Here is a 57268-nt window from a genome sequence, read left to right on the forward strand (position 1 = left end):
TTGGTGTTTGTGTTTTATCATTATAACTAATCATATTAATGATCTACATAAGTAGATCATTTTTTTAATGCTTTGATTTATCATAACAAGTTAAGTTCCGAGGCCTATTATAAAGCGGCTGTATAGCTAGTCTTTCAACACTTTTATTTTTATTTCCAAAAAAACTTTTTTGAAATACGTTGACACTTTATGAGATCCGTGATATAGTTATATTCGTCGGTTAGATACGACGTAAAACTTGCCGGTGTGGCGGAATTGGCAGACGCGCACGACTCAAAATCGTGTTCCTTCTGGAGTGTCGGTTCGACCCCGACCACCGGTATACTGAAAAACCCGTTTCTTAATGGGACTGACCCCCGTTTTTGAGACAGGGATCAAAACACCTTTTAAACAGCCAATTGCCGATAATTTATCGGTGATTGGTTGTTTAGTTTCGTTTGAATACGAATATTGTTATAATAATGAATGTATTCTATGACAGTGCGTTCTACGATGGCGGTCGTGGTTCGATCAATGCTGTTAAGATAGAACGTTTCAGACTTTAGTGAGGAATGAAACGATTCGATGGAGGCATTATCAGCGGGTGTCCCTTTGCGGGACATGCTCATGGTAATGCCTTTTGTTTTAACAGCTTTCTGATACTCGTAAGATGTATACACAGATCCTTGGTCACTATGTAACACGCAGTTCTCAGGCAGTGTTGGCAGTTGATCAAGTGTGTGTAAGACAAAGTCTGTGTCCTGCTTATCTCCAATCGTAAAAGCAATCACTTCTCCATTATATACATCCAATATACTGGAAAGGTACAATTGTTTCTGTCCATAAGGCAAATACGTGATGTCTGTTACTAGTTTTTCAAGAGGATGATCAGACTGAAAGTTCCTATCTAATATATTGTCGACCACGGCATATGGCTGCCCATTCTTCTTGCGCTTTTTCACCTTAACCCGGCACTGCCACTGATTTTTCTGCATAATACGCTGAACCGTTTTATGGTTAATACACATTCTCTTTTTTAATATAGCTGTGATTTTTCGATATCCATATCGATACTGGTGCTCTCGGCACAACGTGCCGATTTGTTTTTCTAAATGGCGCTTGGGATGATCTTTCTTCAGATTCTTCTTCCAACGATAATAAGACGAGCGAGAGATACCTAAATGAATACAGATATCCTGCACGGTCATTGTGCTGTGCAATTCTTCTACAAGTTCGACTGACGTTTGGCTATCAACTTCCTTTCCAATTCGTTGTACTTTTTTAACACTTCATTCTGTTGTCTCAGATATCGATTCTCTGCCTGCAGTTTCTCTAATTCGGAAGAATACTCCGGACCTTTTCCATAAGTGTATTGCTTACCAACAGGCTGTTCAAATCGATGTGTATCACCAGCCTTATACCATCTGACCCATGTCTTAATCTGCGTATTATTTTTGATATTCAACTCCTGCATGATCTCTTTCATAGGTACGCCTGCCAATCTCATTTCTACAGCCTTCTGTTTCACTTCAACCGGATAACTCACTCTTGTCCCCATAGAAAAAACACCTCCAAGTCTAATTTCGGATAACAATCATCCGTATTCAAACTTGAAGGTGTTTTTATTTGTCTCATCTTATGGGGTCAGTCCCTAATAGACACGGGTTTTTATTTTTTATTAAAGAAAAGGAGCCGAGGCTCCTTTTTATACTTACTCAGCGTATTGGTCTAAGATCTCTTCTAACACCTCTTCAAGCTCTTCTGCATCTTCAAGCTCTGATTGGCTGAAACGGACGCGTACAAGCTGTTCTCCGTCATTATACATCTCTTCCAGCCATCCTCGCAGTCCTCTTGCCCTGCGGTCGACTTCGAAAATGATTTCCAAACCGTCTTCGTCTAAAAGGAAAATGAGCTCTAATTCATCAAGCATCTGACGATAATATCCGGAAGTCGGAACGAATTCGAATTCTTGAACGAACGGAAGGCGGCGTCGGAAGTAGGGCGCTTGTTCACAGTCTGCTTCGTTAAGACGGAAGCCCAGGTTTTCGATTGCTTCCAGCACATTTTCAATCCAAGGGTGCGCTTCAACGAAAATGCGGTCATGATCGGATTTATCGATACCGCCTTGAATGTCAAGGTCTGTCACCACGGTAACCTCTACTTTCCCTACAGTCATCGGCGTATCTAGAGGCAGAGTGAATGTAAACGGAAATTGATGCTCTTCACCAGGCTGTATGGTAAATGAACCAGTGACCCGGAAAGAATGAATTGTAGCGTATTTCCGGTGCTCTTCATCGTCTTTTACAATGACATACCGTGTGCTAAGCTGTAAATCGATATAACGGATGTCCTGAGCGATTTTTCCGCCTTTGACATGTACCGTTCCCTGTACTTCTTCTCCTGGAAAATATGCGTCTTTTTCTAAAATTGTATCTACTTTTGCAGCTCCAATTCCGGCACTTGCCGCAAGTTTCTTAAAAAATGACATGTTAGATCTTCCCCTTTTTCTTTTTTCTCAACAGATATACGCAAGAAGGAGGAAAAAAGATTCGTTTGATTCATACTTTTTTCCTATTATTCGTCTCGGCCTAGGGACAGACTAAGAATAATATTGAAAATAAAGGAGTGGATGGAAGTGAATAAAGAAAGTTTGGTTGCAGATGAATTACACAGAATGTTTTTGGCTGGTGAGCTGCAAATCACAGTAGAGGAGGATATAAACAATATTTCCGAAAGGCTGAGAAACGGCGATCTCAGTTTAGACCGATTAAGCGGTGAAGACGCGTTTATAAAAGAAACCGTAAATGAGGCTTTAAGAAGAGTGGAGCAATAAAAAAGAGACGGCATCTCATCTTTGAGATCCCGTCTCTTTTTGTGGTCTTTGCTGTAAGATAAATCTAATCGATTTGATTTGGAATTGCTCACCCGAGCCATCCCTTTTCTAACAGAAGATCTGACAGTTCATCATGGAGATAAACAGTTGTATCTAATTGATCATGCAATGCTATTCTGATGTGGGGATTTTCGGCTTCTGTTATTGCGACAGTGTATTTGTTAATGCTGGTTTTTATTGTTGTTAACAAATCAAGAATATCTTTGGGACAAAGACTTTGTTCAATGGGAAACCACCCCCTTTGTTTTTTTAGCAGCTCCTGATAAGAAAGTATTTGGCTTTGTTTCTTGCTTCTATACAAAATGCTATAATAAGCAACAAATTTTGTTGGGGGGTGTGATGATGAAGCAGATTATTGCGATGGGGGGCGGGGGTTTTTCGATGGAGCCGGATAATTTGTCCCTCGATCAATATATCCTCAATCAATCAAAACGAGAGCAGCCTCGTATTTGTTTTTTGCCGACGGCGAGCGGAGATTCCCAAAACTATATTCAGCGGTTTTATCATGCATTTCAAACACTGGATTGTGTGCCGTCTCACTTATCTTTGTTTAAGCCGCCATCAACAGATTTAACTTCTTTTGTTATGGAAATGGACGTGATTTATGTTGGCGGGGGAAATACGCGGAATTTACTTGTGTTATGGAAAGAGTGGGGGCTTGACCAGATTCTTAGGGAAGCATGGAAGAACGGTGTGGTTTTAGCTGGATTAAGTGCCGGTGCGATCTGCTGGTTTGAAGAAGGGGTGACGGATTCAGCCGGACCGCTGACAAGTTTGAAAAGTTTAGGTTTTTTGCAAGGGAGCTTTTGTCCCCATTATGACGGGGAAAAGGATCGGAGACCGGCATACCACCAGCTGATATCTAACAAGTTCTTATGCAGTGGCTATGCAGCGGATGATGGGGCTGCTCTCCATTTCATAAATGATCAGCTGTTTCAGACTGTGAGTTCAAGGTCGGGTGCAAAGGCATATCGGGTGATGATGGCTGAACATGAAATAGCTGAAATCCCGTTGCCGGTCAAATATTTAGGGTGAAATTGGCTGAATATTATCTATATTCCTCTTTTTTTCAGATTGATTTTATGATAAGATGAGTGCGAAATCAATAGTTACTGGGGGTGCCCGCTTTCGGGCTGAGAGAGAAGGTAAGCTTCTTAACCCTTTGGACCTGATCTGGTTCGTACCAGCGTGGGGAAGTAGAGGAATTGTTTTTGTTATTGTCGTGCTGGGCAATAATATGTTTCTTTCTGACTGTAACCGGGTTCATTTATATGAATCCGGTTTTTTGTGCTGGTTATGGGCTTGATTTTGTCCTTTCAAACGTAGAAAGGGGAAGGAAAAGTAATGCAAAACAATTCAGTGCAGCAAGCCAACATTTCCATTATGTCAAGTTTTTCAGGCAGCAAGAAGGTATACGTGGAGGGCTCTTCTTCGGACATCCAAGTGCCGATGAGGGAGATTCTATTGAGTCCGACGACGGGATCGTTCGGCGAAGAGGAAAACGCGCCTGTGCGTGTCTATGATACAAGCGGACCGTATACGGACCCTGAAGTAACCATTAATATTCAAGAAGGATTAAAGCCGCTCCGCCAAAAATGGATCACAGAGCGCGGTGACGTGGAAGAGTATGAAGGTCGGGCTATAAAACCAGAAGATAACGGTTATAAAAAAGCAAATCCAAACGTAAGCTACCCAGGATTAAAGCGGAAACCGCTGAGGGCGAAGGCAGGTCAAAATGTCACTCAAATGCACTATGCAAAAAAGGGGATCATTACACCTGAGATGGAATTTATCGCCATTCGTGAGCATGTGTCTCCTGAATTCGTCAGAGACGAGGTAGCCAGCGGCCGGGCGATTATTCCTTCAAACATTAATCACCCTGAAAGTGAGCCAATGATTATCGGCCGGAATTTTCATGTGAAGATTAATGCAAATATCGGGAATTCAGCGGTTACGTCATCCATTGAAGAAGAAGTGGAAAAAATGACGTGGGCCATCCGCTGGGGAGCGGATACGATGATGGATCTCTCTACCGGAAAAGATATTCATACGACGCGTGAATGGATTATCCGCAATTGCCCCGTGCCTGTGGGAACTGTTCCGATTTATCAGGCGCTTGAAAAAGTAAACGGCGTAGCGGAGGATTTAACGTGGGAGATTTATCGTGATACGCTAATCGAGCAGGCAGAACAGGGAGTGGATTATTTTACGATTCACGCGGGTGTTTTGCTTAGGTATGTACCGCTGACTGCCAAACGGACAACTGGTATTGTGTCACGCGGGGGAGCGATTATGGCGCAGTGGTGTCTGGCTCATCATCAAGAAAGCTTTTTATACACACATTTTGAAGAAATATGTGAGATTATGAAAATGTATGATATTGCTTTCTCTCTTGGGGATGGTTTGCGTCCCGGATCAATTGCTGATGCCAATGACGAAGCGCAGTTTGCTGAATTAGAGACGCTTGGAGAGCTGACGCAAATTGCCTGGAAGCATGATGTTCAGGTGATGATTGAGGGTCCTGGACATGTTCCGATGCATAAAATCAAAGAGAACGTCGATAAACAAATGGACATTTGTAAAGAAGCGCCTTTTTACACATTGGGGCCGTTGACAACGGATATTGCTCCGGGATATGACCATATTACTTCAGCGATCGGAGCGGCGATGATCGGTTGGTACGGGACAGCAATGCTTTGTTATGTAACGCCGAAGGAGCATTTGGGGCTGCCAAACCGTGATGATGTTCGTGAAGGAGTCATTACATATAAGATCGCTGCGCACGCTGCGGACCTTGCAAAAGGGCATCCCGGAGCGCAAATCCGGGATGATGCGTTATCGAAAGCCCGTTTTGAATTCCGCTGGCGGGATCAGTTTAATTTATCTCTTGATCCGGAGAGAGCCCTTGAATACCATGATGAAACCCTGCCTGCTGAAGGAGCAAAAACTGCTCACTTTTGTTCCATGTGCGGTCCGAAATTTTGCAGCATGAGAATTTCACAGGATATTCGGGATTATGCGAAGAAAAACGATCTCAGTGAAGCAGAAGCCATAAATAAAGGATTAAAAGAAAAAGCAAAAGAGTTTGTCGATACGGGAAGCAATTTATATCAATAAAAAAAATGAAGATGGAGAATGCTCCATCTTCATTTTTTTTAGAAAAACAGAGAGCGTCGAAGCGGAGGAATACTCTGTTCAAAGCGGAAAACATTTTCGGGATCATATTTCGTTTTGACACGGCGGAGTCGTTCAACGTTTTCGCCGTAATATGTTCTTGGCCAGTTTCTGATTTCGATATCTGGCCAATTTACGTAGTCTCCCATCGTTTCTCTCGAAAGGGACGTTCTCAGCCCCTCAATCCAGCGGACATTTTGTCTTTTTTCTTCAGGAGATGTCCAGTTTGTTAAGTATTCCTGGGCAATGATTGCATCACGATAATAAAATGCCGTTTGGTCGGGAGCGATCCGTCCGGCTGCCCCGCCGAGTGCTTGCTGCCAGACACTGGCGTTTTGATTCGGAGCGTGCTCTAAAAAGTGTTTTATTGTTGAAATCGCACGTTCTGATAATGGCTTTTCAATGAAAGAGCCGGAGCGTTTCATTTTTTGAGGCTGATTGCCTCCCGGGCTGTTAAAAAAGGTTACCGCTTCGATGAACGGCATTGTTTTTACCATTCCGCTTGTTGGGCTTCCTGCTTTCAATAAAGGCTTTAACAGTTTTTTTAACTCTGTTTTTGGCCCGACAAATTGGCCGAGGGCTTCTATGCGGTTTACTTCTTTAGGCCAAAACTCTATTGATGATGTAAGCCGGTCATCTGTATACGGGGCCCAGTGCTGCCACGTGTTAAATACTTCCTCAAAATCATCCCATCCCCATGTTATAGAAAAAATCGACACTTGAGAGATGGGCACTGCTTTAAATGTCATGGAGGTGACTATGCCGAAATTGCCTCCTCCGCCTCCCTGAGACGCCCAAAATAAGTCTGGATGATTTGAACAGCTGACTGTAATCAGATCAGCGCCCTCTTTTTCGTCTGCTACGATCATCTCAAGCTGCACGAGGCTGTCGCAAGTAAGGCCGGCAGCCCTTGTTAAAAGTCCAATTCCCCCTCCGAGAGTTAAACCTGTGAGCCCTACATTAGCAATGGTGCCTGCGGGAAGCGTCAGGCCGTATTGCCAGAGTGTCCGATAGACTTCTCCCAATTCAGCCCCCGCTTCAATATAGGCCAGCTTTTTATCCTGATTCACAGTTATTTTTTTCATCTCGCTTAAATCAATAACAAGACCGTTATTTAAAAGGGAAAAGTTCTCATAGCTGTGTCTGCCGCCTCTAATACGGAAAGGCACACGGTTTTCACGCGCCCATTTCAGCGCATTGAGTGCATCCTGTTTGTTTTGGCAAAACACAATGATGTCAGGATACCTTTCTAAGCTTAGGTTAATATTGGTTCTTGCTTCGTTATAGTCCGGATCATCCCGTGTCACGATACGTCCGGTCAATTTTGTCTTTTCCACACTCCCACATCTCTTTCTCTCGTATTCTAGTTTCTCTAGCTTATGCGTCAAGGGAAAAGAGTGTATAAGGAAAAAGCGGGGATGCAATCTGATACAGTGTCAACTCCCTTAAAAAATAGTTGACAGGTAGGTATTGTATGAATTAACATGGTCAGTACAAATTTTTCAAATTTATCGCGCTGATCGGAACACCGAAGGCTCTTATCGTTTAGATAAGGGCCTTTTTTGTATGAAAAAGGAGGGATTATTGATGGAAGTCAAAAAAGAAAAGGGGAGAAAACGATTCAGAAAGCGAAAAACCTACGGGAATCAGATTTTGCCGCTTGAGCTGCTGATTGAAAAAAACAAACGAGAGATTATAAACAGTGCGGAGCTCATGGAAGAAATTTATATGAAGATTGATGAGAAGCATACGCAATGTGTAACTAAATAGAAAAAAACCCGCTGATTACAGCGGGTTTTTGCATTTCTACATTAAGCATCTTTTTTAATCGGCAATCCAAGGCCTTCTGCCACGCGTTTTCCGTATTCAGGATCCGCTTTGTAGAAGTGCTCGATTTGGCGCAGTTTGATTTCTTCTTTTTCTACCGGCTTCATAGCATTAACGATATTTTCAACAAGGCGGGTACGTTCATCTTCACTCATTAAACGATACAGATCACCGGCTTGAGTGTAGTGATCGTTGTGATCGTAGCTTACGCTGTCAGCGATGCCTTGTACCGGATATGCTGCTTGCTTATCCTCAGGTGACTCTTTTGGACCGCCGAAGCTGTTAGGCTCGTAATACACAGATCCGCCGCCGTTATCATCAAAGCGCATTTGTCCATCACGCTGATAATTGTTTACTTTGTTGCGTGCGCGGTTGATTGGCAGCGCTTGATGGTTTGCACCGACACGGTAGCGGTGTGCATCATGATAAGCAAACAGTCGGCCTTGAAGCATTTTATCCGGTGAAACATCAATACCAGGCACGAGTGTTCCAGGTGAAAATGTCGCTTGTTCTACCTCTGCAAAGTAGTTTTCCGGATTTCTGTCTAGAACCATGCGTCCGACCTCGATTAACGGGTAGTCTTTTTGAGACCAAACTTTTGTGACATCAAACGGATCGAAACGGTACGTGTTTGCATCTTCTAAAGGCATGATTTGCACATATAGTTTCCATGCAGGATAATCACCGTTTTCGATTGCATTGAAAAGGTCTTCTGTATGGTAATCAGGGTTTTCACCGGCAATTTTTGCTGCCGTATTGACATCAAGGTTTTTCACGCCTTGTTCCGTTTTAAAGTGATATTTAATCCATACGCCTTCGCCTTCGGCATTTGTCCATTTGAATGTATGGCTTCCGAAGCCGTGCATGTGGCGAAGTGTTGCAGGAATTCCGCGGTCAGACATCAGGATTGTCACTTGGTGAAGTGACTCTGGTGAAAGTGACCAGAAATCCCATACAGCCGTAGGGTTTTTCAGGTGTGTTTTTGGATCTCTTTTTTGTGTATGGATAAAATCAGGGAACTTAATCGCATCGCGGATAAAGAATACAGGCGTATTGTTGCCGACGATGTCGTAGTTTCCTTCTTCAGTATAAAATTTAACAGCAAATCCGCGCGGATCGCGAACTGTGTCAGCAGAGCCAAGTTCACCGGCAACTGTTGAGAAACGGATGAACAGCGGTGTGCGTTTGCCGACTTCAGAAAGGAAAGCGGCTTTCGTGTATTTTGTTACGTCGTTTGTCACTTCAAAATATCCGTGTGCGCCTGCTCCTTTGGCGTGAACAACACGTTCAGGAACACGTTCTCGGTTGAAATGGGCCAATTTTTCGAGTAAATGTACATCTTGAATTAAAGTTGGTCCGCGAGAACCGGCAGTCATTGAGTTTTGATTATCTCCAACCGGAGCGCCCCAGCTAGTTGTCAGTTTATTTGAACTCATGTTATCACCTCTTGGAATTTATAAGAACATAATATCATCTCTAAGTAAAAAGTCAATATTATTTTATAATTATTATAAAATAGTTATCTATATTAATCGATATCTAGTATCGAAAGTGTTGAAAAACCTTGTTGTAACAGCTTTTTATGACACTTAATAATTTTTGGAGAAATAATTTTTCCTTCTCTATTTGCGAAACAAGCAGAGTAAGTGATAAACAAGGATATCAAAAATCGTATTTAAAAAAGAGTTGACATATCGGAATAATTTGAATTAACATGTTATTCAAACAAAAAAACAATTGGGCAGCTGATCGGACCGCCGAAGGCTCTCATCTCTACAAGAACAGAGATGGGGGCCTTTTTGTTTTTTTTGAAGGCGGGGTTGGCAGAAAGAGAGGGATAAAAGTGGCTGTGACCATCAGCATCAAAGAAAAGGCATTTGTTCAAGAGGGCCGCAAAAACACGGTCTTAGAAAACATAGAATTATCAATCGCACCAGGTGAATTTCTAACGCTTATCGGACCGAGTGGGTGCGGAAAAAGCACCCTGTTAAAGATTATTGCAGGGCTTGATTCTGAATATGACGGGAGTGTTGAAATTAACGGCCGCAGCGTAACAGCTCCGGGTATTCAGCAAGGATTTATTTTTCAGGAACACCGCCTCTTTCCTTGGCTGACTGTTGAGCAGAATATTGCCGCCGACTTGAATTTGAAGGACCCAAAAGTCAAACAAAAGGTGAATGAACTGATCGAGATTGTCAGATTGAAAGGATCGGAAAAAGCATATCCGCGCGAGCTGTCAGGCGGCATGTCACAAAGAGTAGCCATCGCCCGGGCCCTTCTGCGGGAGCCTGAGGTGCTGCTTTTAGATGAACCGTTTGGTGCACTCGACGCTTTTACAAGAAAACACCTGCAGGACGTGCTGCTGGATATATGGAGGAGGAAAAAAACAACGATGATTCTCGTGACTCATGATATAGATGAATCTGTTTATTTAGGAAATGAGCTTGCGATCCTTAAGGCCAAACCGGGGAAAATCCATAAGCTGATGCCCATTCACCTGGCGTATCCGCGGAACCGGACGACTCCGGATTTCCAAGCGATCAGACAGAAAGTGCTGTCGGAATTCGAGAAAACAGAAGATTTGGAGTACGCAGAAGGATCAGGGATATAGAAAGGGCGGAAGCGGAAATGAAAAAAGGACTCATTGTATTGGTTGCCGTTATTTTTCTGCTCGCAGGCTGTGGAGCAAATGGAGCCAGCGGTGACCACAAACAATTGAAAGAAATTCGTATTGGTATTCAGCAAAGCTTAAGCCCGCTTTTGATCGCAAAGGAAAAAGGCTGGTTCGAAGATGCATTTGAAAAAGAAGGCATCAAAGTGAAATGGGTGGAGTTTCAAAGCGGTCCGCCCCAATTTGAAGGCCTTGCGGCAGACAAACTTGATTTTTCTCAAGTCGGTAATTCGCCTGTGATCGCTGGACAGGCGGCAGGCATTGACTTTAAAGAAATCGGTTTGTCTCAGGACGGTTTGAAAGCAAACGGCATCCTTGTCAATCAAAACAGCGGCATTCAGGACGTTAAGGACTTAAAGGGAAAGAAAATTGCAGTCGCCAAAGGCAGCAGCGGGTTTGATTTTTTGTATAAAGCGCTTGATCAAGTGGGGTTGTCAGCTAACGATGTGACAATTATTCAGCTTCAGCCTGATGAAGCAGCTTCCGCATTTGAAAATGGATCTGTTGATGCCTGGTCCATTTGGGAGCCGTACTTGTCCTTAGAAACAATGAAACACGGAGCAAAAATCCTTGTGAACGGAGAAAGCACAGATTTATATTCACCGGGTTTTACTTTAGTAAGAACAAAGTTTTCAGAGGAGCATCCAGACGAAGTGGTCCGTTTTCTGAAGGTGTTTAATAAAGCCGTTGTATGGCAAAAGGAACATCTGGATGAAGCAGCGGACTTGTATTCTGACATTAAAGATCTCGATAAAAAGGTCGTCGAAAATGTGTTGAAAAATACTGAACCTCTGAATGAGGTCATCAGTGACGACATTGTGAAAGCGCAGCAGGAAACAGCAGATTTTCAATTTCGAACAAAGGCGATAGATAAGAAGATTGATGTGAAGGATGTTGTCGATAACACTTTTATCAAAAAAGCATTAAAGGAACATTCCTCAGGAGGTGATCAATGATGAAAGCAGAGGCTGCGGGCTCGCTGCCCAAAACGAATGCGGAAGCGGTGCGAAAAAAGCCCGGAAGGAAGAGATACGGCTGGATGAAGGGGCTTTTACTGCCCGCTGCCATCATTGCCATCTGGCAGGTCATCGGCGGGCTGGGGGTTGTGTCCGCTACAGTGCTGCCTACACCTGTTACGATTGTTCTGACCTTTAAGGAGCTTATTTTGTCCGGCGAACTGTTCGGCCATCTGCAAATCAGCATTTATCGGGCGGCACTTGGTTTTTTGCTTGGCGCGGGGCTTGGATTGATGATCGGGATTTTGGCCGGATTCTCCAAACGGACGGAGCTGTATCTTGATCCGTCGTTGCAAATGCTTAGAACCGTACCTCATCTGGCCGTCACGCCGCTGTTTATTTTATGGTTCGGATTTGACGAAGTATCTAAAATTTTGCTGATTGCGCTCGGTGCCTTCTTTCCTGTCTATATCAATACGTTTAACGGCATCCGCGGGGTTGACGCGAAGCTGTTTGAAGTCGCCCGGGTGCTTGAATTTAAATGGCATCAGCAGATATCCAAAGTGATATTGCCGGCAGCCCTGCCCAATATATTGCTAGGCATTCGCTTATCGCTCGGCATTGCATGGCTCGGGCTCGTTGTGGCAGAGCTGATGGGCTCAAGCTCGGGAGTCGGCTATATGATCATGGATGCGAGACAGTTTTCACAAACGAATAAAGTCTTTGCAGGGATTATCATTTTTGCAGTGGTTGGAAAGCTGACGGATTCCTTCGTCAGGCTGCTGGAACGAAAGATGTTAAAGTGGAGAAACAGCTACGAAGGATAAAAGATATAAAGGGGAGATGAATATGGAAATTCTTTGGTTTATACCGACTCATGGAGACGCGAGATATTTAGGATCTGAAAGTGATGGACGGACTGCGGATCATCTTTACTTTAAACAAGTCGCGCAGGCGGCAGACAGGCTGGGATATACAGGAGTTCTTCTGCCAACGGGAAGATCGTGCGAGGACCCGTGGCTTACAGCGTCGGCGCTGGCAGGAGAAACAAAGGACTTAAAGTTTTTAGTCGCGGTAAGACCTGGTTTAATGCAGCCTTCTCTGGCAGCCAGAATGACATCAACCCTAGACCGCATTTCAGACGGCCGGCTGCTGATCAACGTTGTGGCTGGGGGCGATCCGTATGAGCTGGCAGGCGATGGCCTGTTTATCAGCCATGATGAGCGCTATGAAGCAACAGACGAATTTTTAACCGTTTGGCGGAGACTTTTGCAGGGAGAAACGGTTTCCTATGAAGGAAAGCATATAAAAGTGGAAAACAGCAATCTGCTTTTCACGCCGCAGCAAGAGCCGCATCCGCCCATCTATTTCGGTGGTTCGTCACAGGCTGGGATTGAAGCTGCCGCAAAGCATACAGACGTATACTTGACATGGGGTGAGCCGCCTGAACAAGTAAAAGAAAAGATAGAGAGAGTCAAAAAGCAAGCGGCAAAAGAAGGGAGATCCGTTCGATTTGGTATTAGGCTGCATGTCATTGCCCGTGAAACTGAACAAGAGGCGTGGGAAGCGGCTGAGCGCTTGATCAGCCACTTGGATGATGACATCATTGCCAAAGCGCAGGCAGCTTTGAGCCGTTACGACTCTTCAGGCCAGCAGCGGATGGCCGTCCTTCATCAAGGCGATCGGACGAAGCTTGAAATCAGCCCGAATCTGTGGGCGGGGATCGGCCTGGTCAGAGGAGGGGCAGGAACAGCTCTTGTCGGTGATCCGCAGACGATTGCCGACCGGATAGCGGAGTACCAGGCACTCGGCATAGAATCGTTTATATTCTCCGGCTATCCGCATTTAGAAGAAGCGTATTATTTTGCAGAGCTTGTATTTCCGCTTTTGCCGTTTGAAAATGATCGGACGAGAAAGCTTCAGAACAAAAGGGGAGAAGCGGTAGGAAACACTTATTTTGTCAAAGAGAAAAATGCATGAGTTTAATTAAAATACAGCCCCCAAACATGGTATGATATTCAAAAAAAGGGGGCTTTTTTTCTGAAAACATTGAGAAGCGCGGCAGTCATTTGCCTCATAGCTATGCTGTCAGCATGCGGACATTCAAAACAGATGGAAATCAAAGCGGCGGACATATCAGATCTTGAAAAAAACAGAATGGATGTCGCAGCTTCACAGGCATTCACTGCCGAAGCCGTCAATATCGGTGAAGGTATTTCTTCAGCTGACATGTACATCGAACATTATCAAAAGGGAAAGCTTGTTGAGAGGTTTGGACCGGTTCGTGCAGATTATTCAGAGGAAAAACCCGATACCATACAATTTGTTTATTTTGAGAATGAAGAGGGGGAAGGAAAGAATAAACATACCACCATTCATTTTGGCATTGTGGATAAACAGGGAAATATAGCGGCTGATTCATCGGTGAAACGCGATGATAGCACAACACAGGAAATGACTCAGAATATTTCATCGCCGGAACCGATTACTTTCGAGAAGCCTGCTTTGATCGGCAGCAGTATTAGAGGGACTGACGAGACAATGCACACCTCTGAACATAAAAAAGAACTCATTAAGCATCAAGATGCGTTACTGTATTATGTGGAATTGCATCATTAGAATGGGCGGCTTCAGGCCGTCTGTTTTACAAAGCGGTATGCTTGCTTTTTTGAATGGTGCATGATACATTTTAAATCGTAACAATTTCGATTTAAAGGGAGGCTATGTGACTTGGCTAAAAAATCAAAAGTGGCAAAAGAGTTAAAACGCCAACAGCTTGTTGAGCAATACGCTGGTATTAGACGCGAGTTGAAGGAAAAAGGAGATTACGAGGCACTCAGCAAGCTGCCAAGAGATTCAGCACCGGGAAGGCTCCACAACCGCTGTATGGTAACGGGACGCCCGAGAGGATATATGAGGAAGTTTAAAATGTCCAGAATCGCTTTCAGGGAGCTGGCCCATAAAGGCCAGGTTCCCGGTGTGAAAAAAGCAAGCTGGTAAGAAAAAACTCCGGCCGCTTACAGCGCGCCGGAGTTTTTTTCGTTTTTCTTGAAAGAGATGACGTAGGAAAGGTGCTGGATGATCATGATGATAAACACAATAATAATAGGGAAAAACGGAATGCGCGATTGAAATAGCGGATAAAAAATGAGAAGAACCGCTGCGGCAGGCAGCGAGAAGTATACAGCGATATATGACGCGCGACATGCTTTTGCCGTCATCATCTGCTCTCTTTCATCCTGCTCTTCAAACTCATCAGGCAGAAGAAGCTGCTTTCTGGCAGGGCTGCTTTTTTTCTGTAAGTACAAATAAACCGCAGACGCCGCAACAAACAGAATAAAGGGGGTGAGGTTTAATTCAAATACCATCCCGCCGCTCTTTGTGCCGAAAAAAGATGCTATGCCTTCTGAGGCTTCAAAGTATGAAATCAGCGTCCAGCATGCAAGGCCAAATAACACAAGGTGAAAAGCTGCTTTTGTTTTCATGCTCATCTTAGTTTTCCTCCTCTAACCAAAAGACATCCTCCATTTTCATGGAGAAGGCTTTGCAGATTTTCAGTGCTAACAGCAGTGAGGGAACATAATCGCCTTTTTCAATAGCTGCCACAGTCTGTCTTGTGACGCCGACCGTTTCTCCGAGTTTTTCCTGAGAATAGCCGAAGCGTGCCCTCAGCTCTTTTACTTTATTTTTCATCATGACGTCTGTCCCCTTCACAATCTCGATTGATTATATTGTATAGTATACTTAACATTATGTAAACGGAACTTAACAACTTTGCAAAAAGATAACTTTTTTTCGACAAAATTTTTATATTCCCTTGACGAAAAATAAATAAACATGTAATATAAAAAAAGTCAGAGCGGTACTGTTGCTGACAACCACAAATGCGGGTGTAGTTTAGTGGTAAAACCTCAGCCTTCCAAGCTGATGTCGTGAGTTCGATTCTCATCACCCGCTCCATACATACGTTATTAACGCAGTGTTTCGTTTCTCAGATGAACGAAGTATTGCGTTTTTTTATGTAAAAAAGAACACGGTATTCGTGTTCTTTTACGTAAGCCAATGTACTGTATGGGTGCCGCCGTGAATTTGTTCAAACATTTTCGTTAATGATGATAAGAGGTTAACAGCGCTGCTTTTCTCAATCGATGGCGGGAAAAAAATGATTTGCAGCATATTCTTAGTCTCGTTTGAAACGGGATAGTGGTTGACGCTGTTTTTGAAATCGCCAAAAATGCCGTTTTCATCAGAGAAAAGCAGTATGTTTTCTTTTTCTCCCAATGAGATCCGGACCGGCTCATGAAGCTTTCCGGCATCATAAATTATAATAGGCAGAGCATATTTTAATGCGAAAAAATCGATTGTGTCATGGGCCGAGTCTTTACTTTCCATGAATTGTTCCTTGGATATCGGGACCAGCATGTCCTCCATTGGGGTTGTTTCTCCCTCAAATGAAGGGTTAAGCTGTTTAAAGAGTTCCTGCCATTCCTTGACGAAGGATTCATCGGATATACCGCCGTCCGCATAGTCGAAAAACAAGGATTCTTGAAACAGGCGGAGTCTGCCTTTCAGCATTTGCGGTGAGGAGCCGACTTCGATATTCTCATAAATGACAGCAGCTGCATGTAAGCCGGCCGCACGTTCAGTAATAACAGAATCAAGTTTGATATTCACTAGCATTCACTCCAGTTACGTGATATCAACCTATTATAAACGCTGTATCGTTTTATCACAAAGAAAGGAGGCTGTGCAAAACATGAACGTTTATCAGCTCAAAGAAGAATTAATTGAATACGCGAAAAGCATTGGCGTGGACAAGATTGGTTTTACGACCGCTGATACTTTTGACAGTTTAAAAGACCGTTTGATTCTTCAAGAATCACTCGGCTATCTCTCCGGCTTTGAAGAGCCGGATATCGAAAAAAGGGTGACGCCGAAGCTTCTTTTGCCGAAAGCGAAATCAATAGTGGCAATTGCTCTCGCATATCCTTCCAGAATGAAGGATGCGCCGAGAAGCACGAGAACTGAGCGCAGGGGCATTTTTTGCAGAGCCTCCTGGGGAAAAGACTATCATGATGTGCTGAGGGAAAAGCTTGATCTGCTGGAGGATTTTCTAAAAAGCAAGCATGAGGATATCAGAACGAAGTCAATGGTTGATACAGGTGAATTGTCTGATCGCGCCGTTGCGGAACGTGCCGGAATTGGATTCAGTGCGAAAAACTGTATGATCACAACACCCGAGTATGGCTCTTATGTGTATTTGGCGGAAATGATCACAAATATCCCTTTTGAGCCTGATGTGCCGATTGAAGATATGTGCGGGTCCTGCACGAAATGCTTGGACGCCTGTCCGACGGGAGCACTGGTTAATCCCGGGCAGCTTAATGCGCAGCGCTGCATCTCTTTTCTGACCCAGACAAAAGGATTTTTGCCTGATGAATTCCGGACAAAAATCGGAAACCGCCTGTACGGGTGCGATACGTGCCAAACGGTATGCCCTCTCAATAAAGGGAAGGATTTTCATCTTCATCCGGAAATGGAGCCTGATCCTGAGATTGCCAAACCGTTATTGAAGCCGCTTTTGACCATCAGCAATCGGGAATTTAAGGAGAAATTCGGGCATGTCTCAGGTTCTTGGCGCGGGAAAAAACCGATACAGCGAAACGCCATTCTCGCGCTTGCGCATTTTAAGGATGCTTCTGCACTGCCTGAATTGGCGGAACTGATGCATAAGGATCCGCGTCCTGTCATCAGGGGGACAGCCGCATGGGCAATTGGAAAAATCGGAGACCCCGCATACGCGGAAGAGCTTGAAAAAGCGCTGGAAAAAGAGAAGGATGAAGAGGCAAAGCTGGAAATTGAAAAAGGAATTGATTTGCTAAAAGCTTCAGGCATGACTAAACAAGGCTTGTCCTGACATACGTATAGAGCAGAAGGAAAAAACACTTGAGATCATCCGAGTGTTTTTTCTCTATAAAAAAGTATGGCGGGTGGGGTGAGCTTGAAGCACATTTTAGAACAATTAGCGGAGGAGCGGCTGGGCTTTCTGGTTAACGGGCATGCTATGAGACAGGAGTCTCAAGTCGGAGACCTTAAAGTCATGGAGCGTAAGAAAAAGCTTCTGGAAAAACGTAAAGTTGACATCATAAAAGCGAAAGCAAAGGCCGTGATTAATCATGTGCGGGTTGAGGATGACGGAACGACCTGTCTTTCGTATACCATCCATTACGAATACGTGTGTAAGGAACAAGATGACAGCTTGTATATAGAAGAGCACATAGAGGAGCGAATGGCTTTCCTGTATGATCACATTTTGATTAGTGATCAGGAAATTGCGAAAAAGCCGGCTGGATTTCATGAAGGGACCAGTATTATTGACTATTCTGAAGCTGAAGAGGAAAGAGAAGCGTTTGGCAGGGCTTTTCAATACGATCGTCTCGGCGCTGTCCAATATGCCGAGAAATTTTGGAACAAGCGCAATCCTGCTTATAAAAATTTCAGCGATAACTGTACAAATTTTATTTCTCAGTGTCTTCATGCAGGAGGCGCGCCGATGCGCGGTCATCCGAACAGGGGATCAGGCTGGTGGATGAAACAAAGCTCATGGAGCTACAGCTGGACGGTGGCTCACTCTATGAAAATGTATTTGTCGAATTCAAAGGCCGGACTGCGTGCGGTGCGGGTGAAATCAGCGGAAGAACTGATGCCGGGCGATGTGATTTGCTATGACTTCGAAGGAGACGGCCGGTTTAATCATACAACGATTGTCGTGGCAAAGGACAAAGGCAATATGCCGCTTGTCAACGCCCAGACCTATGACAGCCGGATGAGATATTGGTCATATGAGGATTCTACGGCATACACGCCGTCAATACGATATGCCTTTTTTCATATCGTTGATGATACGACAAAAGAGTAATTAATGTTATAATGATGGGCGGATAAGAAAAACAGAGGTGAACATTGTGGCATTACATGTCGTTTTATATCAACCAGAAATTCCCGCTAACACAGGGAATATTGCACGTACTTGTGCAGCAACCAATACAACGCTACACCTGATTCGTCCGCTCGGCTTTTCAACGGATGATAAAATGCTGAAGCGTGCCGGACTCGATTATTGGGAGTTTGTTAACGTTGTGTATCATGATTCGTTAGAAGAATTGTTTGAGGCATATGAAAAAGGCCAGTTTTTCTTTATTACAAAATTTGGCCAGCAGCCTCATACATCATTTGATTACACTGATCTTGACGAGGATTATTTCTTCGTGTTCGGAAGAGAAACAAGCGGTTTGCCAAAGGATTTAATTCAAAATAATATGGACCGCTGCCTGCGTCTTCCGATGACAGAGCATGTCAGATCGTTAAATCTGTCCAATACTGCCGCGATTCTTGTTTATGAAGCGCTGCGCCAGCAAAATTACCGTGATTTAAAATAGTGAAAAAACCCGCTCATCGATGATGGGCGGGTTTTTTTGCGGATGTTGAAATGCTTTGTTTCGTTTTTAGGCTTAACATCGTAACAGTGTTATCGATTTCATACGGTCAGCTGTATCGATGGAAGCGGAAAAACTTAATACCTGAGGAATGGTTTATTCGTAAATCCACATTTACAGGGCAAGAGACGTTTTTTCCGAGAGAGGAGATTTTAAAACGTATATCAATGATTCAAAAGATGAAAGAAAATTTGTCTTTGGATGAAATGAGGGAAATGCTGTCGCCGAAAATGAAGGATGTCAGCATGACCGCTGATGAATTGCTTCATAAAGGTTTGGTTTCAAGGCCTGCTCTTGAAACCTATTCAGAAGACGGAGGAAGTCCGGTTTTCTCATCCAGCGATTTGCTTTCGCTGTATGTGCTTGAGGGACTGCTGCAGTCTGGAAATGTCAGCCTTGCAGAAACAAAAATGGCTGCAGAGGTATTAAAGAAGCATGATACTGAAGAGATTGAAAAACAGACGGAGCTGATTGTGCTCCGCAAGCTCGGTGTCACAACTTGTTTTATAGCGGCTGCGGCGGACAGCATTTTGTTTGAATCATCCGTAAAGGTTGTGGAACGGGTAGATTTATTAAAAGCTTCAGAGGAATTAAAAACAACATTTATGCAGGAGGGCCATCAATGGATGTAGTGGAAAAGCTGGTGATAAACGGATCAGGAAGTTCAAAGGGAGGAACATTTCAATCTGTTGAGATAAACGGCAGCGGGACAGTGGCCGGGGACGTGGACTGTGACACTTTTTCTTTTAATGGAAACGGAAAAGCTGACGGCAGCGTAAAAGCGAAAGCGGTAACCATCAGCGGTTCAGGAAAGATACATGGAGACGTTGAAGCAGAATCTATCCGGATTAATGGCACTGCTTTTATTCAAGGAGAGGTATCTGCAAAACAATTGAAAATCGCTGGATCATCAACATTTAGTGGCACTGTCAAGGCTGATGGCATTGACATTAGCGGAAAAGCTGTCATGGAAGCAGATTGTGAAACAGAAACCTTTCAATCAGAAGGGAAATGCAAAATCAGCGGGCTTTTAAATGCAGACCAGGTGATCATTAAGCTTTCTGCAGGGGAAAGCTATGCGCGGGAGATCGGCTGCCGCCATCTTCAAGTAACTTGCAGAAAAGGAATGCTGACATTGCTCAGATTGATGCCGCAGCCTGTTCTAACAGCAGAGCTGATCGAAGGTGACGTGATTGAATTGACAAATACAAAGGCGAAAACCGTGCGCGGAAATAAAGTGATCATCGGCCCGGGATGCAGTATCGGAACGATTGAGTACGAAAACAAATATGAATGCGATCCGCATTCACAGATTAAAGAAAAAACAAAACTGTAAAACATTGTTCTGTTATACAAAAAGGGTGCTCTTTCAGGAGCACCCTTTCAGTTTGTCGACAAAAGGGGTTCGGAATGGTCTCATTCCGAACCCCTTTTTAGCTTTTTATGGGATTTTAAGCTATTTAATAAAAAGACAGACCTCTTCGAGTTCATCATTTAGGCCATTTTTGGACCTTGCCACGTCCAGTTGGCCATCTTCTTCAGGTTCATGGCAGCGAAAGTAAGCATCGCCTGCATCGACAATTTTTTAAGTCCCCTTAACGTTGTCCAACGCATGCCATGCTTTTCTTTTCCATCTGCGAATACACGCTCAATGGTTTCTTTACGTTTGGCATAAATCTCTTTCACCTCTGCGTGATAGCGAAGATGGTCTGCCTCTTCTACGTATTCCTGCCAAATATGACGCGTCACCACTTTCTGGTGGTCTTTACTCTCCGTACATCTGGCTAAAAATGGGCATGTCGCACAAATCTGTTTTGGCGATTTGTACTCCCGATATCCTTCTTTATTCGTTGTCGAGTAGGCCAAGATCTCACCTGCCGGGCAAAGATAACAGTCAAAGTATTCGTCATACACATAGTCATGTTTTCGGAAAAAACCTTTTTTCGTACGTGGTCGTGTGTATGGCAAGGCAGGGGTCATCCCCTGTTCCAATAAGTAACGGGTAATCGCAGGAGTTTTGTACGCGGCATCTGCGGCGACCGCTTCAGGCTTTCCGACTCTCTCTATGACCTTTCCGACCAATGGCTCTAAAATCTGACTATCATGTGTGTTGCCAGGTGTGACCATGGTGCCAAGCACAAAACCGTTACGATCCGCGGCTGCGTGAAAAGAATAGGCGAACTGCTTCGTCCGTTCATCCTTCACATAGTAACCACTCTCTGGATCGGTGGTGCTTTCTTTGATTTCTTTCTTCTCTTCCTTCTCAAACTTGTCCGGAGGAAATGTTTTTTTTCCGTGATCTTCCCGGTCCTGGTTAATCTCTTCTTGAAGGCGTTCCTGATACGCGCGTGTCTCTTTGCGAACGACTTTCTTTTCAAATTTGCGTTTGTTCGCACTCGCTTTAACATGGGTCGAATCCACGAAAACGTGCTCGGCACTGATTAGCTTTTTCTCGGCAGCTTCCTTTAAGATGCGATAGAAAATCTGTTCAAACAGATCGGTATCTTTAAAACGGCGTTCATAGTTTTTTCCGAACGTAGAGAAATGAGGCACTTTATCGTGAAAACCATACCCAAGGAACCAGCGATAGGCCATATTGGTTTCCACTTGTTCAATCGTTTGGCGCATGGACCGGATTCCAAACGTGTATTGAAGGAAGGTCAATTTAATTAAGATGACAGGATCAATACTGGGACGACCGATTTCTGAATACATGTCCTTCACCAAGTCATAGATGAACGAAAAATCAAGTGCTGCCTCTATTTTACGAACCAAGTGGCTGGCCGGTACCAATTGATTTAACGTAATCATTTCTAATTGATCTCGTTGAATGGGATTATGTTTCGAAAGCATGTCAATCACCTCAAGTTATGTAGTACTTCCATTGTAAAATAAAAAAGACTGTAGGCAAACTGGATTTCTTCCAGTTTGTCTACAGTCTGAAAGGGTGCTCTTTCAGGAGCACCCTTTTTTATTCTTTTCCAGGCTTGCTTTCGTATCCTGCGGTAAAAATTGATACTAAAAAAGTGACAATGACACCCATCATGATGATTGTTTTCACCGTCTCTCCCCCTCTTCAATTTTTCCGTGCTGTCCGAGTCTGGATGATTCTGTATTTTTCTTTATTATGAACGGTCGCGGTCTGCCTTGTCAACGATGTATAAGTATCTTTATTTTTAAGAAACCAAAGCATGTATCACGAGATGACGGCATAGATTGTAACAAAGTACCTTATTTGCATAGTGTATCAAACATGATAGAGGAGGTCCTTATGGATATATTAAAGAAAATTGAACAGTACAGAGAGGAAGAGCAGCGGCTGAAATGGGAAGGAACTTTCGCCGATTATTTGGAGATTATTAAAGAAAATCCGATGGTCGCGCAATCTGCTCATTCTCGAGTTTTTAATATGATAAAAGACAGCGGGATAGAGGAAATTGACGGACGCAAGAAGTACAGTTTTTTTGACCGCGAGCTGTTCGGGCTTGAAGAATCTCTGGAGCGTCTTGTGGAAGAGTATTTTCATCCGGCTGCCAAACGTCTAGATGTCAGAAAGCGGATTCTATTGCTGATGGGGCCTGTGAGCGGCGGTAAATCCACGCTGGTCACGATGCTCAAAAAAGGTCTCGAAGCGTACACGCTGACAGATAATGGCGCTGTATATGCGATTAAAGGCTGCCCGATGCACGAGGACCCTCTACATTTAATCCCCCATCATTTACGCGATGACTTTTACAGAGAATACGGCATTAGAATAGAAGGAAGTCTTTCTCCTTTAAATGTCATGAGGCTGGAGGAAGAGTACGGAGGAAGAATTGAGGATGTGAAGGTGGAGCGCATCTTCTTTTCAGAAGATAAGCGTACGGGAATTGGAACATTCAGTCCCTCTGATCCGAAATCTCAGGATATCGCCGATTTGACGGGGAGTATTGATTTCTCAACAATCGCCGAGTACGGTTCAGAATCAGATCCGCGCGCTTACCGGTTTGACGGAGAGCTGAATAAAGCGAACCGCGGGATGATGGAGTTTCAGGAGATGCTGAAATGTGATGAGAAATTTCTCTGGCATTTGCTTTCCTTGACACAGGAAGGGAATTTTAAAGCTGGGCGGTTTGCGTTAATTTCTGCTGATGAGCTGATTGTGGCTCACACGAATGAAACGGAGTATCGCTCATTTATTTCTAATAAGAAGAATGAAGCCCTGCACTCGAGAATCATCGTGATGCCGGTTCCTTATAATTTAAAAGTGTCAGAGGAAGAGAGAATTTATGAAAAAATGATCGCTGAGAGCGATGTGGCGGATGTTCATATTGCCCCGCATACGTTGAAGGTCGCCGCGATGTTCTCAATCCTTACCCGGTTAAAGGAACCGAAGCGGTCGGATATTGATCTGGTCAAGAAAATGAGACTGTATGATGGAGAAAGTGTGGAAGGATATAATTCTGTCGACGTTGAGGATATGAAAAAAGAATATAATGATGAAGGTATGAGCGGCATTGATCCGCGGTACGTGATCAACCGGATATCTTCAACGATTATCAGAAAGAATATGGAATCGATTAATTCTCTCGATGTCCTTCGTTCCTTAAAAGAAGGTCTTGATCAGCACCCATCAATTTCAAGCGAGGACAGGGAGCGGTATTTGAATTTTATTTCTGCCGCCCGCAAGGAATATGACGACATTGCGAAAAAGGAAGTTCAAAAAGCGTTTGTGTATTCGTATGAAGAATCAGCAAAAACACTTATGGACAATTACCTCGATAACGTAGAGGCTTATTGCAATAAAAACAAGCTTCGTGATCCTTTGACAGGAGAGGAAATGAACCCTGACGAAAAGCTGATGAGATCCATCGAAGAGCAGATCGGCATTTCGGAAAACGCCAAAAAAGCGTTCCGCGAAGAAATTTTAATCCGCATCTCAGCCTATGCGAGAAAAGGCAAGCGGTTTGATTACAATTCCCATGAAAGACTGCGTGAAGCTATTCAGAAAAAGCTGTTTGCTGATCTGAAGGATGTCGTTAAAATTACGACCTCTACAAAAACGCCGGATGAACAGCAGCTGAAAAAGGTAAATGAAGTCGTGGCCCGTTTAATTGATGAGCACGGCTACAACTCGACGAGCGCCAATGAGCTGCTGAAATATGTCGGCAGCCTGCTGAACCGATAAGCAACGTGACCCGTCCGAATAGGGCGGGTTATTTTGTCCCATTTTCTAAATAGTTTGTCAATTAAACATGCATATGTGCATATGATGAATATAAATCTTTTCGAAAGACTTGTTTCATAATCTGGCACAAGCCGGAATACGTATGTATCACGACCACAAATGGTTAAGGAGGGGAATTCATGTCCCAAAATGACAGCGGCCATTTTTTGATTTCTGAGGAAAACTGGTCCCTCCATCGCAAAGGCTTCGATGACCAGCAGCGCCACCAGAAAAAAGTGCAGGAAGCGATCAAAAACAATCTTCCGGACCTCGTAACTGAGGAAAGCATTATTATGTCTAATGGAAAAGATGTAGTGAAGATCCCAATCCGTTCACTTGATGAGTATAAAATCCGTTATAACTATGATAAAAATAAACATGTAGGGCAAGGAGACGGCGAGAGCCAGGTTGGAGATGTTGTGGCCCGGGATGGTTCAGACAAAAAACAAGGGCCTGGAAAAGGGCAGGGTGCCGGTGATCAGGCAGGCGAGGATTATTATGAAGCGGAAGTTTCATTAATGGATTTAGAAGAAGCGCTTTTTAAAGAATTAGAGCTTCCGAATCTCCAGCAAAAAGAGCGGGACAATATCATTCATACAGATATCGAGTTTAATGATATCCGTAAAACAGGGTTAACCGGTAATATTGATAAGAAAAGAACGATGATGTCAGCCTTTAAACGAAACGCAATGTCAGGAAAACCGTCGTTCTACCCAATTTATCCGGAGGACCTGAAATATAAGACGTGGAATGACATCACAAAGCCCGAATCAAAAGCCGTCGTTTTAGCCATGATGGATACAAGCGGCAGTATGGGGGTTTGGGAAAAATACATGGCCAGAAGCTTCTTTTTCTGGATGACCCGTTTTTTGCGGACAAAATACGAGACTGTGGAAATTGAATTTATTGCCCATCATACAGAAGCAAGAGTGGTCTCGGAGGAGGATTTTTTCTCAAAGGGAGAAAGCGGCGGAACAATTTGTTCTTCCGTATATCGGAAGTCGCTTGAGCTTATTGATGAAAAGTACAATCCCGCCCGCTATAACATTTACCCGTTTCATTTTTCTGACGGTGACAACTTGACATCTGATAACGCACGCTGTGTGAAGCTGGTCAATGATATTATGAAGAAGGCCAATCTGTTTTGCTACGGCGAGGTCAATCAGTACAACAGGCATTCAACGTTAATGTCTGCATATAAAAATGTAAAAGATGAGAAATTTAAGTACTATATTTTAAAACAGAAATCTGATGTTTTTCAGGCTCTAAAGAACTTTTTCAGAAATGAAGAGTCTGGTGTAAGCCATCAATTTTCGTAATGAAAAGCCCATTTCAGGGCTTTTTTTTATTTAATAAAAGCAAGAAAACGCTTGCGAAAAAAATACGGGAGAAAAAGAAATTTTTCCTTTGACAAATCTTCTTTCATTTATTAATATTTTATCTTGTGAACTATTATTGAGGAATGAGGTGAAAAGGAGTTGACTGAATCAGAACGTGCTTTGCTCACTTTTGAACAGCTCTTCGATACGTCTCGGGCGATATATAAAAAACAGAAGAAGATATTGGAGATTGTGCTTGAGCCTTTTGATATTACAGTCCTTCAATATTTGCTGATGTTTAAAATTCATCAAAGCGGAAGCACCCCGCTAAGCAAGCTGGCAATGTCGCTTGATCTTAAGCCTGCTTCTGTGACGCGGATGACAGATATTCTGTATAAGCGCCAATTGATGAATCGATATGACAGTCCGGATGACCGCCGTATCGTCATGATTCAGTTAACCGAAGAGGGGGAAGAACTGATAGAAAAAGCCGCTGTGCAATATGCAAAAATGGGTGCTGGCTTGTACCAAAAGCTTGATACCTCCCAGCTGCAGTATTTGCGCAAACTAGCCGGAAGTTTAACGAAGCTTGCTGAAGGCTGTTCAGAAAAAAGCGGTAATTAAAAACTTCTCACATATTTTCACCAGCTTTCCGCAAAATGATAGAGGATGAAACGAAAGGAGAAAACAAAATGAACAGAGGACGTTTAATTCTGACCAACATTATCGGTTTGATTGTTGTTCTTGCAATTATAGCTGGAGGTGCTTACTACTATTATCAAAGCACAAACTACGTAAAAACAGATGAAGCAAAAGTAGCGGGCGATATGGCTGCTATTACTGCTCCAGCAGCAGGTAAAGTATCTGACTGGGATCTGGACGAAGGAAAAACAGTGAAAAAAGGCGACACAGTTGCAAAAATCAAAGGTGAACAAACTGTTGACGTAAAATCCATTATGGATGGCACAATTGTGAAAAACGAAGTGAAAAACGGACAAACCGTACAAGCTGGTACAACAATTGCACAAACGATTGACATGGACAACCTATACATCACAGCAAATATTAAAGAAACAGATATTGCGGATATTGAAGTAGGAAATAGTGTAGACGTAGTAGTTGACGGAGACCCTGATACTACATTTGACGGTACTGTAGAAGAAATTGGTTATGCGACTAACTCAACTTTTGATATGCTTCCTTCTACAAATTCAAGCGGAAACTACACAAAAGTAACACAAAAAGTTCCTGTGAAAATTTCAATCAAAAACCCATCTGATAAGGTGCTTCCTGGAATGAATGCATCTGTTAAAATTTCTGAGTAAAACAGATCAGTCATCAAACCATGAAAGGAGGTTGTCTTAGATGGCTACAGGCAAAGAAAAAAATGCAAAAAACCCTATGTCATTGCTGATTGTGCTAATGGCGGGTTTATTTTTGGCAATTCTAAACCAAACACTGCTTAATGTTGCAATGCCGCACTTAATGACTGAATTTGGCGTAAGTGCAACGACGATTCAGTGGCTGACAACAGGTTACATGCTTGTTAACGGTGTATTGATTCCGTTATCTGCTTTCCTGATTACACGATTTGGCCAGCGGAGTCTCTTTCTCGTCGCGATGTTTTGTTTTACGCTCGGTACGTTAGTCTGCGGTATCGCACCTAACTTCTCTACAATGCTGATCGGCCGTTTGATTCAGGCCGTGGGCGGAGGTATCTTGCAGCCGCTCGTTATGACAACCATTCTGTTAATTTTCCCGCCTGAAAGCAGGGGGAAAGGAATGGGGATTTTCGGGCTAGCGATGATGTTTGCTCCAGCGGTCGGCCCGACTCTTTCCGGGTGGATTATTGAGCATTATACATGGCGCATTATGTTTTACGGACTTGTGCCGATCGGCGCAATTGTTATCATTGTGGCTTTCTTCATCTTTAAAAATATGGTGGAGCCGCAAAAAATCAAACTCGATACTCTTGGCGCAATCCTCTCGATTGTCGGATTCGCCTCCTTATTATACGGAGTCAGTGAAGCCGGATCTGACGGCTGGACCGACCCGATTGTATTGTCTACAGTTATTATCGGAGCCATTGCAATTGTTGCTTTTGTTGTTCAGCAATTGCGTCATGATGATCCGATGCTTGATTTCAGAGTGTTTAAATATGACATTTTCTCACTCTCGAGTGTCATTAATATCATTATTACAGTGGCACTTTACACTGGTATGTTCCTTTTACCGATTTATCTGCAAAACCTGGTCGGCTTTACGGCGCTTCAATCCGGTCTGCTTCTGCTTCCGGGTGCGATCGTTATGCTGATTATGTCACCGATCTCAGGTATTTTGTTCGATAAATTCGGACCGAGACCGCTTGCGATTATCGGGCTTCTCGTGACAGTGGTAACAACGTATCAATACACGCAATTGACAATTGATACACCATATACACACATCATGCTGATCTATTCAATTCGTGCATTTGGTATGTCTCTCTTAATGATGCCAGTCATGACAGCCGGGATGAACCAGCTTCCTGCCCGTCTGAACAGCCACGGAACGGCGATGAGTAACACGCTTCGCCAAATCAGCGGATCAATCGGAACAAGTTTAATTACGACGATTTATACAAACCGGACGACATTCCATTATTCACAAATTGCAGATAAAACAAGCACGGCGGACCCGAACTTCCTCCATGCGTTCCAAAATGCAGTTTCGAATTTAATGGTGAATATGAATGTGTCTTATGATACGGCGAAAACATATGTGTACTCACATATTTATAAACACGCGTCACTCGATTCCAATGTCATGGGGATAAATGATGCCTTTATGTGGGCAACCTTATTCTGTGTAGCAGGTTTGATTTTAAGTATCTTCCTGCGTGACGTCAGAAAAGATAAATTGCGTAAGAAGAAAAAAGAGGAGCTTTCATTACTTCCTGCTCCAAAAGAAGCTAAGGAATCTTAATCTGTACAGGGAGGTTTCCTGAATGAAAATTTATGTAGTGTATGATAGTGAAGGCGAACATACTAAAGTGCTTGCAGAAGCGATTGCTGAAGGCGCGAGAGAAAACGGCGCGGCTGAAGTGTTCATCGACCATGTAGATCAGGCTGATATCCGCAAGCTTAAAGATATGGATGCGATTATTTGGGGATGCCCAGGGCATTTCGGAACAATCAGCTCCGGTCTTAAAACTTGGATCGACAGACTTGGCTACTTGTGGGCTGAAGGCGAGCTGATCAACAAAGTCGGTGCTGTCTTCTGCACAACGGCAACAACACACGGCGGCTTGGAAATGACAATGCACAATTTAATCACGCCGATGTTCCACCAAGGCATGATTGTTGTCGGACTGCCTGGGAACGTGCCTGAAAACGCACTTTATGGCTCTTATTACGGAGCAGGTGTCACTTGTCCGGTAGACAGTGATGAGTTAATGTCTGAGGAAGGTATTCAGCTTGGACGCGCGTTGGGAAGACGTGTCAGCCAAGTCACAGGAAACCTAACAGCAGGACAGTAAGGAGAGGTTGAAATGGCCATTATTATAGCAATAATTGCTGCTGTCATTGTCATTGCGGCCCTTATTACATTTAACGTCCGCAACGCCTCACCTGGACCTGAGAAGCAAGAAGCAACTGATAGAATCGCACCTCCAGAAGAGGAAAAAAACGAAGCGCATTACCCTGCTGAAGCAAGGGCTGCCGAGCATACGCCATCCGTTGTCAAAAACGATTCTCCAAAAGAGAAGCGTGACACAATGGGTGATGATATTTACAGGCAGGCGCTGCAAAAGTTTAAGCATTCTGATGAAGTTCATGCAGAAGAAGAGGTCACTGAGGAAAGTGACAAAATGCAGGACCGCAGCTATCGTGATGCGCTGCTCTCTATGAAAAATAAGAAAAAGTAATGAAAAAGGCAAATCCGTTTACTCATGCGGGTTTGCCTTTTTTGCTGTTTCCATCAATTATGTTTTTATCAAAAAAATCCATGGAATATGTTGTATTCCATCTTGATCTAGTGTACTATGTTACTCATACACCGAGGATTTTTTCCGGGAGGTAAAGACATGAATTCTTTTTTAGGTTTATTAAAGAAAGATATCAAGCTTTCAAGAATGTGGCTGCTATTATGGATATGCGGAATCATTTTCTTATTGGGAACAGGCCATATTATAGCTTCTCGCACGAAAGAACCTCTAGTCATTTTTGGTTTTTTTGTTGCAGTTGCTTTTTTTCTGCTTTTCTTATCTCCTGTTTTTGTTTTTTATCACCTTCGCAAGGAAGGGAAATCACAGCTTTGGCTGTACAATCCAAATGGCGGCTTCTGGCTGTTTTCTTCTAAATTGGCAGCATCTTTGCTCTATCAATTTGTGATTCAGTTGGCATTAACAGCCTATGGCATATGGATGTATCATATGCTCTCTGTAAAAAATCTGCTGGAGCATCAAGTTGATATAACGAGTACAGTTGCTTTGCTGAATATGTATGGGCTTATTTCTTCGTTAGATATGTCAGTAACAGTCATTGTGTTTTGGGCTGTTTTTCACTCTCTCAGAAATTGGCGCGGAATGCGGTGGGCTGCGATGGTTCTGTTGGTTGCAGTGTGGTTATTCTTCGATGAATACATCATAAGCCCTTTGGTTGAATCTCAAAAGCATTTCTGGCCTGTAACAGTCTATTGCAATTTTGATTTCCACTTCCACAATGTTTGGAGATTGGAATTAAAACCTATCCATCTGTCTGTGCTAGGGTTTCCTATTGCTATAGTCATCACATTCTTGCTGCTCATCATGGCTTCAAAACTGCTTGATCGTAAAGTAGAGGTGTAAATATGGACAATCAATTCCAATCCTCGAAACCGATTTATCTGCAGATCGCTGATCAGATCTTTTATAGGCTGGTCAGGAAGGAGCTGCTCCCAGGAGACAAGCTTCCTTCAGTAAGAGAAATGGCGATTCAAACTAAAGTAAATCCCAATACAATTCAAAGAACTTACAGTGAGATGGAAAGGCTGGGTATTGTGGAGACAAGAAGAGGTCAAGGGACGTTTATTGCGGAAAAAGCAGAAATCGTAGACGAGCTGAAAGACAAGCTGACACGAGAGGTGCTGGAAGGCTTTGTCAAGCAAATGAAAGAGCTGGGGCTAACGAAAGAAGAAATGTTAGAAGGGATTAAAACATTCACAGAGGGAGGCTAAAATGGAAATCAAGCTAGAACATGTATCAAAAAAATACGGCCGCCATACGGCCGTCAATGATGTGTCAATCACCCTATCATCCGGACGGATTTATGGCCTGATTGGACCGAACGGCAGCGGCAAGTCAACGACCCTGAAAATGATGGCTAGCCTTCTGTTTCCGACTTCAGGATTTGTAAAAGTTGATGAAGAGCAGGTTACGAGAGAAATGGTGCGTCAAACGGCTTATCTTACTGAGCTTGATATGTTTTATCCGCATTTCACTGTTAAAGATATGGTGAATTTTTATCAGTCGCAGTTTCCTGATTTTCAAACAGAACAGGCTTATAAGCTATTGAATGAGATGCAGCTGAATCCGGAAAAAAAGATCAAAAAGCTATCAAAAGGAAATCGGGGCCGGCTGAAAATCGTTCTTGCTTTAGCGAGACGGGCAGACGTCATCGTGCTTGATGAACCTTTTTCCGGGCTTGATCCGATGGTCAGGGATTCCATCGTAAACAGCCTTGTGTCGTACATTGATTTTGAGCAGCAGATTGTCGTGATCGCGACACATGAAATTGATGAAATTGAGACTTTGTTAGACGAAGTAATCATCCTCGCCAATGGAGAAAAAGTTGCGCAGCGTGAAGTAGAAGATATTCGTGAACAGGAAGGCATGTCTGTTTTGCAATGGTTTAAATCAAAAATGGAAGTTTGCTAGAAAGAGGAGGAATATGATGAAAACAGTGTTGGAATTGAAAAACGTGACTAAAAACATCAGAGGCCGAACGATCATTGATGATCTCAGTTTTACGATTCGTGAAGGCGAGGTATTCGGTTTTTTAGGACCAAACGGAGCGGGGAAAACGACAACCATCCGGATGATGGTGGGGTTAATGAAGCTGTCGAAAGGTGATGTCCTCATTTGCGGCCAATCAATTACGAAAGAATATGCCAAGGCGATTAAGCATATCGGAGCGATCGTTGAGAATCCCGAGCTGTATAAATTTTTGAGCGGATATAAAAATCTCCAGCAATTCGCAAGGATGGTCAAGGGTGTCACGAAGGAAAAAATTGATGAAGTTGTTGAACTGGTCGGTTTAACAGACAGAATCCACGACAAGGTGAAAACATATTCTCTGGGGATGAGACAGCGTCTTGGCTTGGCACAATGCCTTCTGCACGATCCGAAAGTGCTGATTTTGGATGAACCGACAAACGGCCTTGATCCGGCGGGGATCAGAGAAATCAGAGATCATTTAAAGAAGCTGACCCGAGAAAGAGGAATGGCTGTCATCGTTTCAAGCCACCTGCTGTCAGAAATGGAACTGATGTGTGATCGAATTGCGATTCTGCAAAAAGGAAAGCTGATCGATATTCAAAATGTAAAAGATGAAAACATTGATGAGAATGATACATATTTCTTCCAGGTTGAGCAGCCGAGTGAAGCCGCTACTGTTTTAAATCAGTACGATTTGCTGAGTAAGACAAATGGTGTAGAAATCAAACTGGCTAAAGAGGAAGTCCCTGCGGTTATTGAATTGCTGGTGATGCAGCAAATCCGTATTTATGAGGTCAAGGTCATAACAAAATCATTAGAGGACCGTTTCTTAGAAATGACAGGTGAAACAAAAGAGGAGGTTCAGCATGCTTAATTTGATTTATAATGAGTGGCTCAAAATTTTCAGCCGTGCCGGAACATGGGTGATGATCGGAATTCTGGGGCTGACAATGGTTGGATTTGCATTTTTGGCGAATCATTTTTCTGCCGGTGAATCAAATTCCCATTGGAAACAAGAGCTTCAAGCACAAAACGCCGAATTAAAGAAAGAAATCAAAGAAGATCCTTCACTGAAAGATGGGTATAAAGAAACAATCACACTCAATGACTATCGCATCGAGCATAATATCCCTAGTGACACGGGCTATACGGTATGGTCTTATGTAACGGATTCAGCAAACTTTACCATCCTTACCGGTCTGTTTACTATTATCATCGCGGCCGGAATTGTCGCGAACGAATTTAATTGGGGAACGATTAAGCTATTAATGATTCGGCCGCTCAGTCGTTTTCAAATTTTGATGTCCAAATATATTACAGTTCTCCTGTTTGGGCTCCTGTTGCTGTTGATTTTATTTATCGGTTCTACTTTATTAGGGTTGATCTTCTTCGGAACGGGTGGTGAAACCGCCGCGAATATTCATTTAATCTATAAGGATGGCCATGTCATTGAGCAAAACATGATGGGGCATTTGGCCACAACGTATCTTTCTGAATCCGTCTCGGCTTTAATGGTGGCGACGATGGCGTTTATGCTGTCTGCGGTATTCAGAAACAGCTCTCTTGCGGTTGGTTTTTCCATCTTCTTGTTGGTTGCCGGTACGACTGCAACTGCATTTATTGCAGCGAAATTTGACTGGGCAAAGTATATATTGTTTGCTAATGTCGACTTGACCCAGTATGTGGATGGCACACCGTTAATAAAAGGGATGACTATGACGTTTTCTCTCGTCATGCTGGCGATCTACTTTATCATCTTCCTGTTGCTTGCTTTCGGAATCTTCATGAAGCGGGATATTGCAAACTAATAAAAAAAGCTGTTTTGCTTATGCAAAACAGCTTTTTTGTCAAAATAAAAACTGCAGGTTTGCACCTGCAGTTTTTCATATCAATTTATGCTTACGCTTCTTTAGTAACGTTAGCAGCTTGTGGTCCGCGGTTTCCTTCAACGATTTCAAAAGAAACAGCTTGGCCTTCTTCTAAAGTTTTGAAGCCTTCGCCTTGAATAGCAGAGAAATGAACGAATACATCGTCTTGACCTTCTACTTCGATGAATCCGAAACCTTTTTCAGAGTTGAACCATTTTACTTTACCTTCTAACATGAAATTTCCTCCTAAAGCGATCATAACGCTTAAATTCACTATTCTTGCTCTTAACAAACTTTCAAGACGAAAACTCTTACAAAACTTTCTTCTTAAAGATAGTTCGAACAAAAATAATTACCTTTACTCTACCAGTAATCTTCGGAAAAAACAACTGCTTATTGAAACTTTTTTCGGAAAATACCATATTTATTTTTCAATTTGATATTTATTTGCGGAAATTCATCTGCTTTCTCGATATGTGATCATACGTTTGCCTTAGTATTTCTTCATTTTGGGAAGATAAGTAATAGGAATTGACAACCTTATTGGATATGAGTAAGGTAAAAGTTAATCAATATTACAAATGACAACGTTTATCAACTAAGAGAGCGTATGATTTTTATGTCTGATATTGCTTGCATGCTCTAATACATAGATAGGAGTATGGCCACAATGAAAAAGTGGCTTATATGTAGTTTTGTCCTTGTTCTTCTCGTTTCATTTACTGCATGTTCACCGTCTGCAGAACATGAATCGATAAAAATCGGGATTGCTGAGTCTGACGGGGCAATATGGAACTATATTGCTCAAAAGGCTGAAGAGGCAGGGCTGGATATTCAGCTGATCCCTTTTTCTGATTATGCGGAGTCTGATATCGCACTTGCTAACAAAGAAATTGATGCCAACGCCTTTCAAACCATTTCATATTTTCAGTCGTTCACTCAAAAATACAAACTTAATTTGGCACCGCTCGGAACGACTTACATAACGCCCATGGGCATTTATTCAAAACGATATGACCGAATCCGAGATATACCGCGAGGAGCTGTCGTTTCTGTTCCGGATAAAGCGTTCGATTTTGGCAGGGCGCTTACGGTGCTCCAGGAAGCGGGTTTGCTAACGCTGAAAAACGGATTTAACGGAACAGGTTCAGTTGATATGATTAAAGATAATCCGAGACACCTGAAATTAAAAGCTGTCCGGCAACAGGATGCAGTAAGCGGTGCCGACGTGTTTGTCATGAAACCATCAGAAGCAAAAAAAGCGGGCCTGAACCCGAAAAAGCATACGCTAAAGAGCGGCGGACCCATGTCTGGGGAAGAGATGAATTTGATTGTTGTCAGAGCGGAGGATCATGATCGGGAAGCGCTGCAAACCATTCTTGAGCTTTATCAAGCTGATGATACAGCGGCATTTATAGAAAAAGAATACCAGGGAGATCTTGTCCCGGCTTTTCTGCCTTTGAAACGTCTTTCAGATTGGAAGAATGAATTCGAACATTGAATTCATTCTTTTTTTTCTGAAAAACACACTCTGTTCCGTCCCGTTTCTTTCGCTTTGTAAAGCATTTGATCGGCAAGAATGGGCAAGGATCCTGGCTGTTCCGTATTATTGGGGTAATGAGCGGCCCCTAGTGATATCGTAACTGAAAGCTCTTCACCGTTTGTTAATACAATCGGTGCATCACTTACAGTTCTCCTGATCCGTTCAGCGATTCGGGCTGCTTTATCAAGAGAACAGTTCGGCAGGAGAACGGCAAATTCTTCACCGCCGATCCGAGCGGCAGGATCTGTATTTCGGATGCTCTGCTTCAGACGTAACCCCAGCTCTTTGAGCACCTGATCTCCTTCATGATGGCCATATTGGTCATTGATGGTCTTAAAATGATCGATATCCATATAAATCAGTGCAAATTGAAAATGCGGGGTATCGGCCGCCTGCTGATACAGAGCTTTCGTGGTTTCTTCAAATTTTCTTCGGTTATACACGCCTGTTAAAAAGTCAAAGTGCGCCTGAAACTTATATTGTTTAAAAAGAAGATGTGCATTTGTTTCATGATCAATAATATATAAACTGAGCATGCCGCCCGCTATTGATATGATCCAAAAATACAAATGAAGTTCGTATGAATGTAAATCTATAAGAAAATAAAAGGAAAAGGAGATCAAGCTATTTGTGATGATTAAAAGATAGAAAGCATGTTTTAGTTGAACTTTTTTTCTTCTAGAAACAATGAGTGACGGAATGGCAGCGATACAAATGATAATAACCGAGTATAGTGCAGATGTGTTCATCGTAATCAGCAAGCGGCCTGCAGTGATCATGGCCAGGGCCGTTGCCGTTGAAACCCAGCCTCCATAAAGAGCGGCAATCATAATAGGGATATTTCGAAGATCAATAATTGAATGCTGATAGGTAAATCCAAAAACCATCAGAATAACCCCGAGCAAACCGCAGGCCAGTCCTTTAACAGCTTGAAAAGATATGCTGTCTTTTTTATGTACTAGCCTTTCTTTAAACAGGTGGGTGAAGAGATAATTAAATGTGATTAAAATGGTGAAATTTACAAACAGTTCTTTCAGCAAATATTATCACCCTTATATAAGGTACTAAAGATGGAAGGGAAAGAAAAGAACAAAAAAGGCATTATATAAGGTTTTTTTACTTGAATTGATAAGTTAAAATAATTCGCACTTGACCCATCGGAATTAGTGTAATATAGTAAATGAGAAAATTTGAAGGGAGAGTTTACCTGCTTTGGAGACTTTACTGGTTGTATTACATGTATTTATTTTATTTTTACTTATCTTAGGGCTCTTTGTTATGCAGAAAAAACATGTTTCCTTCTCTAAACGTGTATTTACTGCGCTGGGGCTGGGGATTGTATTCGGATTTGCGCTTCAGCTGATTTACGGCCCGACTTCAAATATAGTCATTCAAACAGCCGACTGGTTTAATATTGCCGGGGGCGGATATGTCAAATTGCTTCAGATGGTTGTCATGCCGCTCGTCTTTATTTCGATTCTCGGCGCCTTTACAAAGCTGAAGCTGACAAAAAATCTTGGGAAAATCAGCGGTTTGATTATCGGGATTTTAGTAGCAACAACAGCAGTTGCTGCAGCTGTCGGTATCGCGTCCGCGCTTTCATTTGATCTGCAGGCGATTCAGGTTGACCAAGGAAGTACAGAGCTTTCACGGGGACAGGAGCTTCAGCAGAAATCAGAGGATATGACAGCGAAAACGCTGCCGCAGCAGATTGTTGAACTGCTGCCTGGAAACCCGTTTTTAGATTTTACGGGAGCTAGACCGACTTCAACGATCGCTGTCGTTATTTTTGCCGCTTTCCTTGGAGTGGCATTCCTCGGCGTAAAACACAAACAGCCGGAACAGGCAGAAACATTTAAAAAACTGGTTGATGCCGTTTATGCCATTGTCATGCGTGTTGTCACACTCATTTTGAGACTGACGCCTTATGGGGTGCTGGCCATCATGACAAAAACAATTGCAACGAGTGATCTTGACAGCATTCTAAAACTGGGCATGTTCGTGATTGCATCATATGCCGCGTTAATCACTATGTTTATCATTCATTTGCTGCTGCTGACGTTCAGCGGCTTGAATCCGGTGATTTATTTGAAAAAAGCGGTGCCTGTACTTGTATTTGCATTTACGTCAAGGTCTAGCGCAGGTGCTTTACCGCTGAATATTAAAACACAGAGAAGCATGGGTGTACCGGAGGGAATCGCAAACTTTGCCGGTTCGTTCGGCCTTTCGATCGGCCAAAATGGATGTGCCGGCATTTATCCTGCGATGCTGGCGATGATGATTGCTCCGACTGTCGGCCAAAATCCATTTGACCCGGTGTTTATTATCACTGTTATCGCAGTCGTTGCCATCAGCTCCTTCGGGGTTGCCGGAGTCGGCGGCGGAGCGACATTCGCGGCGCTTCTTGTTTTATCATCATTAAACATGCCTGTCGCGCTCGCCGGTTTGTTAATCTCAATTGAACCGTTAATCGACATGGGGCGTACTGCTTTGAATGTCAGCGGAAGCATGACATCCGGTCTTATTACAAGTAAGGTCACAAAAGAAATTGATCAAGGGGCATTTCATGATCAATCCAGAGTGATTGAAGCTGAAGAAGCGTAACATATGAAAACGTGTAATCCCAACAGGATTACACGTTTTTTTAACGGCCAGGTTCTAAGTCCTCCAGCATTTCCATCATCGTGTTGTCGTCCATAACATTCATTGCGCTTTGTTCAAAATGGATGGGTTCAGCATAATGCGGCTGTCTTTTTTTCGCGGCTGTCTCAGTTTGCCTAGTTTGAGACTGTGTATGCTGATGCTGTGGTTTTTGCTGTCCGGCGTGCTGGTGCTGACGGCCATTTTGCCGCTGGCTTTGATGTTGCGAACGGTCTTGGTTATCCCCGCTGCCTCCGCCAAATGCTTGTTTGACTATGTTTCCTACATTAGAAGCATCAAATGTGTTATTTTCTGAATTTCTTCTGTTCATTTGGCCTGTGATAAACCCGCTGATTCTTTGGCGGATCTGAGGTGATAATGCAGCAATAAGCATAGTTGATCCTATGATCAATGCTGCGGGGCTGATTCCTCTTCGCTGGTTGAACAACATGATCCCTCCTTTGCAGTGTATTCATATTTTCCCCCTCGTTAGACAAATTAACCGTTATATTTCCCGGGAAAGCATTTCCTCCAGATTTGCATGCATAATTAAACCCAGTTAGAAAAACCTATAAGTAAAGTGATAAAGGAGGAATTCACATGTTTGGAAAAAAACAAGTCCTTGCGTCTATGCTTCTTATCCCTTTGCTTATGACTGGCTGCGGTGTGGCCGACCAAGGTGAGGGCAGACGTGATAATAATGATGTAAGAAACGTAAATTATCGAAATCCGGCCAATGACGATAATAACAACGACCGAAAACTTGAGGTTGCTGAAGAAGCAGCTGATAAAGTAACAGACCTAAAAGAAGTAAAGCATGCCGATATCATTGTGGCTGGAAATCAAGCCTACGTTGCAGTCGTTTTAACCAATGGAAATAAAGGTGCAGTAGAAAACAATCTGAAGAAAAAAATAGCCAAAAAGGTAAGATCTACTGACAAAAACATTGATAATGTTTACGTTTCAGCTAACCCTGATTTTGTAGAGCGTATGCAAGAATATGGAAAGCGTATTCAAAAGGGTGACCCAATCGCCGGATTATTTGATGAATTTATACAAACTGTACAGCGCGTATTCCCTAACCCTGAATAAATGAAAAAAGCCGCACAATTTGTGCGGCTTTCAGTTTGTCGACAAAAGGGGTTCGGAATGGTCTCATTCCGAACCCCTTTTTAGCTTTTTATGGGATTTTAAGCTATTTAATAAAAAGACAGACCTCTTCGAGTTCATCATTTAGGCCATTTTTGGACCTTGCCACGTCCAGTTGGCCATCTTCTTCAGGTTCATGGCAGCGAAAGTAAGCATCGCCTGCATCGACAATTTTTTAAGTCCCCTTAACGTTGTCCAACGCATGCCATGCTTTTCTTTTCCATCTGCGAATACACGCTCAATGGTTTCTTTACGTTTGGCATAAATCTCTTTCACCTCTGCGTGATAGCGAAGATGGTCTGCCTCTTCTACGTATTCCTGCCAAATATGACGCGTCACCACTTTCTGGTGGTCTTTACTCTCCGTACATCTGGCTAAAAATGGGCATGTCGCACAAATCTGTTTTGGCGATTTGTACTCCCGATATCCTTCTTTATTCGTTGTCGAGTAGGCCAAGATCTCACCTGCCGGGCAAAGATAACAGTCAAAGTATTCGTCATACACATAGTCATGTTTTCGGAAAAAACCTTTTTTCGTACGTGGTCGTGTGTATGGCAAGGCAGGGGTCATCCCCTGTTCCAATAAGTAACGGGTAATCGCAGGAGTTTTGTACGCGGCATCTGCGGCGACCGCTTCAGGCTTTCCGACTCTCTCTATGACCTTTCCGACCAATGGCTCTAAAATCTGACTATCATGTGTGTTGCCAGGTGTGACCATGGTGCCAAGCACAAAACCGTTACGATCCGCGGCTGCGTGAAAAGAATAGGCGAACTGCTTCGTCCGTTCATCCTTCACATAGTAACCACTCTCTGGATCGGTGGTGCTTTCTTTGATTTCTTTCTTCTCTTCCTTCTCAAACTTGTCCGGAGGAAATGTTTTTTTTCCGTGATCTTCCCGGTCCTGGTTAATCTCTTCTTGAAGGCGTTCCTGATACGCGCGTGTCTCTTTGCGAACGACTTTCTTTTCAAATTTGCGTTTGTTCGCACTCGCTTTAACATGGGTCGAATCCACGAAAACGTGCTCGGCACTGATTAGCTTTTTCTCGGCAGCTTCCTTTAAGATGCGATAGAAAATCTGTTCAAACAGATCGGTATCTTTAAAACGGCGTTCATAGTTTTTTCCGAACGTAGAGAAATGAGGCACTTTATCGTGAAAACCATACCCAAGGAACCAGCGATAGGCCATATTGGTTTCCACTTGTTCAATCGTTTGGCGCATGGACCGGATTCCAAACGTGTATTGAAGGAAGGTCAATTTAATTAAGATGACAGGATCAATACTGGGACGACCGATTTCTGAATACATGTCCTTCACCAAGTCATAGATGAACGAAAAATCAAGTGCTGCCTCTATTTTACGAACCAAGTGGCTGGCCGGTACCAATTGATTTAACGTAATCATTTCTAATTGATCTCGTTGAATGGGATTATGTTTCGAAAGCATGTCAATCACCTCAAGTTATGTAGTACTTCCATTGTAAAATAAAAAAGACTGTAGGCAAACTGGATTTCTTCCAGTTTGTCTACAGTCTGAAAGCCGCACAATTTGTGCGGCTTTTTCTTTGCGTTAATGACACACTGCGAACTCAGCTGCATAGAGTAAAAATAAAAAGGTACAAGACGGACCGGCTCAGGGAGGGAGACGTTTGCGGGATGGCATAGGAAAGCGTGCGGCATCCGCTCTATTCCTGTGCGGAGTCCTTGTGATGCTGGCTGTAAGCTCAGCCATCGTATCAAGCGCGATGTATATCCTGTCTTTTCCAGGTCAGGCATCTGGAATAACAAAAGAACAAGTGACGAAGCACATGAAGAAAGAGTCATTCAAACAGGCCGATATTTATTACACTTCTAAGGAAAAGTCCTTACTGCCATTGACGAAAGAAACGCTTGAATATGCAGTCAGTATTAATCAGATTATGATTGAATATTCGAATCAAAAGCCTATTGACATTATTTTTTTTCCTAATGAAAAACAGATGGAGGCTTACTCCGGTTTATTGGATGTAGTTGGTTTTTATTCTGAACGGGAGCAGCTGATCGGATTGTTGCCTGAAGAGAAAAAGAAACTGTTAGAAGGGGACGAGGTAGCGGTTTATTTGTACCAGAGATTGTTGATTCATGAATACTCGCACCATGCGTTTCACCAGAAATTGAAGGAGCTTGAGACGGATCCCGATGAGTTTCCGTTATGGTTTCATGAAGGGTTAAGCGAGTGGATTGCGAACTATGAATTGCTCATAGATCCGATCACGTTTTCTGTCGTGCCCTTTGACCGTTTGCAGACTGATCGAGACTGGCAGGAAGCTAGAGCCGAATATGACACTGATGTCTATTTGCAAAGCTTTTATATGATCGATGAGCTGACGGACAAATACGGGAAAGACATTATTTCAGAAATGATTAAGGAAACGGCAAAAAAAGGGGACTTTGAAAAAGGGTTTAAATCAGCAACAAAGGAAAGTCTTGATCAATTTGAAAAAGATTTTAAGAAAAAATTTGAAAAAAACAGTGCGGCATTGGATAGTATCTATCCAATGCCTTTGTTATTAGTGAAGTCCTTGCTGACCCATTCCGCCATTCCGCCTTGTGTCGGAGGCATTTGTCCTTGGGCAGGGGCGAATGAATTTCGCAGCTGTTCCATATCCTGCGCATCAAGCTGAGGAACCTGGTAATAGCCGTGTTTGTTTTGGTATAGAAAAATTTCAAATGCCATTTCAACATACTCTTGAATTTGCGCAGACAGTACGCGTCTTACGGCCGGATTTGTCATTTCCAGAGAAGCCATCGTCAGCATAGAAGCTTGTGCTTTAATCGCGCAAAGCATTTGTCGGCTGATGATGCTGTCATCAATATCATTCATGGATTGAACAGGTTTTTTAGGCTGTGACGGCTGCATGCCGTAAACAGTCTGGTTGTCTTCCTTCATCATATAAGTTGCTGTTTTTTGTGAAGGTTCGCTTCCTGTTTTGAAGCATTCTGCAGTTATATTGTATTGAGATGTGATGAATTGATGTTGACGATCAAGGATGTTTAGTAATTCTTGATCCTTACAGAATTGCCTCAGCATCATAAACTGATCAAGCACAGTAAGTGTTCCGGAAAGCACCTCATGCATATCAAACATTTCATGTCCGCCGTGGTTTTTATGCGGTTTGCCAGGAATACCTTTGTTCATTTGGGATTGCTGCTGCTGATTGAACTGATCCAAACCGAATTCCTCCTTTTTTTTCAGATCAGCTGTATTTTGTGTCAGTCTGCCGTGTATTTTGCAGAAGCCTGAAAGGAATTATATGCTGTCTGTCGAAATGATAAGCAGACAAAATCGTTGTCATTATGTGTATAAGGGAGGAAATATGATGAGGCGTATTCTGCATATTGTGTTGATCACGGCATTAATGTTCTTAAATGTAATGTACACGTTCGAAGCTGTAAAGGCAGCTGAACCGCAACAGCCTATATCGATTGAGAAGGCAATACAGCAAAAAGAAGGACAGGCGCTTGTCGAAGGATATGCAGTCGGCCAGGCTGTTTCCCCGCAGCATTATAAGCTGACAAGCCCTTTTTCAAATGATTATAATGTTGCGCTGGGAGACCGTAAAAACGAAACATCGCCCGAACACATCCTTCCTGTGCAAATCCCCTCCGCCTTCAGAAGCCAATTTGGGCTGCAAACCAATCCGCTTCTTCTTGGGAAAAAGATAACGGTTCAAGGAAAGCTTGAAAATTACTTTAACACGACAGGACTTAAAAACGTTCAGTCGATGAACGTAACCGATGACACAAAAACTCCGCCGGCTGAACAGCAAGTGACCATAAATGAAGCACGGGGAAGGCTGAATGAAGAAGTAACGATAAAAGGGATCATTACAGCTGATCAAAACGCAATCGGAGGCGGGAAGCTGTCGACCTTTTTGCAAGATGAAACCGGAGGCATTAACATTTATTCGCCATCCCCTGAACAATTTCCCGAATTAAAAGAGGGTATGGATGTCACGGTGACAGGGAAAATCACGTCTTACCAGGGGCTGAAAGAAATCGTTCCAAGCTCATCAGGCATCAAAATCAACCAGTCAAATCAATCCCTCCCCGCCCCCGAACACTTAACAATCAATGAACTTATTAACGGCAGCCTAGGTGATCAGTATGAAGGACGCCTTGTGAAACTAACCGCTTTTGTTTCCTTAATTCCAAGTTCTCCTGCCGGCGGCGGTTACAATGTAACAATGATTGATGACGACCATCATGCAATGACGCTCCGGGTTATGAATGAAACAGGGGTGATAAACGAGCTTGATGAGGGCAAATGGTATGAATTTACCGGTGTGTTAAGCAGATACCAAACCTTTCAGCTGCTTCCGCGAAAATCGGCTGACCTGAAGCTGCTTGAAGAGCAGCCCGCACCTCCGTCTGCAGAGGGAGAATATGAAGGGATTGTTGACCGGGTAGTTGACGGCGATACCATTCATCTTAAATCTCCGGTGCTTGGAACGACAAAAATCCGGTTTGTAAATGTAGATACACCCGAAACATATCACACACCAAAAAATGACGCAGATGAAAATCAATTAAGATTTGGCAAAAAAGCATCTGACTATCTAAAAACGGTTCTGTCCCCGGGTGATAAAATTACTGTCAAGGTCGGGAGTGAAGCCAAGGACAGTTATGGCAGATTGCTCGGACAAGTCTTAACCGAATCAGGTTCAAACGTGAACTTAGAGCTTGTAAAAAACGGCTATGCTCCGACGTATTTTATTTGGCCGGTTGACAATGAAGAGGATTATCAGCAATTTCAGGCCGCAGTAGCCGCTGCAAAAAAAGATCAAAAAGGAATTTGGAATGAAAACGATCCCCTCATGGAAATGCCGTTTGAATTCAGAGCCAGAGAGCAAGGGAAAGGCTTGACAAGATATGTGGGGGATTCGTCGAATAAAACATATGTGCAGCCAGCTGACTGGAAGAAGATAGCTGTGGAAAACAGAATTTTCTTCGCCTCAGCAAGTGAAGCGGAGAGCGCGGGATATAAAAAAACGCAAACGGCACCTCAAGAACATGTGCCGCTTAGAATTCTCAGCATGAATGATTTGCATGGCAAAATCGATCAGCAATATGAGCTTGATCTTGATGGAAATGGAATTGCAGACGGCACGTTTGGACGCATGGATTATGCCGCCGCATATTTAAAAGAAAAAAAGGCTGAAAAGAAAAACTCGCTGATTGTGCACGCGGGAGATATGATCGGCGGAAGCTCTCCAGTTTCCTCTCTTCTTCAGGATGAACCGACTGTAGAACTGATGGAGGACATCGGATTTGATGTCGGAACCGTGGGAAACCACGAATTTGATGAAGGCACGGATGAACTTCTGAGGATCTTAAATGGCGGTGATCATCCGAAAGGCACAAACGGATATGATGGACAGAACTTTCCCCTTGTATGTGCCAATTGTAAAATGAAATCAACTGGAGAGCCCTTTTTGCCGGCTTATGACATCATAAATGTGGAGGGCGTACCCGTTGCTTTTATCGGAGTTGTCACACAGTCGGCAGCTGGCATGGTTATGCCTGAAGGGATAAAGAATATCGAGTTTACAGATGAAGTGACAGCGGTGAATGAGGCGGCCGAAGAGCTCAAGAAAAAAGGCGTGAAGGCCATCGCGGTTCTCGCGCATATGTCAGCTGAACAAAACAGCAACGCCATTACCGGTGAGTCTGCTGATCTTGCAAACAAAACAGATTCTGAAATTGACGTGATTTTTGCCGCGCATAATCATCAGGTTGTTAACGGTGAAGTGAATGGAAAACTGATTGTTCAAGCGTTTGAATATGGAAAAGCGATAGGTGTCGTTGATGTAGAGATCGATAAAACGACAAAAGACATTGTCAAAAAATCCGCGGAAATCGTATATGTTGATCAAAGTAAAATCGAACCGGATGTCAGCGCGTCAGCCATTTTAAAGAAATACGAAACAATTGCGGAACCGATTATCAGCGAGGTAGTCGGCGAAGCCGCTGTTGATATGGAAGGGGGGTATTCAAATGACGGCGATACGCCTCTTGGAAACCTGATTGCGGATGGTATGAGAGCTGCCATGAAAACGGATTTTGCCCTTACGAATGGCGGCGGCATCCGTGAAGCGCTGAAGAAGGGCCCGATTACGTGGGGAGATCTTTACAATATTCAGCCGTTTGGAAATGTGTTAACGAAGCTTGAGATTAAAGGAAAAGATTTAAGAGAGATTATCAATGCTCAAATCTCGCCGGTTTTTGGGCCTGACTACAGCATCAGCGGGTTTACGTATACGTGGGATAAAGAAACCGGAAAAGCAGTTGATTTGAAAATGGCAGATGGCACCGAGATCCAGCCCGATGCCACATATACATTGACCGTCAACAACTTTATGGCGACGGCGACAGGAGCCAAATATCAGCCAATCGGACTGCTGGGAAAAAATCCGGTGACAGGGCCTGAGGATTTGGAAGCCACAGTTGAGTACGTGAAAAGTTTTGATGAGCCAATTGCGTATACAAAAGAGGGAAGAATTAAGCTTGCTGAAGCCAGTGATATTGAAGACCCTGTAACAGAAGACCCGATTACGGAAGAGCCCGGAGATGATCCGGTGACGGAGGATCCGATTAAAGAGGATCCAAGGCCAGGTGAAGATTTGCCTGATATAAAAGAAACTCCGGGAACAGCACCGGTTCATCAGCTGCCGCCTTCAGCCATTTCGAGATTCAATGAAATACCAATCAACAACACAAAAACCGCTGATACTGCTAATAGCATCAGCACATTGCCGTTACAAACCGAGACTGCGGAAAGCGGGTCTGATCATCAGCTTCCGGATACGTCAGCGGGCTACTATAACTTTATGGTAATCGGTGCGGCGGTGACATTGTCAGGAACTTATCTATATGTCAGAAGAAAAAGGAGCGCCTCCAGAACGTGAAAAAAGTTATTCCACTATTCATCATTGCTGCCGGCCTAGTGATCGCAGGCTATGGAGGCTTTAAATTGATCGATACGAATATGAAAACGGAACAGACACTAAAAGAAGCAAAACTTGCGGCTGAAAAGCCGCAGGAACCTTTGGGGACGAAAAATAGCACAGATCAAGCAAAGAACAAAGCATCATTTAGGCCTGAGACCGGACAAGCGAGCGGCATTTTAGAAATACCGAAAATCAATGCAGAGCTTCCGATCGTGGAGGGCACCGATGCTAATGATTTAGAAAAAGGTGTCGGGCATTACAAGGACAGCTATTATCCTGATGAAAACGGGCAAATTGTGCTGTCGGGGCATCGGGATACCGTGTTTCGCCGGACAGGAGAGCTGGAAAAGGGGGATCAGCTCCGTCTTCTCCTGTCATATGGAGAATTCACATATGAAATTGTAAAAACAAAAATTGTCGATAAGGATGACACATCTATTATCACGCTCCAGCATGAAAAGGAAGAGCTTATTCTAACGACCTGCTATCCGTTTTCATACGTCGGAAATGCCCCGAAGCGCTATATTATATATGGAAAACGAGTGACTTAAAAAGCCGAGGCAGTGCCTGCGGCTTTTCTTCATGAAAAATATGTGCGGCAAAGGTTTTTCATATCAGCAGGGAAAGGGGCTTCAGCAACTATGAGCTCGTCTGTTATCGGGTGAACCGCTTGTACTTTATTGGCGTGCAGTGCCTGCCTGTTTAGCAGCTTGCTCCCGCCTCCGTAAAGCGAGTCTCCTGTCAACGGATGGCCGAGGCTCGCCAGATGAACACGGATTTGGTGTGTTCTGCCTGTTTCCAGCTCTAATTCAACGAGCGACAGCCGTTCTTTCGCATTGCTGGCCATTACCTTGAAATGAGTGACGGCTGTTTGCCCGCCTGGTGAAACCCGGCGTCTTGTCGGGTGTGAGCGGTCTCTGCCGATCGGTGAATTAATTGTCCCTTTTTTCGTCCGTAGCTTACCTTCAGCGATGGCGGTATACGTACGCTTCAGCGTCTTTTTCTCTAACTGCTGGTCTAAGATGGCGTGTGCCAAACGATGCTTGGCAAAAACGATAGCGCCAGATGTATCCTGATCAAGACGATGGACGTGGCGCACCTTACATGTTTCGCCATTTATCTGATAATGATACGCGATCAAATTAGCCAGTGTGCCGGTTTGCCCATCCTCATTCGGATGCGTCGCGATGCCAGCGGGTTTATTGATGATGAGCATATGATTGTCCTCAAATAAAATATCAAGCTCGCCATACTCCGGAATGACCGAAGATGCTTCACTTTCCTGAAGATCAATGAACACGCGGTCTCCCTTTTTTACAATCATATTGTTTAAGACGGATTCGTGATTGACCTTTATCTGTTGATGGGACATCCAGTCTTGTATCACTGGTTTAGAAGCTTTGAGCGCTGTTTTGAGTACGGAAAACAGCCATTGGCCGTCCTGTTTTTCATTGATGAGGATCTCAAGCCCTCTGCCTTTTTGGTTCATGTTAAATGGCTCCTTTTCGAAGCGGAAGGCTGCTGTTTCTCATAGGAAACACTTACCTTAGCTTTCGCGTTTTTTTCTGTGCTATTCTTGAGTAAGACTTAGGATATTCGATGGCAAGAAAGGTGATTGACGTGAGAATTGTGAACGCAGCAACTGCAGAACAGGAGAGCTTTATCAAGGAGCTGTCTATGGAGCTGATCCATGATGTATTTCCTCTTTATTTCTCCGAACTGGACATTCAGCGCTTTAAAAAGAAAGGCGTTCTGTCTTTAAATAACCATTATTACCAAGGAACATTAAAAGAAGCATTTCAAATTATGGCTTGTCTGCAAATGATACATATTATCCTGACCAAGCCTTCGCCGCACTCTGATTTGAGTGATCAGGCGATTTTTGAAAAAAACAGCAAGATGCTGAATGATTTTGGGATTTATTTTCCGTTTGCTTTTTCTGACTTTCAAAAGAAGACTAACAAAGCCTTTTTCGGTCAAAGAAGGCTGATATAATCATGCGGCAAGGGCTTTTCTATTTTTAGAAAAGCTCTTTTTGTATCAGAGAAATCATATCATAAAACCTTTCCTCTAACTCCCTTTTTAAACGGCTCGTGTCTGAACATACTAATGATTGAAAGGGGTGCTGACAATGAGTTCAGTTAAAGATACAATGACAACGCAGGTGGCAACCGTTTCTCCGAATCAAACGATTCAGGAAGCGGCTTCTCTAATGAAACAGCATAACGTCGGGGCGATCCCCGTTGTAGAGCAAGGTGTTTTAAAAGGAATGCTGACTGACCGTGACATTACATTAAGAACTACAGCTCAGGGCCGTGATGGCCAGACACCCGTTTCAGAAGTGATGTCAACAGAACTCGTATCAGGAAACCCTAATATGAGTCTGGAAGACGCGTCGCAGCTGATGGCCCAGCACCAAATCCGCCGCCTTCCTATTGTAGATCAAAACAATCTAGTCGGGATCGTTGCGCTTGGAGACCTGGCAGTCAATCAGATGTCGAACGAGTCTGCGGGATCAGCGCTGACAAACATTTCTCACCAAAACATTCATTAATAAGAAAGAGCTTGCAGTGTGCAGGCTCTTTCTTCACATAAAACCTTACTTTTTGAAAGCAGACTTGTTTCGGGGTATAGTTGAGTGTATACATATGTCTCAATTCGTATTAAAGGAGTTGTACCCAGTGATTAAAGCGTTAATTTTTGATTTTGACGGGCTTATTCTAGATACAGAAACACACGAATATGAGGTTCTTCAGGAAATATTTGAAGAGCACGGCTCAGTGCTGCCGCTATCTGTCTGGGGAAAGGTCATCGGAACTGCTGCGGGTTTCCGGCCTTTTGAATATTTAGAAGAGCAGATCGGGAAAAAGCTGAACCATGAAGAGCTCACACAATTGAGAAGAGAGCGGTTCGCCAAACGCATGGAAACAGAAAAAGCGAGACCTGGTGTCGAAGCGTATTTGAATGCGGCAAAGGATTTAGGCTTAAAAATAGGCCTTGCTTCCAGCTCTGATTATAAATGGGTGTCCGGCCATTTGAAGCAAATCGGCCTGTTTGATGATTTTGAAGTTATTCAAACGGCTGATGATGTGGAAGAGGTGAAGCCGAATCCTGAGCTCTATTTATTGGCGGCAAAGAACCTGGGGGTATCGCCAGCGGAATGTCTCGCGTTTGAGGATTCTGTCAATGGTTCGATTGCTGCGAAACGCGCAGGCATGAAGTGTGTCATTGTCCCGAATAAAGTAACGGGTACCTTAATGTTTGAAGACTATGATCACAGGCTTGAATCAATGGCGGAGATGGAGCTCGCCCTATTGCTTGATCATCTGAACTCACAAAACTAGAAAGGAGCGAGTAGGTTGTCTGAGAAATTAGATTTGACCCGGTTTGAAAAGAAAATGGTTATCCGCAATATCGAAGAGAAAGACATCGACAAGATTATCGATCTTCAAAAGGACTGCTTTCCAGGAATGGAGCCTTGGAAGCGGGAGCATTTAATCAGCCATTTGGAGCATTTTCCGGAAGGACAGTTTTGTGCAGAATTCGAAGGTGAAATTATCGGTTCGTGCTCAAGTCTCCTGATTAACTTTGATGAATATGATGACCGCCATACGTGGCAGGACATTACAGATGACGGTTATATCACCAACCATAATCCTGACGGCTTGAATATGTACGGAATTGAAGTCATGGTGCACCCGAAATACAGACGAATGAAGATCGGCCACCGTTTGTACGAGGCGAGAAAGGACTTAGCCAGACGCTTAAACCTGAAAAGCATCATCATAGGCGGACGGATTCCAAACTATCACAAATATGCAGATGAAATGACAGCAAGAGAGTATGTTGAACAGGTGACACGCCATCAAATATACGATCCGGTTCTTTCTTTTCAGCTGATGAACGGCTTTACCCTTATGCGAATTAACCCGAACTATCTCCCGGATGATACAGCTTCGATCAAGTATGCGACGCTGATGGAATGGAATAATGTCGATTATCTACCGCAGCAGACAAAGCGCTATTATAAATCGGCGTTCCCTGTTAGAATTTGTGTGATCCAATATGAAATGAAGAAAATTTATTCCTTTGAGGAATTTGCGAATCAAGTAGAATACTATGTCGATGTTGCTTCCGACGCAAGATCTGATTTTGCGGTGTTCCCGGAAATTTTCACAACCCAGCTGATGTCCTTCCTTGAGGAACGGTCACCGAGCTTGGCGGTGCAGAGAATTACCGAGTATACAGAAGATTACATCAGCCTTTTTACTGACTTGGCTGTGAAGTATAACGTCAACATTATCGGCGGATCTCATTTCGTCGAAGAGGAAGGCAAGATCTATAATATCGCTTACCTGTTCAGACGGGACGGAACGATCGAGAAGCAATACAAACTCCATATTACGCCGAATGAACGCAAATGGTGGGGGATCAGCGCAGGAGACCAAGTTCGCGTGTTTGATACGGACTGCGGGAAAATCGCGATCCAGATCTGTTATGACATTGAATTTCCTGAGCTTGCCCGGATTGCGGCTGATAAAGGAGCCAAAATCATCTTTACGCCATTTTGTACAGAAGACCGTCAAGGCTATCTGCGTGTCAGATACTGTTCGCAGGCTAGAGCGGTTGAAAATCAAATTTATACGGTTATCTCTGGAACGGTCGGAAACCTTCCGCAAACGGAAAACATGGATATCCAATACGCCCAGTCAGGCATCTTTGCCCCGTCTGATTTTGAATTCGCTCGAGACGGCATTGTCGGCGAAACAAACCCGAATATTGAAATGGTCGTCATCGGCGATGTTGACCTGGAAATTCTCAGAAGACAGCGCCAAAACGGTACAGTGCGCCAGCTAAAAGACAGACGGCGTGATATTTATCATATTCAATATAAAAAATAACCCGAAAAAACCCGCCTGAATTGGCGGGTTTTTTTAAACAAAAGCGGAATTGTTTAGGTGTTTTCTTTAAAAATAAAAGTAAATTGTATAGTGGAGGTGCCTTATGGAGTTTCTGTATTTTCGCCATTTCCTATATCATACAGAAAAAGGCTAGACTTCACATTGCTATTGCAATGGCTGTCCAAGTTATTTCGAGTGCGACCTTTATCAGTACGATGCTGAGCATTGTCACTTTGCCTGTTTTGCTTTGGAAGCTGCATCCTCTTTCTTCTTGAGAATGGGGATGTTTTATTATTTACGCGGTTTATTGACTCTGACCCGGTCTGGCTTTATATTGAAGGCAGGGAAATCATCACCAAGACATCACATAAAGAGAAGGTCTGTTTCAATTGAATTGGCATTATAGGGAACGCTAATGAAATGGAGATGATGGGGATGGAAAACATTCAGCAAAATCAGGGATTAAAGCAAAAAGATGAGCAATTTGTGTGGCATGCCATGAAGGGAGCGCATCAAGCGGACAGCCTGATAGCCCAGAAGGCCGAGGGGGCCTGGGTAACCGACATAGACGGGCGCCGCTATTTGGATGCGATGTCCGGTTTGTGGTGCGTCAACATTGGTTACGGCAGAAAGGAGCTTGCGGAGGCTGCCTATGAGCAACTAAAGGAGCTGCCTTACTACCCGTTAACGCAAAGTCACGCACCCGCAATTCAACTGGCGGAAAAGCTGAATGAATGGCTTGGCGGCGATTATGTTATCTTTTTTTCAAACAGCGGATCGGAAGCAAACGAAACTGCTTTTAAAATTGCCCGCCAGTACCATCTGCAAAACGGCGACCACAGCCGTTATAAATTCATCTCAAGATATCGGGCATACCACGGCAATACATTGGGAGCGCTCTCAGCTACCGGACAGGCGCAGCGCAAATATAAATACGAGCATTTGAGCCAAGGGTTCCTGCATGCAGCTCCGCCAGATATATACCGGAATCCTGATGATGCAGACACGCTTGAAAGCGCAAATGAAATCGACCGCATCATGACATGGGAATTAAGCGAAACGATTGCCGGGGTCATTATGGAGCCCATCATTACAGGCGGAGGCATCCTAATGCCGCCGGACGGATATATGAAGAAGGTGGAGGACATTTGCCGGCGCCACGGAGCCCTTTTGATTTGCGATGAAGTGATCTGCGGGTTTGGACGGACAGGTGAGCCGTTCGGGTTTATGCACTACGGTGTGAAGCCTGATATCATTACGATGGCAAAAGGAATCACAAGCGCGTATCTGCCATTGTCAGCGACTGCTGTTAAACGGGATATTTTCGAAGCGTATCAGGGGGAAGCTCCTTATGACCGTTTCCGCCACGTGAACACGTTCGGCGGAAGCCCGGCTGCCTGTGCCTTGGCGTTGAAAAACCTGCAAATTATGGAGGACGAACAGCTGATTCAGCGATCCCGCGATCTTGGAGCAAAGCTTTTAGGTGAGCTTCAAGCTCTGAGAGAACACCCGGCAGTCGGGGATGTTAGAGGAAAAGGGCTGCTGATCGGAATCGAACTCGTCAAAGACAAATTGACTAAAGAGCCGGCTGATGCCGCCAAAGTAAACCAAGTGGTTGCAGCGTGCAAAGAAAAAGGGCTGATCATCGGCAAAAACGGCGATACAGTCGCCGGCTACAACAACGTCATCCAGCTCGCGCCGCCATTTTGCCTGACAGAAGAGGACCTTTCCTTTATCGTGAAAACGGTGAAAGAAAGTTTTCAAACGATATAATATAAAAGTGATTTATTAAAGGAGCACATGATGAGTTTTCATAACCAGCCGATCTTACCGGCTATTCGCAATATGAAGCAATTTGATGAGTTTTTGAACAGTTCGTTCTCTTACGGTGTTATTCTTGATATTCATCTCGGGCAGCTGAAGGGCGTGATCAAAGAAGCGCAAAAGCACGGAAAGAACATGATGGTGCACGTCGATCTCATTCAAGGGATTAAGCATGACGAATACGGTGCGGAATTTATATGTCAGGATATCAAGCCCGCTGGGATTATTTCCACAAGATCGAACGTGATTGCCAAAGCGAAGCAGAAGAAAATTTATGCCATTCAGCGCCTGTTTTTGCTTGATACAAGCGCGATGGAGAAAAGCATGGAGTTTATCGGCAAGCATAAGCCTGACTTCATCGAAGTGCTTCCCGGCATCGTTCCGACACTCATTCAGGAAATAAAAGAGAAAACAGGGATTCCCATCTTTGCCGGGGGGTTCATCCGTACGGAAGAGGATGTAGAGCAGGCATTGAAAGCGGGGGCTGTAGCTGTCACAACGTCTAATGCCAAATTGTGGAAAAAATATGAAAACTTTTTGACGGAAAGTGATTGACACCGCTTTCATGCACTGATACAATTGCACTATGTTAATACATTGTGATGGAGAACTCGGAGACCACAGCAGCTCTTTACGGCAAATGTTTATGCACCCGTAAAGCGGTTTGTTGTGGTTTTTTTATTCTCTTCTTCTCTATCATGCTTTTTAATCGTGACTTTAGGAGGAATGTGCTATGACAGCATTTTGGGGAGAAGTCATCGGTACGGTGCTGCTTATCATTTTTGGTGCAGGTGTTTGTGCAGGTGTCAATTTAAAGAAATCGCTTTCATTCCGGTCTGGCTGGATTGTTGTTGTATTTGGATGGGGATTGGGTGTTGCCATGGCGGCATACGCGGTTGGCGGCATCAGCGGTGCCCATTTGAATCCGGCGCTAACGATAGCGCTTGCATTTGTAGGAGATTTTCCTTGGAAAGAGGTTCCGGTTTATATTGCGGCGCAAATGATCGGAGCGATCATCGGTGCGGTGATTATTTATCTGCATTACCTCCCGCACTGGAAGTCAACGGATGATCCCGCTGCCAAGCTGGGTGTTTTCTCAACAGGGCCCAGCATTCCGCATACATTTGCAAACGTTTTAAGCGAAGTGATTGGGACATTTGTCCTTGTACTTGGAATCTTGGCCATTGGGGCAAATCAATTTACAGAAGGACTTAATCCTTTAATCGTCGGTTTCCTCATTGTAGCAATCGGTATTTCTCTGGGAGGCACCACCGGCTATGCTATCAATCCTGCACGTGACTTAGGTCCGCGGATAGCCCACGCTTTTCTTCCGATTCCGGGGAAGGGCTCATCAAACTGGAAATACGCATGGGTTCCGGTAGTCGGCCCGATTTTAGGCGGATCATTCGGCGGTGTATTTTACAACGCTGCATTTAAAGGGCACATCACAAGCAGCTTCTGGATTGTAAGCGTTATATTGGTTGTGGTATTGTTAGGACTCTATGTTTATACGAAATCATATTCTGCTAAAACATTATCAAATTCTAAATATATTTAATCAAAGGGGAGACATCTTATGGAAACGTACATTTTATCCTTAGATCAGGGGACGACAAGTTCAAGAGCGATTCTGTTTAATAAAGAAGGCAAAATTGTCCACTCTGCTCAAAAGGAATTTACACAATACTTCCCGCATCCTGGCTGGGTTGAGCATAATGCCAATGAAATTTGGGGCTCTGTCCTCGCGGTTATCGCCTCAGTCATCTCTGAATCAGGAATCAGCGCTTCTCAAATTGCCGGCATCGGCATCACGAACCAGCGCGAGACGACGGTTGTGTGGGATAAAGATACAGGAAGTCCTGTCTATAATGCAATCGTTTGGCAGTCCAGACAGACGTCCGGCATTTGTGAGGAACTTCGTGAAAAAGGATATAATGATAAATTCAGAGAAAAAACTGGGCTTTTAATCGATCCATACTTCTCCGGCACGAAGGTGAAGTGGATTTTAGACAATGTGGAAGGCGCGAGAGAAAAAGCGGAAAAAGGCGAGCTGCTGTTTGGAACGATTGATACGTGGCTCATTTGGAAAATGTCAGGCGGAAAAGCGCATGTGACCGATTACTCCAATGCCTCAAGAACACTGATGTTTAATATTTACGATTTAAAATGGGACGATGAACTGCTCGACATTCTAGGCGTACCGAAATCCATGCTCCCTGAAGTGAAGCCGTCCTCCCATGTGTATGCGGAGACTGTTGATTATCACTTCTTCGGAAAAAATATCCCGATTGCGGGAGCGGCAGGCGACCAGCAGTCCGCATTGTTCGGCCAGGCATGCTTTGAAGAAGGCATGGGGAAAAACACATACGGCACAGGATGTTTCATGCTGATGAATACCGGGGAAAAAGCAATTAAGTCCGAACATGGGCTTTTGACAACAATCGCTTGGGGCATTGACGGAAAAGTGAACTATGCGTTAGAAGGAAGCATTTTTGTCGCAGGCTCTGCCATCCAGTGGCTTAGAGACGGTTTGAGAATGTTCCAGGATTCATCGCTAAGCGAATCTTATGCAGAAAAAGTGGATTCAACTGACGGCGTGTATGTCGTTCCAGCATTTGTCGGACTGGGAACGCCTTACTGGGACAGTGATGTGCGCGGTTCGGTTTTCGGCCTGACAAGAGGGACAATAAAAGAGCACTTTATCCGTGCGACACTGGAGTCATTGGCTTATCAGACAAAAGATGTGCTTGACGCAATGGAAGCAGATTCAAACATTTCATTAAAGACGCTTCGTGTAGATGGAGGAGCTGTGAAAAACAATTTCCTAATGCAGTTCCAAGGAGACCTGTTGAATGTTCCTGTGGAGCGCCCGGAAATTAATGAAACGACTGCACTTGGCGCGGCTTATTTGGCAGGTATCGCTGTGGGATTCTGGAAGGACCGTTCTGAAATCGCGAACCAGTGGAATCTGGATAAACGGTTTGAACCTGAATTAGAAGAAGAAAAACGAAATGAGCTGTATAAAGGCTGGCAAAAAGCCGTAAAAGCAGCTATGGCTTTTAAATAAAGTAATACTATGGTATAATGGTTACAAGTTAATAAGAACGGTCCTGAGATGAGGAGAGACCACAGCACCAAAGTGTAAGCATGCACTTTGGCTGTTGTGGTCTCTTTTTCTATTTACCGTGACAACAAGGAGGAGACGTAATGATGAAACATCAATTTTCAAGTCTTGAAAGAGATCGCATGCTGACAGACATGACGAAAAAAACATATGACCTATTTATTATCGGAGGAGGAATTACAGGAGCCGGAACAGCTCTTGACGCGGCATCAAGGGGAATGAAGGTCGCACTAAGCGAAATGCAGGACTTTGCGGCGGGAACATCTAGCCGATCAACGAAGCTGGTACATGGCGGCTTGCGCTATTTAAAACAATTTGAAGTGAAAATGGTCGCTGAGGTAGGAAAAGAGCGGGCAATTGTGTATGAAAACGGCCCTCATGTCACTACACCGGAATGGATGCTGCTTCCGTTTCATAAAGGCGGCACATTCGGTTCATTTACAACATCTATCGGGTTAAGGGTTTATGACTTCCTTGCAGGTGTGAAAAAGTCAGAACGAAGAAGCATGCTTTCAGCAAAAGAAACGTTGCAAAAAGAGCCTTTGGTGAAAAAAGACGGCTTAAAAGGCGGCGGGTACTATGTGGAATACCGCACTGACGATGCGAGACTGACCATCGAAGTCATGAAGGAAGCGGTGAAATTCGGGGCAGAGCCTGTGAATTACTCCAAAGTGAAGGAGCTTCTTTACGAAAAAGGCAAAGCCGTCGGCGTATTAATTGAAGATGTGCTGACAAAGAAAGAATATAAAGTGTATGCGAAAAAAATTGTCAATGCTACAGGCCCTTGGGTCGATCAGCTTAGAGAAAAAGACCATTCGAAAAACGGAAAGCATTTGCAGCATACAAAAGGCATTCACCTTGTATTTGACCAGTCTGTCTTTCCGCTGAAACAGGCTGTATATTTCGATACACCTGATGGACGGATGGTATTTGCGATTCCTCGTGAAGGCAAAACATACGTGGGAACAACAGACACTGTTTACAAAGAGGCGCTGGAGCATCCGCGGATGACAACGGAGGATCGTGATTATGTCATCAATTCAATCAATTACATGTTCCCGGAACTGAATATCACTGCGAATGACATCGAATCCAGCTGGGCGGGGCTGCGTCCGCTGATTCATGAAGAAGGCAAAGATCCTTCTGAAATTTCACGGAAAGACGAGATTTGGACATCTGACTCAGGCCTGATCACCATTGCCGGCGGAAAACTGACTGGATACAGAAAAATGGCGGAGCACATCGTTGATCTTGTCCGTGATCGCTTAAAAGAAGAGGGCGAAAAGGATTTTGGACCATGTAAAACGAAAAACATGCCAATCTCTGGCGGGCACGTCGGCGGTTCGAAAAATCTTATGTCCTTCGTTACCGCGAAAACAAAAGAAGGAATTGCAGCCGGTTTATCAGAAAAAGACGCAAAACAGCTTGCGATCAGATACGGCTCTAACGTAGATCGCGTCTTTGACCGGGTAGAAGCGCTGAAAGATGAGGCCGCGAAACGCAACATTCCGGTTCATATTCTTGCTGAGGCAGAATACAGTATAGAAGAAGAGATGACTGCAACCCCTGCTGACTTCTTTGTCCGCAGAACGGGACGTTTATTTTTCGATATCAATTGGGTAAGAACATATAAAGATGCCGTTATTGATTTTATGAGCGAGCGATTCCAATGGGATGAGCAGGCGAAAAACAAACATACAGAAAACCTCAACAAGCTTTTACACGATGCGGTCGTACCGCTTGAGCAATAAATCATAACG

Annotated in this window: 57 protein-coding genes, 2 tRNA genes, 1 pseudogene and 1 riboswitch; of the genes and pseudogenes, 45 read left to right on the forward strand and 15 right to left on the reverse strand. The window is 43.7% G+C overall.

Annotation, left to right across the window (positions count from 1 at the left end):
- Window positions 1-240 precede the first annotated feature (240 nt).
- A tRNA-Leu gene (locus NSQ09_RS10605) sits at window positions 241-322 on the forward strand.
- Between the two features lie 64 nt (window positions 323-386).
- On the opposite strand, the gene NSQ09_RS10610 is transcribed toward NSQ09_RS10605, so the two are convergent.
- Window positions 387-1537 (reverse strand): IS3 family transposase gene (locus NSQ09_RS10610; protein WP_087614160.1). Its coding sequence is split into 2 segments (ribosomal slippage): window positions 387-1264 and window positions 1264-1537, totalling 1152 coding nucleotides; the frame shifts between segments, so codons are not numbered across the junction.
- A 153-nt stretch (window positions 1538-1690) separates the two neighbouring features.
- Window positions 1691-2467 (reverse strand): sporulation control protein Spo0M, encoded by a 777-nt coding sequence (gene spo0M / locus NSQ09_RS10615; RefSeq protein WP_014479227.1) that lies wholly within the window; start codon window positions 2465-2467, stop codon window positions 1691-1693.
- A 141-nt stretch (window positions 2468-2608) separates the two neighbouring features.
- Here spo0M and NSQ09_RS10620 point away from each other — a divergent pair, with 141 nt between their 5' ends.
- Entirely contained in the window at window positions 2609-2812 is a 204-nt protein-coding gene (locus NSQ09_RS10620; protein ID WP_014479229.1) for a hypothetical protein, read from the forward strand.
- Window positions 2813-2900: 88 nt separating this feature from the next.
- On the opposite strand, the gene NSQ09_RS10625 is transcribed toward NSQ09_RS10620, so the two are convergent.
- Entirely contained in the window at window positions 2901-3173 is a 273-nt protein-coding gene (locus tag NSQ09_RS10625) for a spore coat protein (RefSeq protein ID WP_014479230.1), read from the reverse strand.
- Between the two features lie 41 nt (window positions 3174-3214).
- On the opposite strand from NSQ09_RS10625, the gene NSQ09_RS10630 reads away from it, so the two are divergent.
- Window positions 3215-3907, forward strand: coding sequence for a Type 1 glutamine amidotransferase-like domain-containing protein (locus tag NSQ09_RS10630; protein WP_251188527.1), 693 nt, complete (start codon window positions 3215-3217; stop codon window positions 3905-3907).
- 69 nt (window positions 3908-3976) lie between these two features.
- Window positions 3977-4084, forward strand: a riboswitch (TPP riboswitch).
- Window positions 4085-4216: 132 nt separating this feature from the next.
- Complete coding sequence (gene thiC, locus NSQ09_RS10635) at window positions 4217-5989, forward strand: phosphomethylpyrimidine synthase ThiC (protein WP_017697515.1); 1773 nt, start codon at window positions 4217-4219, stop codon at window positions 5987-5989.
- A gap of 38 nt (window positions 5990-6027) precedes the next feature.
- Here the strand turns inward: thiC and NSQ09_RS10640 are convergent, their stop codons facing one another.
- Window positions 6028-7383 carry an FAD-binding oxidoreductase gene (locus tag NSQ09_RS10640; RefSeq protein ID WP_015715546.1) on the reverse strand — a complete coding sequence of 452 codons (1356 nt, stop codon included), beginning with the start codon at window positions 7381-7383 and terminating at the stop codon, window positions 6028-6030.
- Between the two features lie 250 nt (window positions 7384-7633).
- On the opposite strand from NSQ09_RS10640, the gene senS reads away from it, so the two are divergent.
- Window positions 7634-7816: a transcriptional regulator SenS gene (gene senS, locus NSQ09_RS10645; RefSeq protein ID WP_033885180.1), complete on the forward strand. Its 183-nt coding sequence runs from the start codon at window positions 7634-7636 to the stop codon at window positions 7814-7816.
- Between the two features lie 41 nt (window positions 7817-7857).
- On the opposite strand, the gene katA is transcribed toward senS, so the two are convergent.
- Window positions 7858-9309: a catalase KatA gene (gene katA, locus NSQ09_RS10650; protein ID WP_014476225.1), complete on the reverse strand. Its 1452-nt coding sequence runs from the start codon at window positions 9307-9309 to the stop codon at window positions 7858-7860.
- Between the two features lie 407 nt (window positions 9310-9716).
- Between katA and NSQ09_RS10655 the strand changes: the two genes are divergently transcribed.
- The 6 genes from NSQ09_RS10655 (at window position 9717) to rpsN (ending at window position 14500) form a co-directional block, all read left to right on the forward strand.
- A complete protein-coding gene (locus NSQ09_RS10655; RefSeq protein WP_326233971.1) occupies window positions 9717-10484 on the forward strand; it encodes an ABC transporter ATP-binding protein in 768 nt (255 codons plus the stop codon).
- A gap of 17 nt (window positions 10485-10501) precedes the next feature.
- The gene (locus NSQ09_RS10660; RefSeq protein WP_024572624.1) at window positions 10502-11500 is read left to right on the forward strand and encodes an aliphatic sulfonate ABC transporter substrate-binding protein; all 999 of its coding nucleotides are present in this window, start codon (window positions 10502-10504) and stop codon (window positions 11498-11500) included.
- Window positions 11497-12327, forward strand: a complete 831-nt coding sequence (locus NSQ09_RS10665) for an ABC transporter permease (RefSeq protein WP_326233970.1) — start codon at window positions 11497-11499, stop codon at window positions 12325-12327. The genes NSQ09_RS10660 and NSQ09_RS10665 overlap by 4 nt, the downstream gene beginning before the upstream one ends.
- Before the next feature lie 22 nt (window positions 12328-12349).
- Window positions 12350-13480 carry an FMNH2-dependent alkanesulfonate monooxygenase gene (gene ssuD, locus NSQ09_RS10670; protein WP_341031311.1) on the forward strand — a complete coding sequence of 377 codons (1131 nt, stop codon included), beginning with the start codon at window positions 12350-12352 and terminating at the stop codon, window positions 13478-13480.
- Window positions 13481-13582: 102 nt separating this feature from the next.
- Complete coding sequence (locus tag NSQ09_RS10675) at window positions 13583-14119, forward strand: hypothetical protein (RefSeq protein ID WP_032725752.1); 537 nt, start codon at window positions 13583-13585, stop codon at window positions 14117-14119.
- Between the two features lie 111 nt (window positions 14120-14230).
- Window positions 14231-14500, forward strand: coding sequence for a 30S ribosomal protein S14 (gene rpsN, locus NSQ09_RS10680; protein WP_014479242.1), 270 nt, complete (start codon window positions 14231-14233; stop codon window positions 14498-14500).
- A gap of 17 nt (window positions 14501-14517) precedes the next feature.
- Here the strand turns inward: rpsN and NSQ09_RS10685 are convergent, their stop codons facing one another.
- Complete coding sequence (locus NSQ09_RS10685) at window positions 14518-14991, reverse strand: hypothetical protein (protein WP_017697508.1); 474 nt, start codon at window positions 14989-14991, stop codon at window positions 14518-14520.
- Between the two features lies 1 nt (window position 14992).
- The gene (locus NSQ09_RS10690) at window positions 14993-15193 is read right to left on the reverse strand and encodes a helix-turn-helix transcriptional regulator (protein WP_009966860.1); all 201 of its coding nucleotides are present in this window, start codon (window positions 15191-15193) and stop codon (window positions 14993-14995) included.
- A gap of 193 nt (window positions 15194-15386) precedes the next feature.
- Between NSQ09_RS10690 and NSQ09_RS10695 the strand changes: the two genes are divergently transcribed.
- Window positions 15387-15460 (forward strand) — tRNA-Gly (locus NSQ09_RS10695).
- Between the two features lie 90 nt (window positions 15461-15550).
- On the opposite strand, the gene NSQ09_RS10700 is transcribed toward NSQ09_RS10695, so the two are convergent.
- Entirely contained in the window at window positions 15551-16174 is a 624-nt protein-coding gene (locus tag NSQ09_RS10700) for a B3/4 domain-containing protein (protein WP_341031316.1), read from the reverse strand.
- An 82-nt stretch (window positions 16175-16256) separates the two neighbouring features.
- Here NSQ09_RS10700 and queG point away from each other — a divergent pair, with 82 nt between their 5' ends.
- From queG to NSQ09_RS10725, 5 genes are all read left to right on the forward strand, one after another.
- The gene (gene queG, locus NSQ09_RS10705) at window positions 16257-17417 is read left to right on the forward strand and encodes a tRNA epoxyqueuosine(34) reductase QueG (protein ID WP_046160365.1); all 1161 of its coding nucleotides are present in this window, start codon (window positions 16257-16259) and stop codon (window positions 17415-17417) included.
- Between the two features lie 66 nt (window positions 17418-17483).
- Complete coding sequence (locus NSQ09_RS10710; RefSeq protein WP_015252502.1) at window positions 17484-18419, forward strand: amidase domain-containing protein; 936 nt, start codon at window positions 17484-17486, stop codon at window positions 18417-18419.
- Window positions 18420-18456: 37 nt separating this feature from the next.
- Window positions 18457-18939 (forward strand): tRNA (uridine(34)/cytosine(34)/5-carboxymethylaminomethyluridine(34)-2'-O)-methyltransferase TrmL, encoded by a 483-nt coding sequence (gene trmL / locus NSQ09_RS10715; protein WP_003233442.1) that lies wholly within the window; start codon window positions 18457-18459, stop codon window positions 18937-18939.
- A gap of 50 nt (window positions 18940-18989) precedes the next feature.
- Window positions 18990-19628, forward strand: coding sequence for a YhbD family protein (locus NSQ09_RS10720; RefSeq protein WP_017695422.1), 639 nt, complete (start codon window positions 18990-18992; stop codon window positions 19626-19628).
- The gene (locus NSQ09_RS10725; protein ID WP_017695421.1) at window positions 19619-20332 is read left to right on the forward strand and encodes a bactofilin family protein; all 714 of its coding nucleotides are present in this window, start codon (window positions 19619-19621) and stop codon (window positions 20330-20332) included. Before NSQ09_RS10720 ends, NSQ09_RS10725 begins: the two co-directional genes overlap by 10 nt.
- 158 nt (window positions 20333-20490) lie before the next feature.
- On the opposite strand, the gene NSQ09_RS10730 is transcribed toward NSQ09_RS10725, so the two are convergent.
- Entirely contained in the window at window positions 20491-21849 is a 1359-nt protein-coding gene (locus tag NSQ09_RS10730) for an IS1182 family transposase (RefSeq protein ID WP_041339714.1), read from the reverse strand.
- A 418-nt stretch (window positions 21850-22267) separates the two neighbouring features.
- On the opposite strand from NSQ09_RS10730, the gene prkA reads away from it, so the two are divergent.
- From prkA to NSQ09_RS10795, 13 genes are all read left to right on the forward strand, one after another.
- Window positions 22268-24163, forward strand: coding sequence for a serine/threonine protein kinase PrkA (prkA, locus tag NSQ09_RS10735; protein WP_003239626.1), 1896 nt, complete (start codon window positions 22268-22270; stop codon window positions 24161-24163).
- Between the two features lie 179 nt (window positions 24164-24342).
- Window positions 24343-25521 carry a sporulation protein YhbH gene (gene yhbH, locus NSQ09_RS10740; RefSeq protein WP_003233432.1) on the forward strand — a complete coding sequence of 393 codons (1179 nt, stop codon included), beginning with the start codon at window positions 24343-24345 and terminating at the stop codon, window positions 25519-25521.
- Window positions 25522-25680: 159 nt separating this feature from the next.
- Window positions 25681-26145 carry a MarR family transcriptional regulator gene (locus NSQ09_RS10745; RefSeq protein ID WP_003233431.1) on the forward strand — a complete coding sequence of 155 codons (465 nt, stop codon included), beginning with the start codon at window positions 25681-25683 and terminating at the stop codon, window positions 26143-26145.
- A 35-nt stretch (window positions 26146-26180) separates the two neighbouring features.
- The gene (locus tag NSQ09_RS10750; RefSeq protein WP_003233430.1) at window positions 26181-26846 is read left to right on the forward strand and encodes an HlyD family efflux transporter periplasmic adaptor subunit; all 666 of its coding nucleotides are present in this window, start codon (window positions 26181-26183) and stop codon (window positions 26844-26846) included.
- A gap of 40 nt (window positions 26847-26886) precedes the next feature.
- Window positions 26887-28485, forward strand: a complete 1599-nt coding sequence (locus NSQ09_RS10755; protein WP_003233429.1) for an MFS transporter — start codon at window positions 26887-26889, stop codon at window positions 28483-28485.
- A gap of 22 nt (window positions 28486-28507) precedes the next feature.
- Entirely contained in the window at window positions 28508-29038 is a 531-nt protein-coding gene (locus NSQ09_RS10760; RefSeq protein ID WP_014479250.1) for an NAD(P)H-dependent oxidoreductase, read from the forward strand.
- Between the two features lie 12 nt (window positions 29039-29050).
- Window positions 29051-29425 carry a hypothetical protein gene (locus NSQ09_RS10765; RefSeq protein ID WP_003233427.1) on the forward strand — a complete coding sequence of 125 codons (375 nt, stop codon included), beginning with the start codon at window positions 29051-29053 and terminating at the stop codon, window positions 29423-29425.
- Window positions 29425-29580 carry a hypothetical protein gene (locus NSQ09_RS10770; protein WP_341031322.1) on the forward strand — a complete coding sequence of 52 codons (156 nt, stop codon included), beginning with the start codon at window positions 29425-29427 and terminating at the stop codon, window positions 29578-29580. The genes NSQ09_RS10765 and NSQ09_RS10770 overlap by 1 nt, the downstream gene beginning before the upstream one ends.
- A gap of 4 nt (window positions 29581-29584) precedes the next feature.
- A complete protein-coding gene (locus NSQ09_RS10775; RefSeq protein ID WP_341031324.1) occupies window positions 29585-30346 on the forward strand; it encodes a hypothetical protein in 762 nt (253 codons plus the stop codon).
- Between the two features lie 2 nt (window positions 30347-30348).
- Window positions 30349-30714 carry a GntR family transcriptional regulator gene (locus NSQ09_RS10780; protein ID WP_003233424.1) on the forward strand — a complete coding sequence of 122 codons (366 nt, stop codon included), beginning with the start codon at window positions 30349-30351 and terminating at the stop codon, window positions 30712-30714.
- 1 nt (window position 30715) lies between these two features.
- Window positions 30716-31414 (forward strand): ABC transporter ATP-binding protein, encoded by a 699-nt coding sequence (locus NSQ09_RS10785; RefSeq protein WP_341031327.1) that lies wholly within the window; start codon window positions 30716-30718, stop codon window positions 31412-31414.
- Window positions 31415-31430: 16 nt separating this feature from the next.
- Entirely contained in the window at window positions 31431-32348 is a 918-nt protein-coding gene (locus NSQ09_RS10790) for an ABC transporter ATP-binding protein (protein WP_003245448.1), read from the forward strand.
- Window positions 32341-33282 (forward strand): ABC transporter permease, encoded by a 942-nt coding sequence (locus NSQ09_RS10795; protein WP_003233421.1) that lies wholly within the window; start codon window positions 32341-32343, stop codon window positions 33280-33282. The genes NSQ09_RS10790 and NSQ09_RS10795 overlap by 8 nt, the downstream gene beginning before the upstream one ends.
- A gap of 91 nt (window positions 33283-33373) precedes the next feature.
- Here the strand turns inward: NSQ09_RS10795 and cspB are convergent, their stop codons facing one another.
- Window positions 33374-33577, reverse strand: a complete 204-nt coding sequence (cspB, locus tag NSQ09_RS10800; protein ID WP_003224086.1) for a cold shock-like protein CspB — start codon at window positions 33575-33577, stop codon at window positions 33374-33376.
- A 435-nt stretch (window positions 33578-34012) separates the two neighbouring features.
- On the opposite strand from cspB, the gene NSQ09_RS10805 reads away from it, so the two are divergent.
- Window positions 34013-34843: a MetQ/NlpA family ABC transporter substrate-binding protein gene (locus NSQ09_RS10805; RefSeq protein WP_341031329.1), complete on the forward strand. Its 831-nt coding sequence runs from the start codon at window positions 34013-34015 to the stop codon at window positions 34841-34843.
- A 2-nt stretch (window positions 34844-34845) separates the two neighbouring features.
- Here NSQ09_RS10805 and dgcK read toward each other — a convergent pair whose 3' ends face one another.
- Window positions 34846-35925, reverse strand: a complete 1080-nt coding sequence (gene dgcK / locus NSQ09_RS10810) for a diguanylate cyclase DgcK (RefSeq protein WP_014479257.1) — start codon at window positions 35923-35925, stop codon at window positions 34846-34848.
- Window positions 35926-36097: 172 nt separating this feature from the next.
- Between dgcK and tcyP the strand changes: the two genes are divergently transcribed.
- The gene (gene tcyP, locus NSQ09_RS10815; protein ID WP_003244685.1) at window positions 36098-37489 is read left to right on the forward strand and encodes an L-cystine transporter TcyP; all 1392 of its coding nucleotides are present in this window, start codon (window positions 36098-36100) and stop codon (window positions 37487-37489) included.
- A 40-nt stretch (window positions 37490-37529) separates the two neighbouring features.
- Here the strand turns inward: tcyP and NSQ09_RS10820 are convergent, their stop codons facing one another.
- Window positions 37530-37976 (reverse strand): hypothetical protein, encoded by a 447-nt coding sequence (locus NSQ09_RS10820; protein WP_041052807.1) that lies wholly within the window; start codon window positions 37974-37976, stop codon window positions 37530-37532.
- A gap of 149 nt (window positions 37977-38125) precedes the next feature.
- Here NSQ09_RS10820 and NSQ09_RS10825 point away from each other — a divergent pair, with 149 nt between their 5' ends.
- Window positions 38126-38617, forward strand: a complete 492-nt coding sequence (locus NSQ09_RS10825) for a YhcN/YlaJ family sporulation lipoprotein (RefSeq protein WP_017695410.1) — start codon at window positions 38126-38128, stop codon at window positions 38615-38617.
- 141 nt (window positions 38618-38758) lie between these two features.
- Here the strand turns inward: NSQ09_RS10825 and NSQ09_RS10830 are convergent, their stop codons facing one another.
- Both NSQ09_RS10830 and NSQ09_RS10835 read right to left on the reverse strand, forming a co-directional pair.
- On the reverse strand, window positions 38759-40117 hold the full coding sequence (locus NSQ09_RS10830; RefSeq protein WP_041339714.1) for an IS1182 family transposase: 1359 nt from the start codon (window positions 40115-40117) through the stop codon (window positions 38759-38761).
- Between the two features lie 1083 nt (window positions 40118-41200).
- Window positions 41201-41881 carry a spore coat protein gene (locus NSQ09_RS10835; protein ID WP_371149681.1) on the reverse strand — a complete coding sequence of 227 codons (681 nt, stop codon included), beginning with the start codon at window positions 41879-41881 and terminating at the stop codon, window positions 41201-41203.
- Window positions 41882-41963: 82 nt separating this feature from the next.
- Between NSQ09_RS10835 and yhcR the strand changes: the two genes are divergently transcribed.
- Together yhcR and srtA are read left to right on the forward strand one after the other, a co-directional pair.
- On the forward strand, window positions 41964-45617 hold the full coding sequence (gene yhcR / locus NSQ09_RS10840) for an endonuclease YhcR (RefSeq protein WP_080031054.1): 3654 nt from the start codon (window positions 41964-41966) through the stop codon (window positions 45615-45617).
- Window positions 45614-46210, forward strand: coding sequence for a sortase SrtA (gene srtA, locus NSQ09_RS10845; RefSeq protein WP_341031333.1), 597 nt, complete (start codon window positions 45614-45616; stop codon window positions 46208-46210). The genes yhcR and srtA overlap by 4 nt, the downstream gene beginning before the upstream one ends.
- A gap of 29 nt (window positions 46211-46239) precedes the next feature.
- Here srtA and NSQ09_RS10850 read toward each other — a convergent pair whose 3' ends face one another.
- Window positions 46240-47148, reverse strand: coding sequence for an RluA family pseudouridine synthase (locus NSQ09_RS10850; RefSeq protein WP_003244785.1), 909 nt, complete (start codon window positions 47146-47148; stop codon window positions 46240-46242).
- Between the two features lie 110 nt (window positions 47149-47258).
- Between NSQ09_RS10850 and NSQ09_RS10855 the strand changes: the two genes are divergently transcribed.
- The 10 genes and pseudogenes from NSQ09_RS10855 to glpD all read left to right on the forward strand — a co-directional run bounded on the left by NSQ09_RS10855 (window position 47259) and on the right by glpD (window position 57259).
- A complete protein-coding gene (locus NSQ09_RS10855) occupies window positions 47259-47654 on the forward strand; it encodes a YhcU family protein (RefSeq protein WP_003233401.1) in 396 nt (131 codons plus the stop codon).
- A 136-nt stretch (window positions 47655-47790) separates the two neighbouring features.
- The gene (locus tag NSQ09_RS10860) at window positions 47791-48213 is read left to right on the forward strand and encodes a CBS domain-containing protein (protein ID WP_014479280.1); all 423 of its coding nucleotides are present in this window, start codon (window positions 47791-47793) and stop codon (window positions 48211-48213) included.
- Window positions 48214-48340: 127 nt separating this feature from the next.
- Window positions 48341-49003, forward strand: a complete 663-nt coding sequence (locus NSQ09_RS10865; RefSeq protein ID WP_014479281.1) for an HAD family hydrolase — start codon at window positions 48341-48343, stop codon at window positions 49001-49003.
- A gap of 15 nt (window positions 49004-49018) precedes the next feature.
- A complete protein-coding gene (locus tag NSQ09_RS10870) occupies window positions 49019-50560 on the forward strand; it encodes a bifunctional GNAT family N-acetyltransferase/carbon-nitrogen hydrolase family protein (RefSeq protein ID WP_003239590.1) in 1542 nt (513 codons plus the stop codon).
- 173 nt (window positions 50561-50733) lie between these two features.
- A pseudogene (locus tag NSQ09_RS23085) lies at window positions 50734-50835 on the forward strand (AEC family transporter); the annotation flags it as partial.
- A gap of 145 nt (window positions 50836-50980) precedes the next feature.
- Window positions 50981-52333, forward strand: coding sequence for an aspartate aminotransferase family protein (locus NSQ09_RS10875; RefSeq protein ID WP_341031339.1), 1353 nt, complete (start codon window positions 50981-50983; stop codon window positions 52331-52333).
- A gap of 27 nt (window positions 52334-52360) precedes the next feature.
- Window positions 52361-52939: a glycerol uptake operon antiterminator GlpP gene (glpP, locus tag NSQ09_RS10880; RefSeq protein WP_072557137.1), complete on the forward strand. Its 579-nt coding sequence runs from the start codon at window positions 52361-52363 to the stop codon at window positions 52937-52939.
- A gap of 178 nt (window positions 52940-53117) precedes the next feature.
- A complete protein-coding gene (gene glpF / locus NSQ09_RS10885) occupies window positions 53118-53942 on the forward strand; it encodes a glycerol uptake facilitator protein GlpF (protein ID WP_041335635.1) in 825 nt (274 codons plus the stop codon).
- A gap of 18 nt (window positions 53943-53960) precedes the next feature.
- On the forward strand, window positions 53961-55451 hold the full coding sequence (glpK, locus tag NSQ09_RS10890) for a glycerol kinase GlpK (protein WP_341031343.1): 1491 nt from the start codon (window positions 53961-53963) through the stop codon (window positions 55449-55451).
- A 140-nt stretch (window positions 55452-55591) separates the two neighbouring features.
- On the forward strand, window positions 55592-57259 hold the full coding sequence (gene glpD, locus NSQ09_RS10895) for a glycerol-3-phosphate dehydrogenase (protein WP_015715569.1): 1668 nt from the start codon (window positions 55592-55594) through the stop codon (window positions 57257-57259).
- Window positions 57260-57268 lie beyond the last annotated feature (9 nt).

It is taken from the genome of Bacillus sp. FSL W8-1202 (assembly GCF_038006165.1).
Taxonomy (GTDB): domain Bacteria; phylum Bacillota; class Bacilli; order Bacillales; family Bacillaceae; genus Bacillus; species Bacillus subtilis.

What these genes read in the sequence shown, in the direction of transcription:
- spo0M (WP_014479227.1), bottom strand. Translation starts at nt 2,467, where the DNA reads ATGTCATTTTTTAAGAAACTTGCGGCAAGTGCCGGAATTGGAGCTGCA.
- NSQ09_RS10620 (WP_014479229.1), top strand. Translation starts at nt 2,609, where the DNA reads ATGGAAGTGAATAAAGAAAGTTTGGTTGCAGATGAATTACACAGAATG.
- NSQ09_RS10630 (WP_251188527.1), top strand. Translation starts at nt 3,215, where the DNA reads ATGAAGCAGATTATTGCGATGGGGGGCGGGGGTTTTTCGATGGAGCCG.
- thiC (WP_017697515.1), top strand. Translation starts at nt 4,217, where the DNA reads ATGCAAAACAATTCAGTGCAGCAAGCCAACATTTCCATTATGTCAAGT.
- senS (WP_033885180.1), top strand. Translation starts at nt 7,634, where the DNA reads ATGGAAGTCAAAAAAGAAAAGGGGAGAAAACGATTCAGAAAGCGAAAA.
- katA (WP_014476225.1), bottom strand. Translation starts at nt 9,309, where the DNA reads ATGAGTTCAAATAAACTGACAACTAGCTGGGGCGCTCCGGTTGGAGAT.
- NSQ09_RS10660 (WP_024572624.1), top strand. Translation starts at nt 10,502, where the DNA reads ATGAAAAAAGGACTCATTGTATTGGTTGCCGTTATTTTTCTGCTCGCA.
- NSQ09_RS10665 (WP_326233970.1), top strand. Translation starts at nt 11,497, where the DNA reads ATGATGAAAGCAGAGGCTGCGGGCTCGCTGCCCAAAACGAATGCGGAA.
- ssuD (WP_341031311.1), top strand. Translation starts at nt 12,350, where the DNA reads ATGGAAATTCTTTGGTTTATACCGACTCATGGAGACGCGAGATATTTA.
- NSQ09_RS10675 (WP_032725752.1), top strand. Translation starts at nt 13,583, where the DNA reads ATGCTGTCAGCATGCGGACATTCAAAACAGATGGAAATCAAAGCGGCG.
- NSQ09_RS10685 (WP_017697508.1), bottom strand. Translation starts at nt 14,991, where the DNA reads ATGAGCATGAAAACAAAAGCAGCTTTTCACCTTGTGTTATTTGGCCTT.
- NSQ09_RS10690 (WP_009966860.1), bottom strand. Translation starts at nt 15,193, where the DNA reads ATGAAAAATAAAGTAAAAGAGCTGAGGGCACGCTTCGGCTATTCTCAG.
- queG (WP_046160365.1), top strand. Translation starts at nt 16,257, where the DNA reads ATGAACGTTTATCAGCTCAAAGAAGAATTAATTGAATACGCGAAAAGC.
- NSQ09_RS10710 (WP_015252502.1), top strand. Translation starts at nt 17,484, where the DNA reads ATGGCGGGTGGGGTGAGCTTGAAGCACATTTTAGAACAATTAGCGGAG.
- NSQ09_RS10720 (WP_017695422.1), top strand. Translation starts at nt 18,990, where the DNA reads ATGCTTTGTTTCGTTTTTAGGCTTAACATCGTAACAGTGTTATCGATT.
- NSQ09_RS10725 (WP_017695421.1), top strand. Translation starts at nt 19,619, where the DNA reads ATGGATGTAGTGGAAAAGCTGGTGATAAACGGATCAGGAAGTTCAAAG.
- NSQ09_RS10730 (WP_041339714.1), bottom strand. Translation starts at nt 21,849, where the DNA reads ATGCTTTCGAAACATAATCCCATTCAACGAGATCAATTAGAAATGATT.
- prkA (WP_003239626.1), top strand. Translation starts at nt 22,268, where the DNA reads ATGGATATATTAAAGAAAATTGAACAGTACAGAGAGGAAGAGCAGCGG.
- yhbH (WP_003233432.1), top strand. Translation starts at nt 24,343, where the DNA reads ATGTCCCAAAATGACAGCGGCCATTTTTTGATTTCTGAGGAAAACTGG.
- NSQ09_RS10750 (WP_003233430.1), top strand. Translation starts at nt 26,181, where the DNA reads ATGATAGAGGATGAAACGAAAGGAGAAAACAAAATGAACAGAGGACGT.
- NSQ09_RS10755 (WP_003233429.1), top strand. Translation starts at nt 26,887, where the DNA reads ATGGCTACAGGCAAAGAAAAAAATGCAAAAAACCCTATGTCATTGCTG.
- NSQ09_RS10760 (WP_014479250.1), top strand. Translation starts at nt 28,508, where the DNA reads ATGAAAATTTATGTAGTGTATGATAGTGAAGGCGAACATACTAAAGTG.
- NSQ09_RS10765 (WP_003233427.1), top strand. Translation starts at nt 29,051, where the DNA reads ATGGCCATTATTATAGCAATAATTGCTGCTGTCATTGTCATTGCGGCC.
- NSQ09_RS10770 (WP_341031322.1), top strand. Translation starts at nt 29,425, where the DNA reads ATGAAAAAGGCAAATCCGTTTACTCATGCGGGTTTGCCTTTTTTGCTG.
- NSQ09_RS10775 (WP_341031324.1), top strand. Translation starts at nt 29,585, where the DNA reads ATGAATTCTTTTTTAGGTTTATTAAAGAAAGATATCAAGCTTTCAAGA.
- NSQ09_RS10780 (WP_003233424.1), top strand. Translation starts at nt 30,349, where the DNA reads ATGGACAATCAATTCCAATCCTCGAAACCGATTTATCTGCAGATCGCT.
- NSQ09_RS10785 (WP_341031327.1), top strand. Translation starts at nt 30,716, where the DNA reads ATGGAAATCAAGCTAGAACATGTATCAAAAAAATACGGCCGCCATACG.
- NSQ09_RS10790 (WP_003245448.1), top strand. Translation starts at nt 31,431, where the DNA reads ATGAAAACAGTGTTGGAATTGAAAAACGTGACTAAAAACATCAGAGGC.
- NSQ09_RS10795 (WP_003233421.1), top strand. Translation starts at nt 32,341, where the DNA reads ATGCTTAATTTGATTTATAATGAGTGGCTCAAAATTTTCAGCCGTGCC.
- cspB (WP_003224086.1), bottom strand. Translation starts at nt 33,577, where the DNA reads ATGTTAGAAGGTAAAGTAAAATGGTTCAACTCTGAAAAAGGTTTCGGA.
- NSQ09_RS10805 (WP_341031329.1), top strand. Translation starts at nt 34,013, where the DNA reads ATGAAAAAGTGGCTTATATGTAGTTTTGTCCTTGTTCTTCTCGTTTCA.
- NSQ09_RS10820 (WP_041052807.1), bottom strand. Translation starts at nt 37,976, where the DNA reads ATGTTGTTCAACCAGCGAAGAGGAATCAGCCCCGCAGCATTGATCATA.
- NSQ09_RS10825 (WP_017695410.1), top strand. Translation starts at nt 38,126, where the DNA reads ATGTTTGGAAAAAAACAAGTCCTTGCGTCTATGCTTCTTATCCCTTTG.
- NSQ09_RS10830 (WP_041339714.1), bottom strand. Translation starts at nt 40,117, where the DNA reads ATGCTTTCGAAACATAATCCCATTCAACGAGATCAATTAGAAATGATT.
- yhcR (WP_080031054.1), top strand. Translation starts at nt 41,964, where the DNA reads ATGCTGTCTGTCGAAATGATAAGCAGACAAAATCGTTGTCATTATGTG.
- NSQ09_RS10850 (WP_003244785.1), bottom strand. Translation starts at nt 47,148, where the DNA reads ATGAACCAAAAAGGCAGAGGGCTTGAGATCCTCATCAATGAAAAACAG.
- NSQ09_RS10855 (WP_003233401.1), top strand. Translation starts at nt 47,259, where the DNA reads ATGGCAAGAAAGGTGATTGACGTGAGAATTGTGAACGCAGCAACTGCA.
- NSQ09_RS10860 (WP_014479280.1), top strand. Translation starts at nt 47,791, where the DNA reads ATGAGTTCAGTTAAAGATACAATGACAACGCAGGTGGCAACCGTTTCT.
- NSQ09_RS10875 (WP_341031339.1), top strand. Translation starts at nt 50,981, where the DNA reads ATGGAGATGATGGGGATGGAAAACATTCAGCAAAATCAGGGATTAAAG.
- glpP (WP_072557137.1), top strand. Translation starts at nt 52,361, where the DNA reads ATGATGAGTTTTCATAACCAGCCGATCTTACCGGCTATTCGCAATATG.
- glpF (WP_041335635.1), top strand. Translation starts at nt 53,118, where the DNA reads ATGACAGCATTTTGGGGAGAAGTCATCGGTACGGTGCTGCTTATCATT.
- glpK (WP_341031343.1), top strand. Translation starts at nt 53,961, where the DNA reads ATGGAAACGTACATTTTATCCTTAGATCAGGGGACGACAAGTTCAAGA.
- glpD (WP_015715569.1), top strand. Translation starts at nt 55,592, where the DNA reads ATGATGAAACATCAATTTTCAAGTCTTGAAAGAGATCGCATGCTGACA.